The sequence below is a fragment of the Kitasatospora sp. NPDC057500 genome, assembly GCF_042802195.1.
Lineage (GTDB): Bacteria > Actinomycetota > Actinomycetes > Streptomycetales > Streptomycetaceae > Kitasatospora.
Genome location: NZ_JBHVER010000034.1, coordinates 1 through 51,782, shown reverse-complemented (window position 1 = coordinate 51,782; position 51,782 = coordinate 1). Strand labels below are relative to the sequence as shown.

Sequence of the window (51,782 nt, the reverse complement as noted above, 5' to 3'; positions counted from 1 at the left end):
TGAACACCTGGCCGGTGGCGTTGTCGGCGCAGCTCAGGCCGGGGCGGCTGGGGTCGCGCAGCGAGAAGGAGCTGCCGGAGCCCGTGGTGTTGATGGTCGGCGAGGGGCCGTTCCACTTGCTGTTGAGGGTGCCCGCCCGCACGTCGTCGTAGCTGTCGATGACCTCGCCGCTACGGGCGTCGACGAAGACGTGCAGGGTGCTCGGGGCGGTCGCGGTGCGGCCGGTGAGCACGGTCTCCCAGGCGAGCCGGCCGGCGCCGTCCTGGACCCGGACGACCAGGCGGCGGGACTGCACGCCGTCCACCTGGGCCAGCTTGGTGCGGGCGGTCTTCTCCGCGGCGGCGGCGCTGATCAGCGCGGTGGTCGGCACGCCGACCGGGCCGGAGGTGGCGGACTGCAGCCCGCGCACCTGGCCCTGGCCGTCGGCGAGGACGACGGCGTCGCCGCCGACCACCGGCAGGCCCTTGTAGGTGCGCTCGTAGGCGACCGAGTAGAGGCCGCCGAGCCAGGGGGTGACCGACTGGCGCTCGTAGGTCTCGTCGGGGCCCTTGGCCAGGGCGTCCAGTCCGGCCGCGGCCGCGGCGTCGGCGGCGTTGACAGCGGCGGCCAGTGCGCTGGGGGGTGTCGGGGCGGCCGGGCCGGGGTCGGCGGCCGCCTGGCCGACCGCGGTGGCGGTCAGCATGCCGGCCAGGACGGCCAGGGTGGTGCCCGCCGTCAGCAATCTGCGTTTCATTCCGAGGCTCCTCGAACGTGGGGGTGCTCGATCGCGGACGGCGTGCCGTCAGGGCGCTCACCGCTGGGGCCGTGGGGGGACGGCCGTGCGGGTGTCCGCGCTCGGGTGCCGGAACCCTCACACGACGTCATGGCCCGGTCAACGGCCAGGACATGCGGAGCGGGCGGTTGGCAAGTTCCGTCAAGTGCCGTCAAAACTCGTGTTTGGACGGAGTATTGGCAGCTGACGGGGCGTCCGGGCTGGTCGCCGGGGTGGTCGCGGCCGGGCCGGCGCCGGCGGTGGAGCGGGATCGTCCGGTGAAGAGGTTGAGACCAAAGAGAGGAGAGGTAGAGACCAGGTGCCAAAAGTGGTTGAGACCATTGCATGTACGCCGGTGGCCGTCGTCCAGTACCGTCCTCATGAACGGACCTCCCCACCGGGAGGCCCGGAACGCACTCGGGAGGGCAGCCCCGTGCACCGGAACCGGGCGGCGAACAAGCCGGCCGAGGACGAGGCCTGGCGGGCCTTCGGGCTCCGCCTGCGCCAGTGGCGCCGCCGTGCCGGCCTCACCCAGGCCCAGCTCGGCGCCGAGATCGGCTACGACCACACCGCCGTCAGCAAGCTCGAACACGGCACCCGCCGCACCAGCCCCCGGATCGCCGACCGCCTGGACGACTTCCTGCTCGCCGGTGGCGAACTGCGCGCCGCCTGCCGCCTCGCCGAGGAGGGCGCCCCGCCCGCCCCGGCCGTTCCCGCGCCCGCCCCGGCCACCGCCGGCCCGCCGCCCGCACCGGGCGACTGGACCCGCGCCCCGCTGCCCGGCCCGCCCGTCGCGGCCCTGGCACCCGCCCTGCCGCCCGGCCTCGCCACCCAGCTGCCGGTCCGCCTCCCCGACTACGGCCTGCTCTGCCCGCTCCACGACGCCGCGGGCTGCGACGTCCCACCGCCCGCCGACCTCGCCGTCCTGCACGCCGCCTTCCGCGCCGCCGACCCCGCCGCCGCCCCGCCCCTGGACCCCGACACCGTGCACGCCCTGGCCGGCCTGCTCGCCGCCCACCTGCGGGCCGGCGACAGCCCCGGCGGCCCCGGCACCGAGGCCGTCGAAGACACCCTGCGCGTCGTCCTGCGCCGGCTGTCCGCCCACCCCGACGGCCCCGCCCGCCGTCCGCTCGCCCGGCTCGCCGGCGAGTACGCCCACGCCGCCGGCGCGCTGCGCATGCAGGACGGCCGCAACGCCACCGCGATGGCCTGCTTCTCCCGCGCCCTCGGCTGGGCCGAACTCGCCGAGGACGCCGCCACCCAGGTCGCCGCGCTCAGCGACATGAGCTTCCTCGCCCGCCTCGACGGCGACCCCGCCGCCGCCCTCGGCTACGCCCACGAGATCGCCCGGGTCGCCCCCGCCCGGCACTGGGCCGGGGCCATGGGCCAGATCGGCCTGGCCCGCGCCCACGCCATGACCGGCGACGTGCGCGCCACCGTCCGCCACATAGCCCGCGCCCGCCACCACCTCGACCACATCGGCGTCCACGACGAGTCCGACGCGGCCTGGCTCTCCATCGCCTCGATGCGGCTGCGGGTCGAGGCCGGTGCCGCCGCCGCGCTGCGCGACGCGGCCGCCGCCGTCGACGACCCCCGCCTCGCCCGGCGCGCCGTCGACGCCGCCGAGACCGCGCTCTCCCTGCTGGCCCCCGACCAACTGCCCTCGGCCCGACTGCTGTTCACCGTCCGGGTGGCCGACTGCCACCTGCTCGCCCACGACCCGCGGGCCGCCGCCGAACTACTCGGGTCGGTCCTGGCGGCGGGCGACGGCGAGGACGGCCTGCCACCCCTGGTCCGGCGCGAGCTGGCGGGACTGCGCAGCCGCCTGGTCGGGCACGGCCTCGCCGGCTGAGCGGACCCGGCGCCGGCCCGGCTGTCCGGCGCGCATCGGTGGGAGACCGGTGGGCGCTCCGCGGCGTACCGGATCGCCCGGGCCGCCGCGACCTCGTCGTCGACGCCCGCCGACGCGGCGCCGTCCGTTGCGAAACCGCCGCAGATCGGTGCGGGGACCGATACACACCCGCCGGGCGGACCGATACGTTGCCCGGACATCCTTCGAGGTGCACCGCTCGGCACCGCAGAAGGAGAGCACCGTGAACACGACCGAGACCGCGGCCCCCGCCCGGCCCAGCCGCTCCGGTACCGCCCTGGTCCGGGGGACGTTCGGCGTCGGCGCCCTCACCGTCCTCGTGTCCCTGCTGCTGATCGCCGGGGCCTTCGCCGCCGACGCCAGGAGCGGCGAGGGCTGGCAGCCCGCCGGCGTCCTCGGCTCGATCGGCCTGCTGCTCGGCGGCACGATCCTGGCCGTCGGCGTGCTGGCCCGGTCCGCCGCGGGGTGACGAACCACCGTGCCGGGACCGGCCGCCGCACCGCGAACGCCTCGCCGCCGCCCTCTGACCACCCGCGCCCCGCCGCAGCGCCACGGCGGCCCGCGACTGTCAGTGGCTCCGGGCAGAATGCGGCTCCGTGAGCCTGCACTACGAAGTCGTCCTCACCTGCTCCCTGCGAGGCGACACGCCCGACACGGTCCTGGAAGCCCTGCGCTGGCACCTCGGCCTGGTCCCCGAGCGCCCGAGCGGGCTCGACCCGGACGAGCACGCCTACCCGCTGCTCGCACCGGACCCGGACGGCCGGTTGCCCGGTGGGGACTTCGCCGCCCTCCGGCCTCGGTCCCGAAGCTCCACGGCCGGCCGCGAGCTCTGCGCATGGGGACTGTTCAGCCGCAACCACTGGCTCGACGACGACCTGGGCGGGCTGGTCACGATCCTCGACCTGCTCGCCCCTCATGTCGAGGACCCCGGCTACGGCGGATACTTCCGCGAGGAGTACGACGCCGCGCCGACCGTCCTCACCTTCCGGGACGGCACCCACGGGCTGTTGAAGCCCTGAGCGGATCCCCCTCCCGCCGCTTCCGGACCCGAGCCCGAGGGAGTGCACATGACGATCACGATCCGCTCCGGAAGCACCGTGATGTTCACCGGCGACTCGATCACCGACGGCCTGCGGCGCGGCAGCGCACACGGCCTCGGGGCCGGGTACCCGCTGCGTGTCGCGCAGGAGTGGGGCCGCCGGCACCCGGACCGGCAGGTGACCTGGCTGAACACCGGCAACGCCGGTGACAAGGTGACGGACCTCGAAGCCCGCTGGCAGCGGGACGTGCTCGACGCGCGCCCGGACGTGGTGTCGATCCTGGTCGGGGCCAACGACATGAGCTGGCACACCCTCGACCCCGAGGGGTACGTGATCCCGGCGCGGGACTTCGAGGCGGGCTACGACCGCCTCCTCGAACCCCTCGCCGAGGCGGGCACGGCGCTGATCCTCATCGAGCCGTTCCTACTGCCCGTCGGCGCCGTCATCGAGGCCGGCGACGCGCTCGTCGGACCGGAGCAGCGCGAGGAGTGGCGCGCCGACCTGGACCCGAAGATCCAGGCCGTGCGCAGGCTCGCCCGCCGCTACGGTGCCCGTCTGCTCGCCGCCGACGGCATGTTCGCCGAACTCGCCGCGACGGACGGAGCCGAGCACTGGGCCGTGGACGGCATCCACCCGACGCAGGCCGGCCACGACGCGCTCGCGGCGGCCTGGCTGCGCCTGGTCGCGTAGGGCGGAGGACGTCACAGGGAGGCGAGGAAAGCGTCCAGCTCGCGCTCGAACAGGTCCGGGCGCTCCAGCGGGACCATGTGCGCGGCGCCGGGCAGCACCGTGTCCCGCGCGTGCGGGGCGGCGTCGGCGAGGGCGCGGGCGTTGGCCAGGATGTCGGCGCCGTCCAGTTCACCGGTCAGCACCAGGGTCGGCACCGCCGGCTCGCCGAGCCGGTCGGCCGCGCCCGCCTCCAGCGGGCGCCCGGCGCCGAAGCCGGCGGCGTGGCGCAGCACGTTGGCGGTCACCGAGGCGCGCAGCCGCTCCCGCAGCGCGCCGTCCACCTCGGCGGGGGAGCGGTGCGGGCCGTCCGCCCACATCCGCAGGAAGTGCTCCACGAACCGGCCGACCCCCTCCTCGCCGCCGGCACCCAGCGCGGCGATCTGCTGCTCCGTGTGATGGGTCACGAAGGGGTCGGTGAACGGCCGTCCGCTGACGCCCGGCGCGGTCAGGACCAGGCCCGCCACGCGGTCGGGATGGGTGAGCGCGGTGTCCAGCGCGATGCGCGAGCCGAGCGAGAGCCCGACCAGGACGGCGCGCGGCACGTCCAGGTGCGCGAGCAGGGCCCGCAGGTCGTCGTGGTGGGCGTAGTCGCCGCTGACGGTGGAGGAACGGCCGTGGCCGCGGGCGTCGTAGCGGACGACGTGCCGGCCGAGGGCGGCGAGCCGGGCGAACTGCTCGTCCCAGCTGTGCCGGTCCAGCAGGCCGCCGTGCAGCAGGACGACGGTGGGCCCGGTGCCCTCCGCGACCTCGTAGAACAGCTCGCCGCCCGTGACGGGGGCGGTGCCGGTGCGCGCTTCGGTCATGTTCCGTCCGTTCCTCGATCGTCGTCCCGGTCGTCCCGGTCACTGAGGCGGCTGAGGCCGCTGCGCTCGCGCTCGTCGGCCGCCCGCTCCAGCTCGTGGAACACCTCGCCGAGCCGGTCGAGCACCCGCAGCGCGGTGGCGACGTCGGCCGGGTCGAGGTCCCCGAGGTGGCGCCGCAGTGCCTCCTGCTCGGATCGCTGCACCCGGGCGAGCACGGCCTCCCCGTGCGCGGTGAGCCGTACCAGCGAGGAGCGCCGGTGCTCCGGGTTGGCGACGGTCTCGGCGAGTCCGAGCGCCTTGGCGTCGTTCACCAGCCGCTGCACGGGCTGGCGGTCCAGGTCCAGCGCCCGCGCCAGTTGCGGCACGGTCCGCGGCCCGCCGCGCCGCAGCGCGTCCAGGGCCGCGTGCTGCCCGGCGGTCATCCCGGTCCCGGCCAGCCCGCGCTCGACCGCCCGCACGATCACCCGGTGCACCGGCCACAGCCGGCGGATCACGTCGTGCAGCAGACCGGCCACCGCGGGCCCGTCCTCCCCGTCACCCTGACTGACACTCATGGTGTCATCATGACACCTGAAGTGTCGCTCGGGAACCCGTCGAGCTACTCCGGCCGTGCCTCGCGTTCACCCCGCGTCGTCCTCCCGATTCCGGCCGAGCGCAAGGAACCGCAGGTTGAGCAGGTCGATGCAGTCACGGAGCTCGGGTGTCGGCGCCCCCGCGTGCTGCCGCATCGCCTGGATCGCCGGGATGTTGCGCCCCGCCGTGATCAGCCGGTCCACCTCGGCGCGCCCCTCGGCCGGAATCCGCTCCCACAGCAGGTACTCCACGGTGTTCTCCATGGCGGCAGTGAACCGCCCCACCCGCCCGCCGGTCCACCGCATTCCACCGGCCACCCCGCGCCCCCGTGTGACCGGGATCACGCCGAGCCGAAAACCCGCAGGTCCGGCCCGGCGTCTAACAGGTGTGAAACGCGCCGAGGCGGCACCGCCGCAGGAACTGGACGAGGCTGCCCTCCTCCACCGGGTTGCCCGGGGGGACCGGGCCGCCTTCGAGGAGCTGTACCGCCGCACCTCGCCCTGGCTGGCCGTGCGGCTGCGGCGCCGCTGCGCCGACGAGCAACTCGTCGCCGAGGTCATGCAGGAGACCTTCCTCGCGGTGTGGCGGGCCGCCGGCTCCTTCGCCGGCAGCCGTACCGCCGCCGGCGGCACCGGCGGCACCGCCGTCGGCTGGCTGTGGACGATCGCCGCCCGCCGCCTCGTCGACGCGTTCCGCCGCCGCGCCCACCACGCCGAGCCCCCGCCCGCCGCCGCCCCGCAGCCCGTGGCGCCCGCCGCCGAGGACGAGGCGCTGGTGACGACCGTCGGCGGCGACGTCGGGGACGCCCTGCGGCGCCTCGCGCCCGAACTCAGGGACGTGCTCCAGGCGATGGTGCTCGACGGACTGTCCGTCCGGGAGACCGCCGTGGTCCTCGGACTGCCCGAGGGAACGGTCAAGACCCGCGCCCGCCGGGCCCGGATCGCGATGCGGGAGGAACTGGCATGAGCGTGGACCACGCATCGGCACGGCTCATCGACGCCTACGCACGCGGCGCCGCAGACCTCGCCCCCGGCCGCGCCGCAGACCTCGCCCCCGACGAGGTGTGGGCCCTGGAGGCCCACCTGGAGACCTGCCGGACCTGCCGCGACCGGCTGTCCGCCGCCGTCACCGCCACCGCGCCCGCCGTCGCGGCACTCACCGACGCCGTCTGGGCCGACCTCGCACCCCGCCTGGCCCGGGCCGCCCCCGCACCCCCGCGCCGCCGACTCGCCGCCCGCCTCTCCACCTGGACGACACCCGCCATGACCCCGTGGCTGGCCACGCTCCTCGCCGTCACCCTGCTCGCCCTGCTGCTGGACCTCGCCGGCCCCGCCACCGGCTCCGGCCAGGTCCCCCTCCTCCTGCTGCTCGCCCCCGTCCTGCCGGTCGGCGGCGTGGCGCTCTCCTGGTCACCCGCCCTCGACCCGGCCCACGAACTCACCGCCGCCACCCCGCGCGCCGGCCTCGCCCTGGTGCTGCGCCGCACCGTCGCCGTGCTCGCCGTCGTGATCCCCGCCCTGTTCGCGGCCGGCTGGGCGACCGGACTGACGGCCGCGCAATGGCTGCTGCCCTGCCTGGCGTTCACCACCGCCACCCTGGCCCTCGGCGGACTGGTCGGAACCGCCCGCGCCGCCCTCGCCCTCGCCCTCGCCTGGGCCGCGGCGGTCGTGGTCCCGGCCCTGGCCGCCGACCGCACCCCCGTCGTCCTGCGGACCGAAGCCCTGCCCGCCTGGGGCCTGCTGCTCGCGCTCGGCGCCGCCGTCGTGGCCGCCCGCCGCGGCGCCTACGCCACCCGGGCGGACCACTGATGAACATCCGGAAGGAGCACCGGCGCACGATGCGCGCAGTGAACCCGGCGGACCTCGCCCCCACCACCTACGCCTGGGAGATCCGGGCGAGCGGACTCAAGGTCAGGGCCGGCCGCAAACGGCTCGCCGTGGACGGCCTCGACCTGGCCCTCGGCCCCGGCGTCCACGGCCTGCTCGGCCCCAACGGCGCCGGAAAGACCACCCTCATCCGCGCCCTCGCCACCGTCCTGCGCCCCGCCGGCGGCGAACTGGAACTCCTCGGCCGCCCGCTCGACGGACCGGGAGACCACCGCGCACTGCGCCGCCGGATCGGCTACCTGCCGCAGGAGTTCGGCTACTACAAACGGTTCACCGTGAGGGAGTTCGTCGAGTACATGGCCTGGCTGAAGGAGGTGCCCGCCGCCGACATCCCCGCCGCCGTGCAGCGCGCCGTCGAACGCGTCGGCCTCGCCGACCGCGCCGACGCGCGCATGAAGGCCCTCTCCGGCGGCATGGTCCGGCGCGCCGGCATCGCCCAGGCCATCGTCAACGACCCGGCCGTCCTGCTCCTCGACGAACCGACCGTCGGCCTGGACCCGGCCCAGCGGCTGCGCCTGCGCCAACTGCTCCAGGAACTGGGCACGGACGCCTGCGTCCTCGTCTCCACCCACCTGGTCGAGGACGTCGCCGCCGCCTGCACCGACGTGCTGCTGCTCGCCGAAGGACGGCTGGTCTTCCAGGGCACCCCCGACCGACTCGCCGCCGCCGGCGGCCCGGAGCACGAGGGCGACAGCCCGCTGGAGCGCGGCTACTCCGCCCTGCTCGCCGCCCCCGCACGCGCCGGGGGTGCCTGGTGAGCCTCCCGACCGGCGTGCTGCGCACCGAACTCAGGCGCTCCGTCGCCCCCTGGGCCGGCGCCACCGTCCTGGCCCTCTCGCTCGCCCTCCTCGAACTCGCCCCCGGGCCGTGGTCGAAGGGCACCACCCTGTGGACGGCCCAGTGGACGTCCATGGCCCTGTGGACCCGCCACCTGCTGATCCTCCTGTGGCCGCTCGCCCTCGGCCTCGGCGCGCTGCAAGGACTCCGCGACCACCGCTCCGGCACGGCCGAACTGCTCGCCGCCACCCCGCGTCCGGCCCGCCACCGCGCCGCCGCCCTCGCCGGCCCGACGGCCCTCGCCCTCGCCGGGGCCTTCCTGCTGCTCGTCCTCCTCGGCGCGGTCCGGGTGCTCACCGCAGGCACCGCGACCGCCGGCGCCGGCTGGCTGCCGATCCCGCTCGTCGGCGCGCTCGCCCTCGCCGCCGGGGCCCTCCTCGGCACGGGCGTCGCCCGCGTCCTGCCCTCCGTCCTCACCCCGCCCGCCCTGACCGTCGCCGCCTTCGCGCTCACCAACGCCCTGCGCCAGACCACCGACGCCGCCGTGCCGACCTCCGCCGTCCCGAACCGGCTCTCCCTCCTCTCGCCGGCCACCGCCGACGTCCGCCGGACCTTCCTCACCCTCGCCGCCCCCGTCCACCTCGGACAGGCCCTCTGGCTGCTCGGCCTGGCCGCGACGGGCCTCGCCCTGCTGGCCGCCGCCACCCGCCGCGCCCGGCTGCTCGCCCTCACCCCGCTCCTCGCGGGCGGGGCGCTCGCGCTGCTCGTGCTCCCCGCCGACCCCCGCGACACCTACGTCCTCGACCGGGCCGAGACCGCCCAGGTCTGCGACGGCCCGGTCTGCGTGACGGCGGCCCACCGGGCCCGCCTCGACGAACTCGCCGGCCCCGGACGCGACGCGCTGGGCCAGCTGCGCACCGCCCTCGGCGACCGGGCACCGACCGCCGTCCGCGAGGCCACCGCCCCGCGCGCCATCAGCGCCACGCCGGAACGCCCGCGCGACGCGCTGCTCGTCGACTTCGACGACCCGGTGCTCGGCGCCGCCGGGGGAGCGGCGCTGACCCGGGCCCTGGTCGGCCAGGGCATCGCCCCGCTCTGCCACCCCCGCAGCGACCGCGAGAGCGGCACCCTGTCGGGGACGGTCGCCCAGAGCATCGCCGCCGCCTGGGTCCTCGGCGACCTGCGGCCGCTCGACGGGACCATGCACAGCGCGCGGGACCAGACCGAACTGGCCGCCCCGGCCTGGCAGGCGCTCAGCGCGCTGCCGCCCGCCGAGCAGCGGCAGCGGATCGCCGCCCTGCACACCGCCGCCGTCTCCTGTACGGACGACCCGCTGGACGCGCTCGCGGGCGGTGCGGCCCGGTGAGGTGGCTTCTCCTGTACGCGCGCTCGCGCCGGCTTCCGCTCGTCGCCGGCACGCTGGCACTCCTCGCGGCCCTCACCCGGCTCGCCGACGGCCGCCTCGGCGCCGGCCCGCGGCTGTCCGCCCTCCTCCTCGCCGCCGGGGCGATGGCCCTCTCCGCCGGACTCGGCAGCCCGGACCCCGACCTGGACCGCACCGCCGCCCTCCGCTGGCCACCCCGCCGAGCCGCCCACCTCCTGCTCGGCGCCGCCCTCGTCGCCGCCCTCCTGCCACCCGGCCCCCTCGCCCTGACCCTGCGCGACAGCGCCGGACTCACCGGCCTCGCCGCCCTCGGCGCCGCCTGCTTCGGCCGCCCCCACGCCTGGCTGCCCCCCTTCGCCTGCCTCGCCCTCGCCTTCGTCCTCCCACCCGCCCCGGACCTCGCCACCCGGCTCCTCACCTGGCCCCTCCACCCGCCCGGCACCACCGCCGCCACCCTCACCGCCCTCACCCTCGCCGCCACCGGCACCGCCGCGTACGCCCTCGCGGGGGCCCGGCGCTGACGGGCCCCCGCCCTGGCGGAAACCCGGTTGCACCCGAACACACGATCACCTTGGCTGGGCGCCATGACCGACCTCAACACCGACCGCCTCCTGCTGCGCCGCTGGCGGGACTCCGACCTCGAACCCTGGGCGGCGATGAACGCCGACCCCGAGGTCCGCGAACACCTCGGGGACGTCCTCACCCGCGCCGAGAGCTACGTGTCCGTCGCCCGCTACGAAGCCGACTTCGCACGGCGCGACTACGGATGGTGGGCCGTCGAGGTGCGCGCCACCGGGGAGTTCATCGGCTTCGCCGGCCTCGACGACATCGACGACGGCCTGCCGTTCACCGGCGTCGAGATCGGCTGGCGGCTCGCCCGGTCGGCCTGGGGCCACGGCTACGCCACCGAAGCCGCCCGCGCGGTCCTCGCGTACGGCTTCGAAACGCTCGCCCTGCCGGAGATCCTCGCCGTCACCACGGCCCGCAACCTCCGCTCCCAGGCGGTGATGCGCCGGCTCGGCATGACCACCGACCCCGCGGACGACTTCGACGCCCCCCACGCCCCCGGCCCGCTGCGCCCCAGCGTCCTGTTCCGGATCGCGCCGCCGCGGGGCTGACGGGTTACTTCGCTGCCTCGTCCGCCTCCTCCGCCGTCAGGATCGTCAGCAGGCCGGGGAAGCGCTGCTCGATGTCCGCGCGGCGCAGCGTGGCCATCCGGCTGTTGCCCCGGTCGACCTGGCGGATCAGCCCGGCCTCGCGCAGCGTGCGGAAGTGGTAGGTGACGGTCGCCTTGCTGACCGGCAGCTCGAAGGAACTGCACGTCCGCGCACCGTCCTCGGGTCCCGTGGCCAGCTCCCGTACGACGCGCCGCCGCAGCGGATCGGCCAGCGCTGCGAGGACACGGCCGAGTTCGATCTCCGCCGTGTCCGGGTGCCCCTCGTCGTCGGGCATCGCCACCACCTCTCAGGTATGACTTGCATCGTACCTCCCCGATCGCCTAGCGTCCTGAGGTACGAGATAACTCGTACCTCCCGAAAGGACCCGCCCCGTGGCCCAGCCCTACACCCTCGTCGGCATCGCCCGCCCCAAGCCCGAGCGCGTCGACGACCTGCGCCGGCTCCTCCTCTCCTTCGTCGAACCGACCCGCCAGGAACCCGGCTGCCTGGAGTACCACTTCCACGAGGACAGCGACGCCCCGGGCGTCTTCGTCTTCTACGAGGCCTGGCGCAGCAAGGAGGACCTCGACGCCCACCTCGCCCTGCCGCACATGCGCGACTTCTGGGAGCACCGGATGGACTATCTGGAGCAGGACCTGGAGATCCGCTGGCTCACCATGCACAGCCCCTACGCCTGACACGGCCCCCGGTACGGAGGGCGGACGCTGCTCCCCGCCGCCCCGCGCGTCCGCCCTCCCGGGCCTCCGCCGAGGACGGCACCGCCAACACCCGGTACGCGGCCGGCACCTCCTCCGCGTTCCTGCTCCGGCAGGTCGCCGGCCGGGCTAGGCTGCGGCGATGACGCGTTCCACCGGCGATGCCGAGAACCCCCTCCGAACCGCGCCCCCGGTCCGGGTGAACGACTACGACGGCTTCGCCGAGGAGTTCTCGGCGGAGACCGAGAACAACCTGCTCAACGCCTACCACGCCCGGCCCGCCGTCCTCGCCCTCGCCGGTGATGTGACCGGCCGTAGGATCCTGGACGCCGGCTGCGGCTCGGGCGCGCTGTCCGCCGACCTGCGTGACGCCGGTGCCGCCGTCACCGGCATCGACTCCAGCGCCGGCATGCTGGCACTGGCCCGCCGCCGTCTCGGCGAGGACGCCGACCTGCACGTGGGCGACCTGGGCGAGCGGCTCCCGTTCGAGGACGGGGCCTTCGACGACGTGGTGGCGTCGCTGGTGCTGCACTACCTGGAGGACTGGGGCCCGACGCTCGCCGAGATGCGCCGCGTGCTCAGGCCCGGCGGCCGCCTGATCGCCTCCGTCCAGCACCCGTTCGTCGACTACGCGATCCAGAACCCCCGGCCCGACTACTTCGCCACCACCAGCTACACCGACGAGTGGACCTTCAACGGCCGGTCCTACCCGGTGACCTTCTGGCGCCGCCCCCTGCACGCGATGACCGATGCCTTCACCACCGCCGGCTTCCGTCTCGCCACCCTCAGTGAACCCCAGCCCGACCCCGCCGCCCGCGAGTTGTTCCCCAAGGACTTCCACCACCTGTCGACCAAGATGAGCTTCCTCTTCTTCGTCGTCGAGGTCCCGGAGCCCTGACGGCCGCAGCCGACCGGACTCAGCGCATCCAGCCCGGAGTCCCGACACCCGTGAAGTCGTTCCAGGCGCGGCAGTAGGCGCGGGCCTCGGGGCCGACCTCCGGCCAGACCGCGTTGAGGTCGAACCCGTTGTCCCAGGCGTTCAACAGCGCCTCGAAGAACCCGGTCGCGACGGCGTCCCCGTCGTCGCCGCCCTTCTCCAGGAGTTCCTCCAGGAGCCGGAACAGTCGACGGGTCTGCTCCTCGGTGAACCCGGCCGCGTGCTCGGCGTAGACGTGGGCCGCACTGCCCAGTCGGATCGTCACCGGCGGAACGTCGTCCTCGTCCTCGACCTCGCCGGGGCGCCGCCAGCGCTCGACCTCAGCGCGGTCGGCGTCGCGCAGTACGTCGCTCACCGCGACCAGTTCCTCCCACCACGGCGGATTCGCCACCGGGTAACCTCCTTCGTCCCCGCATTGATCGGCTTATGATCGCACTGGCAGCCCCGACCTGAGTACGCGTACTCACGACCGCGCGTGGCCGTCCCCGGGACGATGCCCGGATGCCGACCTGGTTGCTCGACCTGACGCTGATGCTCCTGCTCGTGGCGGGCGAGGCGGTGGCCGCCGTGGTGTGGTTCTTCCGGGGGAGCTGGGACGTCTGCCGGGGCAGGCAGAGGCCCGCCCCGCCCCGCGTGGTCGCCGGCTGGCTCGCGGGCTTCCTGGTCCTCCTCCTCGGCACGGGCGCCGGTCTGCTCCGCCTCGGCCTGCCCGTCGCCGCGACTGCCCAGGCCGTGCTGGCCGCTCCCGTCGCACTGCTGCTCGTGCTGGGCGCGGTGGAGCGGCTTCGCCGCAGGGCGGCATCGGCTCGCCCCGGCGAGTCCGCGGAGCGGCGGTAGCGGCCCCCGCCTGGCGTGGGCTCCATGGCACTGGACTGGAACGCGATCCTCGTCGACCAGCTCGACCAGCTCGACCAGCTCGACCGGCACTGGCGGCATCAGCTCCGGGCGCGGCTGGAGGGCCTCACCGACGACGAGTACCTCTGGGAGCCCGTACCGGACTGCTGGAGCGTGCGCCCGCGCGGCACCGGGGACTTCACCATCGACTGGGCCTTCCCCGAGCCGGTGCCCGCCCCGGTCACCACGGTCGCCCGGCGCCTCGGGCACGTCCTGGTCGGCGTCCTGGGCGCGTGCAGCGCCGCGCACTTCGGTGGTCCGCCCGCGGACTACATGGCGTACGACTACCCCGGCACCGCCGCCGAGGCGCTGGACCGGCTGGACGCGGCGTACGCGCGGTGGACGGCCGGGGTGCGGAGCCTCGGCGAGGAGGGCTTGGCGCGGCCGTGCGGCGCGGCGGAGGGCCCGTACGCCGAGGAGCCGATGGCGAGGCTCGTCCTGCACATCCACCGCGAGGTGATCCATCACGGCGCGGAGATCTCCCTGCTCAGGGACCTCTACGCGCACCGGCCCGCCCAGGACCCCAAGCCCGCCGGGTGGTTGCGGGGGCGGGTCTAGAGTGTGGGGCGGGTCATCACTCCGAAGAGGAGGTTTCGCACGATGAGCGGGACGGTCGTCGCGGTCAGCAGCAACGGGGAGTACTCCTTCACCAAGCCGAACCGGGCGAGCATCACGCTGCTCGCCGGGCTCGGGGTGGAAGGGGACGTGCACGCGGGGGTGACCGTCAAGCACCGGTCGCGCGTCGCGCAGGACCCGACGCAGCCGAACCTGCGGCAGGTCCACCTCATCCACGAGGAGCTGTTCGACGAGGTCGGGGAGCGCGGATTCAAGGTGGCGCCGGGGCAGTTGGGCGAGAACGTCACCACGCGCGGGATCGACCTGCTGGCCCTGCCGGTCGGCACGCTGCTGCGGATCGGGGCGGACGCGGTGGTGGAGGTCACCGGGCTGCGCAACCCGTGCCTGCAGATCGACCGCTTCCAGGACGGCCTGCTGAAGGAGGTCGTCGGGCGGGACGAGGCCGGGAACGTGGTGCGCAAGGCCGGGATCATGGGCGTGGTCCGTACGGGCGGGGTGATCCGGCCCGGCGACGCGATCGAGGTCGAGCTGCCGGCCGAACCGCACCGCCCCCTCGGCCGCGTCTGAACCGCGCGACCTAGGCCCTCTCTTTCGGATCACGCCAGGCGGTCGCCGCCGGAGCACGCACGCCCCCAGCCTTCGGCCGGGAGGTACCCCCACGCCGGCTTGTCGTCGGTCGCCGATGGCCCCCAGCCTGGCGGCCGGGAGGTGCCCCCACCGCATGGACTCCGCCCCCAGCCTTCGGCCGGGAGGTGCCCCCACCTCCGCACCGCCGATGCACGCCCTCCAACGACGCCCACTGATCCGACGTGATCCGAAAGAGAGGGCCTAGCGGACGACCTCCGGCACCGGCCGCGCGTAGCCGAGGTCCGCCGGGGCCAGCGCGGTCGCCGGACCGGCGGCGCGCAGCACGACGTCGAGCACCTGGTCCGGGTCGCAGGCGTAACCGCCGCTCGCCCAGGCCGGGTTGGCCTCGACGACCGCCCAGGCGCCGTTGTCGAGCCGGCCGACGTCGACCACGGCGGCGCTCGGCAGGCCGCCCGCCGCCAGGACGTCCGCGGCGAAAGCGAGCACGTCCGGCCCGACCTCCGCCGAGACCGCGAGCGAGCCCGCCACGGCGTAGCGGCTCGCCGCCCGCACCTCGCCGTCCAGCACGAACAGCCGGTACTCGGCCGCGAACGCGACCACGTCGCTGACCAGCACGAGGGTGTCGTCGTCGAGGGCGTCCGGGCCGGGCAGGCCGCTGCCGTCGGGGTGGACCCGGGCCGGGAACAGCTTGTCGACCGGCGGCTTGAGGAACGCCGGCCGGCGCAGCCGCCGCGCCTCGGCGAGCGTGGTGCACTCCACCCGGCGGGCGAGCAGCTCGGCGGGCAGCGTGGTGAGCCAGTCGGCGGGCGGCTCCAGCGGCACGACGCCCAGCACGCCGGCGGCGGTGTCCGCGAACAGCGGCCCGCCGTACAGGTGCGCGGGCCGCAGCCCGGCGAGCTCGGCCGGGACCTCCCACCGCACGGCGGTGTGCGCCCGCAGCCCGCGACGGCGGGCGCGGGTGAGCAGCTGGAGGCCGGTCTCGTTGATCCGGGGCGCGAGCATCAGGAGCGTCATGGGACGCCATGGTGGCCCGCCGTGTGCGGCTGTGGCCAGCGGATTTCGGTCAGTGCCGGGGTCGGTTGCGGCTCAGGTCGCGGGCGTGCAGCAGGGCCTCGCGGACCAGGGCGGTGAGGCGGGCATTGCCCTCGGTGCTGGTGTAGTTCTGCGGGAACGGGTCGACGGACCGCCACTCCCCGTCGGTGAGCGCTGGCCTCGGCGGCCCGGGTTCGATTCCCTCGGGGAGGGCCGGCAATCGGACCAGGAGGCCGGAGGTGCCGTACGCGAAGGCGGCGGCCACGCCCTCGAACGCCAGGACCGGCATGCCGTAGAGGGCTTCGACGGGGTGGCGGGGGGCCAACTCGGAGAGTCGGTCGCAGAGGTCGGGGTGCGTGTGCAGCTGCCAGGGGCCGAGCGTGTAGTCGCCCGGGCCGCTGGGCAGGGTCGCCCGTTCCCGGAGGTGGGCGACCAGCGCGCGGTTCTCCGGCGCGTCGAGGAGCGCCGGGACCGGTGCGGGGGCGGGGCGGCGCTTCCGCTTGGGCATGCGAACGATGGTAGCCCTTACCGTGCAAGGTAGTTGTGGAGTTGCGCCGACGCCTTCAGCATCGCCATTCCCCGGTCCGTGAGCCGCTGCTGCCAGCCGGCGAGCGCGGCGGCGAGGGCGCTGGTCCCGCCCGCCGTGCGGATCTGTTCGACGACGGCCGCGATGTCGGCCAGCCGGTAGCCGCCGCGGCGCAGCAGGTGGGCGAGGTCGGCGTCGCGGACGTCGCCGGCGTCGAAGACGCGGTAGCCGGTGGCGGGGTCGCGGGCGGGGCGCAGGATGCCGGCCGCCTCCCAGGTGCGCAGGGTGGCGGGGGTGAGCCGCAGGCGGTGGGCGAGTTCGCCGATGGTGCGGGGGAGGGGGCCGACGGGGTCCCCGGGGGTGGCCGCCGCCGTCAGGTGGCCGACGGCGGCGCGGACCGCGTTGAGGGTCTCGCGGTCGCGGAGCAGCAGGCCGTGGCCGTGGTGGACGGCGGTCAGGGCGTCGTCGGTCCGGCCGTCGTGGAGGGCGTTCATGATCGCGCCGGCGGTGCGGTGCCCGTACGCGCGGACGAGGGCGAGGAAGGTGCGCAGCGCCGCCGCGTGCAGCTCGGTGTAGATCCGGTACCCGGTGGGGGTCCGCTCGGCGGGCGGGAGGAAGCCGTCCTGCTCGTAGTTGCGGACGGCCTGGGCGGAGAGGCCGTGCTCGCGTGCGAGGTCGGCCGGCCGGAGGTTCCTCGGCTTGTCGGGGTTGCTGGTCACTTTGAGACTTTACAAGGGATTCCTCGGGCCGGTGCCGGAAAAGTCTCAACGGCTGTTTCAAGGATACGATTGAGGCTCATGACACAGGACATCGGAGACTTCCTGCCTTCGTCGTGCGGCCTGGTGGCGCTCGGCGAACCGACCCACGAGGAGCCGGCCTTCGGGCGGGCCCGCAACGAGCTGTTCGGCGCGCTGGTCGAGCGGGGCTTCCGGTCGATCGCCCTGGAGACGGACCGGGTGGCGGCCCTGGCCGTCGACGCCTTCGTCCGGGAGGGGGCGGGGTCGCTGGAAGGCGCGATGCGCGAGGGCTTCAGCCACGGCTGGGGGGCGAAGGAGCCGAACCGGGAACTGGTGGCGTGGATGCGCGCGTACAACCGGAACCGGCCGGCGGAGGAGCGCCTGGCGTTCCACGGCTTCGACGCCCCGACCGAGAACACGACGGCCCCGAGCCCGCGCCGGTACCTCGAACACGCCCGCGACTACCTGGGGATCGACCTGGACGTGGCGGCCCTGGTCGGGGACGACGAGCGGTGGAGCCGGGAGGAGGCGGTGCTGGACGCGGCGATGTCGCCGGGCGCCTCGGCGGAGGCGGACCGGCTGCGGGCGGTCGCGGACGATCTGCTGGGTGTGCTGTACGCCAGCGCGGCGGAGCTGATCGCAGCCACGTCGCGGGAGGAGTGGGAGGCGGCGCGGACGCATCTGACGGCGGGAGCGGGGCTGCTGCGCTACCACCGGCAGGCGGCGCGCCCGATGGAACCGGGCGACCGGCTGGCGGGGCTGCTCGGCACGCGGGACGAGATCATGGCCCGGAACCTGCTCGCCATCCGGAACGTGGAGGCGCGGCGCGGTGGCACCCTCGTGTTCGCCCACAACGGCCACCTGCAACGGAACCCGAGCGTGTGGCGGATGGGGGAGAAGGACGTGACCTGGAACGGCGCGGGGCGGATCCTGGCGGCGCTGGTGGGCGGGAAGGACTACTTCTTCGTCGCGGGCGCGCTCGGCGGTTCCGGTCAGTGGTCCCTGACCCCGGCGGACGAGGAGTCCCCACTCGTTGAGGCCGACCTGGTCATGCAGGTGCCGGAGACGAGCTGAGACCGAGCGGGGCGCCGAACTCCCCGGCACGGACGGCGGTCACGAAGGACTGCCAGGAGGCGGCGGGGAAGAGGAGGGCGGGCCCGTCGGGGTCCTTGGAGTCGCGGACGGGCATGAGACCGAGGTGCCGGCCCCGCCCAGCAGGCCCGCACCCGACAAGCCCTCGCCACCCTAGGTCGTCCGCTCCCCCTCCTCACCCACGGCCAACTCGCCGCCGCCTGACGCGCGACCGGGCCGGAGTGGGAAGTCGGCGGCCCCGACTTCCCACTCCGGCAACCGTCACACGCCGGTGGCCCCGTCGACGCGTTCCCGGACCAGGTCGGCGTGCCCGTTGTGGCGGGCGTACTCCTCGATCATGTGGACGTAGATCCAGCGGAGGCTGACGTCCTGCTCCATGAAGCGCCCGGTGTCGGCCAGGTCCCGGCCGGCGCAGAGCTCGCGGGAACGCGCGACCTCAGCCTGCCAGGTGGCGATGGCGGCGTGCAGCGTGGCGCCCTCGGCCAGGTGGAAGCCGCCGTCGGGGGCGGACGGGTCGGCCTTTGGGGCGTAGACGGACGGGACCTGTTCTCCGGCGAACACTCGGCGGAACCAGTTCCGCTCCACCTCCGCCATGTGCTGGACGAGGCCGGTCAAGGTGAAGCCGGACGGCGGCACGGACGCGATGGCGGCCTGCCCGTCGTCCAGGCCCTCGCACTTCATGGCGAGGGTGGTCCGGTGGAAGTCGAGCCAACTCTCGAGCGTGGTGCGCTCGTCGGCGTTCAGCGGCGGCAGCGGGCGGTCGATGGCACTCATCGTTCGATTATCGCGGCAAGCCCATGTCCGGGATCTCGACGCATCGACCTCGCAGCAGCTTCCACCCACCTGCCCCGAGAACTCCACGCTCGAACACCCTGTCCGTAGGCACGCACAGGAGTGCGCGGTCGTACGCCGCAACGGACCCGCCCCGTCTCCGCGGCGGCGCAGCGGGGCGGGTCGGCCGATCAGTCCGACCCGATGCGGGCCCTGGCCGCCCCGGTCGGAGCTCCGCCGGGTGCCGTGGGGTCCGGCGCAGCCGCCGTGGCCGGCTCCGGTGACGGAGACGGGACGCCGTGCGCCTCCCAGGGCCACGACTCCGGGGGCGGGCCGAAGGCGCGACGGCCGGCCCGCACGGTCAGGGCGGCCATGGCTGCGTTGGCGCCACCGCCGATCACCGCGCCGATGCCGAACGGCGCCACTCGGCCGAGCACGATGATCCCCTGCTTGGTCCCGTACTTCGTGACGAAGTTCCTCCCCAGGACCTTGTTGATCTGACGCAACGTCTCCATCGGGACCTTGGCGACCACCTGGCGCCCCCAGTGCTGCCCCGTCCGCTCGGCGACCTTGCTGATGGTGGCGGAGCCGCTCCCGCCGAGCATGACTCCCATCACGATCGTTCGGCGGCGCTCCAGTTCGTCGATGGGGACGCCGTGGACCTCGGCGAGCGAGAGCGCGAAGAGGGCGCTCAGCTCAAGAGACGAGAACGCCTCGCCGGCCGACAGCGCCAGAGCGACACCCGTGCCGACGCCGGGCGCTGCCGCGGTTCCGCCGACTGCCGCACCCGTCCCGGTCAAGGCGCTGACGAACATCCGCTCCAGATTGCGGATCACCTCTGCCGGCGCCGCCCCCGGGTTCCGCTGGCGGGCCCGGGCGATGTTCTTGCGCACCAGCTGGCTCTGTATCTCGATGGCCTTGTCCAGGAGGTCGAGGACTCGCCGCCCGGAGGATGCTGCTGCCGGATCCGGTTCGTCGGGAGCACCTGTTGCCATGCCTTGAACTCCTTGGGTCGTCACGTTCCGCAGAGTCTCCCACCCGAGCCGGCCGAGTGGACCCTGCTTCCGGTGAACGAGACTCTCAGGCGCCGTCGAGCCGTTCATGGAGGTCCTCGCCGAAGCGGGACCGGTAGACGCCGTAGGCGATGGCCCCGGGGGACTGGTAGCCCTTGTGCTCCGGGGCCGAGACCTCCTCGTCCCACGGCACCACCCGGTCCGGCGCCAGCGGCGCACAGCCCAGGTACAGCTGCGCCGCCTCCTCCAGGCCCAGCTCCCCCGCGATCACCGCGCCCCACAGCGCGCGGCCCTGCCCGACCACCCACAGGCACAGGTCCTCGGTGCTGTCCTCGGACCAGACGTCCCCGTCCACGCTCACGCCCTCCGCGAAGTCTGCCAGCGAGTCCGCCGCTGACTCGTACGCGAGCGCGAACGCTTCGAGGACGCTGCGCGGCTGGGACCCCAGCCACAGCTCCAGGGCCGGCAGGCGCGGCCGGGCCGCCTCCAGGACGTCCCAGAACCAAGCGGGAACGGGATCGGGATCGGGTTCCATCGGCGGTCAGGGGGCCTCGACGAGGCGGAAGGCCAGGCAGACCACGGCGGTATCGTTCTCCACCCGGGTGCCGAGCCGCTCCCAGTAGCCGCGGTGGCCGGTGCGCCACTCCTCCAGGGAGGCGTCGCCCTCGCCCTCCGCCCGGGCGTGCTCCCAGGTCACCTCGGAGAACGGCTTCACCTCCACCCCGGTGATCTCGACGACGCCGACGGACCGGCCGTCGTCGTCCAGCAGCACCAGCCGTTCACCGGGGTGCTCCAGGACCTCGGCCTCCTCGGCGTACTCGGCCAGCAGGCCGGTGGTGGCGGTCTTGCGGCCGGCCAGCGCCAGGGAGTTCAGCTCGGCCCGGATTCCGCCCGGGGTGCCGAGTTCCATCGAGCGCAGGCCGTCGACCCGTGGCCACATTCCCTCATCGCCCCTTCCGAGTGCCGCCGACCGGTCGGTCGTCCTGAGCAGACGATAGGGGAGCGGGGTGACCGTGCGGGGGCGAACACCCCATCAGGTAGGTTAGCCTTACCTAAATTGATGTGAGAGGAGACGGCCCTGACCAGCACCACCGCCCCCGCGCGCTTCCTGCTCTTCCCGCTCCAGGTGGTCCGGGCCACCCGGGTCACCCCGCACATGGCCCGGATCACCCTCGGCGGCCCCGCCCTCACCGGGTTCGTCAACGGCGGCCTCGACCAACGGGTCAAGCTCCTGCTGCCGCTCCCCGGGCAGACCGAACCCGTCATGCCCGAGGGCGAGGAGGAGTTCGGCTGGTACCAGAGCTGGCGCGCCATGGACCCCGCCGTCCGCCCGGTGCTGCGCACCTACACCGTTCGCGCCCAGCGCCACGACCCCGACGAGGTCGACATCGACATCGCCGTCCACGGCGACCACGGGCCCGGCTCGCGCTGGGCCGCGACGGCGGCGCCCGGGGACCGGGTGATCGTCTGCGGCCCGGCGATCGAGGAGGCCGGCGGCGTCGAGTTCCAGCTGCCCGACGGGGCGGACTGGGTACTGCTCGCGGGCGACGAGTCCACCCTGCCCGCCGTCGCCGCGATCCTCGACGAACTGCCCGAGAGCCTCCCGGTGAGGGTGTTCGCCGAGGTCGAGGGGCCGCAGGAGCACGCCTACCTGCCCGCCGGCCGCCCCGGCACCGAGATCACCTGGCTGCACCGTGGCGCCCCGGGAACGCCCGCACTCCCGGACGCCGTCCGCGCCGCCGAACTCCCCGGCGGCGCGCCGTACGCGTGGATCGCGGGCGAGGCGGCGGGCGTCCGCGAGCTGCGCCGCCACCTGGTCGGCGAGCGCGGCTACGACCGGCGGGCCGTCTGCTTCATGGGCTACTGGCGCCTCGGCCGCACCGAGGACCAGCGCGCCGACGAGCCGGTGGAGACGGACGCGGACTGACGGCGGGGAGTCCGGATTCGAGGGACGTCGAAAGGCCTGGCCCGGCCGGCTCGCGCACGGCGAGACTGGCCGGGCCGACGCGGTCCCGAGCGGGCGCGGCGGCACGGTACCCGTCCCACGCAGCAGCGACTCCAGGCTTCAGGAGAGTGCCCGTCATGAGAATCGCGCGTTCCCTCGTTCCCCGCGCCGGTGTCGCCGCCGGTGCCGTGCTGATGGCGGCCGGGCTGCTGGGCGGTCCCGCCCGGGCCGCCGACGGCGCCCCGGCCGCGAGCGCCCCCGCCGCTGCCGCGGCCGCCGCGGTGTCGGACGCCAACCAGACCGTCATCCACGGCACCGCGGGCCTGAACCGCGGCGAGAGCTGGTCCTCGCCCGACGGCAGCACCGTGCTGTACCAGCAGTGGGACGGGCACGTGGTGCTGTACAAGAACAACGTCGCCATCTGGACGGCCGTCGGCACGTACGGGGTCGGCACCTACCTCTACATGCAGGCCGACGGGAACCTCGTCGCGTACGACGCCGCCATGCGCGCGGTGTGGAACAGCCGCACCCCGTACAACCCGGGCGCCTACCTCGCCGTCCAGAACAGCGGCAACCTGGTCGTCTACGCGGGCAGCACCCCGATCTGGTGGTCCAACCACCGCCCCGGCGGCACCGGCCCCGTCGACCCCGAGTGCCGCCCGGGCCGCCTCTGCCCGTGACCCGGTAGCGCCGGTGGCCCCGCACCCCCGTGATCCCGCCCCGCCCGGCCCCCGTCCGGGCGGGGCGTACCCGTGGGGGTGCTTCCCGTGTGCACAGTCGGGTCGTCCACGACCGTCTCGCCCTCGCTCACCTGCTCGGCACCCTGCCGCAGCCGGTCGCGGAGCGGGAGGCGGCCCTGGGCGCGCGGTAGCCGGCGCGCCGGGGGCGAAGGTGTCGGAGCCGTGGAACGCGCCCGGCCGGACGTGCAGTTCGGCCTCGCCGCCGGTGCGCCGGATCGTGTCGGCGCAGGCCGCGGCCTCGCCTCGGAGGGTCTCGGCGGGCCCCACCTCGATGTAGGCCGCGGGCAGCCCCGTGAGGTCCGCCGCCCGCGCCTGGCCGCGTACGGGGCCGGGCCGGGCCGCGTCGGAGGTCCGGTCCCCGGTGTCGTGGCCGGCCGACCGGTGGGCGGGGAAGGTGTCGTTGCGGCCGTCGGGCATCGGGCTCAGCAGCGGCCGGCCGGCCGGCCGGGGCCGGACCGCCCCGGTCGCGGGGCAGCAGGGCGAGCGCGTCCGCGGGTCCGGCGCCCGCGCTCCTGCCCCCGGCGTCGACGCGCCCGGCGTCGACGCGCCCGGCGTCGACGCCGAGCCGCTTCGCGTGGTCGGCCGTCCGGCGGAGGCCGGCGAAGCAGTCCTCAACCGCGGCCGGCCGGTACTCGACGGAGACCGCGGCGATGCCCAGCGGATCCGCCAACTCCCGCAGCAGCCGGGGGAGTACGGGCCAGGTTCTGCCGGTGGCCGGCCCGCCGCCGCGCAGGCAGTAGAGCAGCGGCAGCGGCAGCCGCCAGTGCGACCCGGCGGGCGGGGGCCGGGCGGCGAGGTCCTCCGGGGTGACCGGCTCGCGCGCCACCGCCCCGACGGCCGTCAGCGCGGCGCGCGGCTCCGGGTCGAACGGCGGGGGAGCGGCCACCCCGTGGTCCCCGGCCTCCACCCACGCCCCTCGCCGGCACCCCGATCCGTCGAGTTCGTCAGGCTGCGCCACGCAGGTCGGCACCGGAGTGGGAAGTCGGACCGGCCGACTTCCCACTCCGGGCCGGCGCCCTGGCTATCGGCCCAGCGGGATGTCGTAGACGTGGTCGGGCGTGACGATGCCGGTGATCGCCCGGCCGAGCAGGGTGCTGGGTTCGGCGTCCCCGGCGACGACGTCGGAGTTGAGCAGCACGACCAGGGTCGCGCGCTGCTCCGGCAGGTAGACGGCGAGGCTCTGGTAGCCGAACAGCGAGCCGGCGTGGCCGGTCCAGCCGTTGATGTCGAAGATCCCGAGCCCGTACCCCGCGCCGGTGACGCCGGTGGGCAGGACGTCCAGGCGCTGCGCCTGCGTGCCGGGCGACAGCAGCGTGCCGGTGGCGACGTCCCTCGCCCACCGGGCGAGGTCGTGCAGGTCGGAGACCAGCGCGCCCGCCGCCCAGGCCGACGAGGGGCTCCAGTGGGTGGAGTCGGTCACCGTGCCGGTGGGAGTCCGGTCGGTGTAGCCGTGGGCGTACGGCTCGGGCAGCTCGGTGCCCTGGGGGAAGAGGGTGTGCCGCAGGCCGCTGGGCCCGGTGATCCGGTCGTGGACGAAGGCCTCGATGCTCCGGCCGCTCACCCGCTCGACCAGCAGGCCCAGCAGGATGTAGTTGGTGTTCGAGTACCGGAAGCGCGCGCCCGGCTCGAACTCGTTCGGGTGGCGGTAGCCGTAGGCGAGGAGCTCCTCGGGCGTGAAGACCCGGTGGGGGTCGTCGAGGAACGCGTCGATGAAGTCGTCGTCGTCGGTGTAGGGGAACAGGCCGCTGCGCATGTCGAGCAGGTCGCGCACCCGGATCTCCTCGCCGCCCGGAACGCCGCCGAGGTACTTCGCGATCGGGTCGTCGAGGCCGACCAGGCCCTCGTCCACCAGTTGCAGGACGGCGGTGGCGGTGAACGTCTTGGTCTCGCTGCCGATCCGCATGTTCGTCCGGTCCGTCATGGGCGCGCCGGTCTCCTTCTCGGCGACGCCGAAGGCGCGCAGGTAGCGGCCCTGGCCGGGGATCCAGAGGCCGACCTGCACGCCGGGGATGCCGGCCTGCCGCATCACCTGCCGGATCGCCTCGTCGAGCCTCGCCTGGAGCTCCGGGCTCAGCTCGCGGCCGTCGGGGGCATCGCGGGCATCGGCGGTGGCGGTGGCGGCAGGGCCGGTCACCGGGACGGCGGCCGGCGCGGCGCCGAGCGTCATCGGCAGCAGTCCCGCGACGGCGAGCGCCGTCGCGGCGAGCGTGCGGGCGGGGAAGCGTCTTCTCATGGTGCGGGGCCTCTCAGCGGTTCGGTGGGGGGCTGCTGAGCCGATCGTCGGCGACCGGGGCGCGGCCGGCCGTCCGCCCGCTGCGGGGGCCGGGTGAAAGAGCCGATGATCCATCCGATCAGCCCTGCTGCGCGTCAGCCGTCAGCCGTCAGCCGTCCGCCGGGCGGCCCGCGCGGTGGCGGCGGACGGCGTCGCGGTTGGCGCAGCGCGGGGAGCAGTAGCGGCGACGCCCGGTCCGGGAGGTGTCCGCGAACACCGTGGCGCACCCCTCGACGGCGCAGCGGCCCAGCCGGTGCATCCCGCGCCCCACCAGGTGCAGCGCGGTGCCGGTGGCGATCAGCGCGAACAGCAGGCCGCCGAGCGGCAGGTCGTCGTCGCGGTAGTGCAGGTGCCAGCCGTCGCCCGCGTGGTCGGTCACCCGGGGGTGGGCGGTACCGGCGGCGAGCATCAGGTTGAGCCGGGCCGCGCGCTCGCGCTCGTCCGCCGCGTCGACCACCGCCTCCCAGGCGTCCAGCAGCGCGTGGGTGCGCGTCAGGTCCGCGGGCGTGCCCGGCCCCTCGACCAGCAGACCGGCGGCGCGGCAGCGGGTGACGAGTTCCCCGAAGCTCTGCGGACGCCGGTTCGCCAGCGCGGCGGCCAGGTGGACGGCGTCCTCGCCGTAAGGGTTGAGGTGCATAGGACCATGACAGCAGCATCGGTGGGTATGAGTCACCACGCCACCGCCCCGGCGGCCGGAACGGCCGCGCCGCCCGCGCCCGGCTACCGCTGGGTGGTCCTCGGCACCGCCACCTTCACCCAGGCCGCCGCCTGCTTCTTCGTCCAGGGGATCGGGGCGATGGCCGTCCCGCTTCAGGACGCCCTCGGCCTCGGCGTGACACAGCTGGGCCTGCTGCTCTCCGCCTCCCAACTGGTGCCACTGGTGGGCCTGGTGGCGGCCGGGGAGCTGCTGGACCGGTTCGGCGAACGGTGGGTGGTCGGCCTCGGGGCCGGGGTCGTCGCCGCGGGCCTGCTGGCCGGGAGCCTGGCACCGGGGTACGGGTCGCTGCTCGCCGTGCTGCTGGTGGTCGGCGCGGGGTACAGCACGATCCAGCCCGGCGGCAGCAAGTCGGTGGCGGCCTGGTTCGCGCCCGCGCAGCGGGGGTTCGCGATGGGCGTGCGGCAGGCCGGGCTGCCGCTGGGCGGGGCCCTGGCGGTGGCGGTCCTGCCGCCGCTCGCCACCGCGTACGGCTGGCGCTCGGCGCTGCTGGCCGGCGGGCTGGTCGCCCTGGCGGGGGCCGTCGCGTTCGCCGCGCTCTACCGTCGGCCGCCCGGGGTTGCCGTCGCCAACCATGGTGTTCCGAAGGGAAGTTCGGAGAGGATCGGCCCCATCGCGGACCGGCTCGGGCTGCTCCGCGAGCCCGCCGTGGTGCGGGCGCTGCTGTCGGGCCTGGCCATGGTGTCGGTGCACAGCGGTCTCGGCGTGCTCGGCGCGCTGTACCTGCACGACGCCACCTCCCTCGGCGCGGGCGCGGCGGGCGCCGTGCTGGTGGCGTCCCAACTGGCGGGCATGCTCGGCCGGATCGGCCTCGCGGCGTGGAGCGACCGCAGCCGCGCGGGCCGCTACCGTCCCGTCCTCGTGAGCATGGCGGCGGCCGTGGCGGGCCTGCTGGCGCTCACCACCCCGCTCGGCCACCACCCGGTGGGCGCCGCCGCCCTGTTCACCTGGCTCGGCTTCTTCGGCATCGGCTGGTACGGCCCGTGGGTCGCCCACCTCGCCGAGGCCGCCCCGCCGGGCCGCACCGGGCTGGCCCTCGGCCTGGTGATGGCCGTCAACCAGGCGGCCGTGGTCCTCGCCCCGCCCGCCCTGGGCCTGCTCCGCCTGGGCCGCCCTGGCCGCCGCCACCGCCGTGACCGCGGCCCTCACCGCCCGGGAGCGGCCGGATAGCCGGCGCGCACGCCGCGCGAGGCGACCTCGCGGCGGCCCTGCACGGACTTGAGGCCACCGTGGCCTGCCACCCGTTCGATCAGCGCTTTGCTCGCCCCGGGTGAGGGCGGGGCCGAGCGGGGAGCCGTCGGGCATGCGGCAGGAGACCTCGCCGGCCTGCTCCTGCACGTAGGTTCAGCGGTTCGGTTACCTCGGCGCGGAGAGCGAGAGGGAAACCGAGCGCGGGCGGATCCGGCTTCAGTGCGAGCAGGAGAAGACCACGCAAGGAAGAGGCGAAGGCCAAGCAGGAAGAGGCCCGCCTTCGACGGGAGGAACTACGGCTTGGCGTGAGGCAACCCGGCTCGGAGACGGCCTGACAGCCATCTTCCATGGCTGATCCGCCTCCTGACGGGCGCGCTCCTCCAGCAGTCGGGCGGCCCCCACGGGGACGTGCTTGCCGGCCGCGAACGGTGCGTTCATGTCGTGGGCCCGCAGTTCGCGGGCCATGGAGGTCCCTTCCGGTCCGGCTACCACGTTCGGTGGCGAAGGGCGGCTACCGATACACCTGCCCCGGCGGCGGCCCCGGCCACCCCGGGTAGGGCGGGGGCGGCTGAGGTAACGGAGGTGGCGGGGGCTGGTAGACGGGCGGATCGTTGCGGGTCGGAGTCTCCGAACCGCCATGACCATCAGGCCATGGCAAGCGGAGGATGAGGGCGGTGATGATCACCGTGACCAGAATGAGCAGGAGCCTGAGCGGCACTCGAAGCTTGTTCCTCAAGGTCCACTCCTACGCAGAGGGCGATTTGCGGACGCCCTCATGATGCCCTGGCGGGAATGCGCTCATCCATCCATCAACTCGCCGACTCATCAGGTGAGTTGCCTATTGCAGCACGGGTCTCACCGCCGGCCGCACCACCCCGCACCACTCCCGGACGAGCAGAGCCGACCCGATTCATCGGACAGCCGCCCGGCGGCGTGCGCGGCGATGCCGAGGTGCCGCAGCGCGTAGGACATGGTCAGCAGGTCGCTGGTGCGGGTGGCGAGGGCGAGCGTGTGCTTCAGTGGGGGGAGCGCGGCCACGGCGTCGTCCCGGACGACCTGGTGGAACGTTCCGGCCCAGAACAGCGCCTCGCCCTCGCCGCGCGTGTCACCGAGCCCCCGGTACAGCGCGGCGGCGCGCCCGAACAGCTCCAGCTCGCGCGGGTCCTCGACCCGGTCCGCCAGGAACCGGGCGGTCAGCAGCCGCCCACGGGCCGGCGCGAGGTCCGCCTCCACACCGTCCAGCCCCCGCTGCGCCGTCACCAGCCCACTGCCGTCCCCGCCGAACACGGCCTCCTCGTAGCGGATTTCGGCCTGCTCGATGCGCGTGTCCCTGGTCATGCGCCGATCCTGGGCCCGCCTCCGCCGCCCGACGAGCCCCGGCCCGACGGCGGGGGCGGTGCTGTGAGGGGCTGCACGCTGTTGACCCGGGGCGCGGGGTGCGGGCCCGGCGGTCGGGGGAGCCGCCCGGCCCGTCCTGTGGGCGGGCCGGGCCGGGGCGGTGCCTACGTGGTGCGCATGGCGGTGATGGCGGTCATGCGGGCGACGCGGCGGGCGGGGAGGACGGCGGCGGTGAGGCCGGTGAGGACGGTGAGGGTGAGGGCGGCGAGGACGGGGAGGACGGGTGGGCCGCCGAGGGTGCCGAGGGAGGCGGTGACGGAGCGGGCGGCGGCCCAGCCGTAGCCGATGCCGAGGGCGGTACCGAGCAGGGCGGTGGCGAGGGAGAGCAGTAGGGCCTCCAGGGTGAGCATGCGGCGCAGCTGGGTGCGGGACATGCCGATGGCGCGCAGCATGCCGATCTCGCGGGAGCGTTCGCTGATGCTGAGGACGAGCGCGGCGGCGACGCCGAGGCCGGCGATGACGACGGAGAAGCCGAGCAGGGCCATCGAGATCAGCATCATCCGGTCGAGCAGCGAGCGCAGCGTCTCGGCCTGGGCGGCGGTGTCGGTGATGGTGAGTCGCGGGTGGGCGGCGAGGGCGCGGTCCATGGTGCGGCGGGCGGTGGGGCGGTCGGTGCCGGGGGCGGGGGTGATCCAGAGGGTGGTGGTGGGGGCGCCGGGGGCGAGCCGGTCGAGGGTGGCGGGGGTGACCAGCAGGGTGGCGCCGCTCTGGAGGGTGAACGGGAGGGTGCTGCGGCCGGGTTCGACGCGCAGGGTGGTGGCGGGGTGGCCGCCGTCGAGGCCGCTGAGGGCGGCGCCGTCGGTCAGGGCGCGGGCGCGGTCGAGGTCGTCGGTGCCGGGGTTGAGCCGGGCGGGGTCGGCGGCGACGACGGTGTCGCGGCCGTCGATGCGGACGGTGGCGGAGCGCACCGGCGTGACGGACAGTTCACGCTCCCCGGTGAGCGCCGTGAGCGCTCCGGCGGGCACGGCGCCGCCGGTGGCGCTCGTCGCCGAGAACACGCCTGGCTGGCGGGCGGAGACCAGGGGCACCAGCGAGTTGGAGGTGATGTCCAGGGCGGTGACGGCACCGACCATCACGGTCACCCCGAGCAGCAGCGCGGAGCCGGTGGCGCCGGTGCGCAGCGGGTTGCGGCGCAGCTGTCGGGTGGCGAGGCGGCCGGCGGTGCCGCCGAGGCGGCGGGCCGGGGCGCCGAGCAGGGCGACGGCGGCGGGCAGCAGCCGGTGGGCGAGCCGCAGCACGCCGAAGAAGCTCGCGATGGCGCCGACGGTGACGGCGAGCAGGGACAGCGGCGGTGCGGCGAGCGTGCCGAGCGCGACCAGGGCGCCGCCGCCCACCAGCAGGAACACCGCCCACACGGTGGCCCGCAGCCGTGCGCCCGAGCCGGCCGTCGGCCCGTGCGCGCCGCCGTCGAGCGCGGCGATCGGCGGGACGGCGGAGGCGGCTCTGGCGGGTCCGCGGACGGCGAGCAGGGTGAGCAGGACGCCGAACAGCGCGGCGAGCGCGCAGACCAGCGGTGAGGGGGTGAGTGAGAGGTGGACCGGACCGAGGTCGGCGGTGGCGGCGACGGCCTGGGCGGCGGCGCAGACGCCGAGGCCGAGCAGCACCCCGGCGGTGGAGGCGCCCGCGCCGAGCAGCAGGCCCTGGCGGCGGATCATCCGGCGGACCTGGGCCCGGTCGGCGCCGACGCAGCGCAGCAGTGCCAGCCGGCGGGTGCGCTGGGCGAGCACGACGGTGAAGGTGTTGCCGACGACCATCCGGGCGACCGCGAGCGCGATCAGCACGAAGGAGAGCGCGGCGACCAGCACCACGCCGTACAGGGTGCCGCTCTGCCGGGTGGCCTCGCGCACGGAGGCCTCGCGGGTGTGCACCTCGGGGGCGGTGCCGGTGGCTCCGAGCGCCTCGCGCAGCGCGTCGACGGCGCGGGTGGCGGAGGTGCCGGGGGAGAGCCGGACGTCGAACCGCTCCGGTACGGAGCCGGCGGCGTACCGGGCGGCGGCGCTCTCGGGTACGCCGATGACGGGGTGTCCGGCCAGGCTGGGTGCGCCGCGGCCGTCGAGCGTGCCGGTGAGCCGGGCGGTGGCGGGGGTGCCGTCGTCCCGGGTGAGCCGGACGTCCGCGCCGGGGCGCACGCCGAGGCGCCGCGCGGTGTCGGCGTCGAGCAGCACCTCGCCCGGTCCGGCGGGCCACCGCCCGGACTTGAGCAGCTGCCAGCGCAGGGCGGGGTCGGCGGCGACGGAGCTGACGACGGCGTCGGCGTCGAGCGGGCGGCCGTCGGCGGTCAGCAGCGTGCCGCGGCCGGTGAGGCGCGGGGCGAGTGCGGCGACCCCGGGCACCTGGCGGGCGCGGTCGGCGGTGGCGGCGTCGAGTGCGCCGCCGCCGGCCGGGCGGGTGATCTGGACGTCCCCGGGGCCGACCTCGGCGGCGGCGCTCTGGCCGAAGGAGTCGACGAGGGCGCCGCTGCCGCTGACCGAGGCGATCAGGAAGGCCACGCCGAGGGCGATGGCGGCTCCGCTGAGGACGAGCTGGCGCAGCTGCCCGCGGAGTTCGGCGAGGGTGTGGCGGTAGGTGGTCATCGTTCCCGGTCCGTCGTCGGGTGGCCGGCGTCCGGCCCGTCGTCGCTGGTCACCGGGGCTGTGTCCGGTGATCGACTTCGAGCGTAGGAGGCCGGTCGGGTCCGTCCGGTCGGCGCGAGGTCGTGTTCATGCTCAGACCAGGGTCGGAACGCGGCGGCGTGCTCCTCCTCCTCGGGAAGTACGTCGACCCCGACCGATCCGGTTGCCCCGGGGCGTCCCCACTCGTCCCATTGGTCACCGTGGTCCCACCGGTGAAGCTGGTCCAGACCATTGACGCTCCCTGTGGCGGCTACCTAGCATGATCGCGCCGCGGCGGCCATACGGGGGCCCGCCGCCGATCAGCCGAGCGCGCTACTCCCTCCCACCCCACGGGGCGTGCGGCCGGACCGTGTCCGAGAACCGTCCGCCCCGCCGTGAGGCGAGTGCCGAGGAGTGTCATGCCCACGACCGCCCAGGAGTCCGTCCACGAGCCGGGCCGGACCGCCGAGCCCGCGCCGCCCACCGCCCTCACCGTCGGCCAGGAACGGCTCTGGTTCCTCGACCAGCTCGACCCGGGCGACCCCTCCTACAACATCCCGCTGGTGCTGCGCCTCACCGGCGAGCCGTCGACGCCGTCGCTGCGCGCCGCCCTCGACGGCGTGGTGGCCCGGCACGAGGCGCTGCGCACCCGCTTCCCCGCCGAGGACGGCCGGCCCGCCGCCGTCGTCGACGAACCGGCGCCCGTCCCGCTCGACCTCGCCGACCTGCGCGGACGGTCCGAGGCAGAGGTGGCCGCCGCCCTCGCCGAACGCGTCAACCGCGGCTTCGACCTCGCCGCCGGACCGCTGCTGCGCGCCGCCCTGCTGCGCACCGGCGAGCACGAGCACGTGCTCTGCCTGGTGCTGCACCACATCGTCGCCGACGGCTGGAGCCTCGGCCTGCTGCGCACCGAACTCGCCGAGCGCTACGCCGCCCACCGCGCAGACGGCCGGCAGCCCGAACTGCCCGCCCCGCCCTCCTACGCGGCCCACGCCGCCGCCGAACGCGCCTGGCTCGCCGGTCCCGAGGCCGCCGACGCGCTCGCCCACTGGCGCGAACGGCTCGCCGGCGCACCCGCCCTCGACCTGCCGCTGGACCGGCCCCGGCCCGCCGAACCGGGCAGCGCGGGCGCCTTCCACACCCGGATCCTGCGCGGCCTCGGCCCCGAACTCGACGCCTTCGCCCGCGCCCGCCGGCTCACCCCGTTCATGGTGCTGGCCGCCGCCTACCAGGCCCTGCTGCACCGCTGCACCGGGCAGGACGACTTCTGCGTCGGCGTGCCCACCGCCGCCCGCACCACCGTCGACAGCGAACGCACCGTCGGCTACTTCTCCTCCGCCCTGGTGATGCGCGCCGACCTGGCCGGCGCTCCCACCTTCGACACCCTGCTGCGCCGGGTGCGCACCGACTGGCTCGGCGCGCTCGGCCACGGCCGGGTGCCGTTCGAGCAGCTCGCCGAGGACCTGCGCCCCGACCGCGACCCCGGGCGCACCCCGCTCTTCCAGACCCTGCTCACCGTGCACACCCAGAGCGGCGGAGCCCTCGGCGAGCACGCCTTCGCCGACCTGCGCTGCACCGAGATCGACGGCGGCCACACCGCCGCCAAGTTCGAACTCGCCCTGGACGTCCGCCCGGACGGCGACGACCTGCACGCCGTCTTCGGCTACCGCACCGACCTGCTGGACGAGTCGTGGACCGTCCGGCTCGGCCGCCGCTTCGACACCCTGCTGCGCGCCGCCCTCGCCGCCCCGGACACCCCGGTCCACCTGCTGCCGCTGCTCGACGCGGAGGAACTCGCCGACGCGGCGGCCGGGGGGGGCCGGGCCCGCACTGCCGCCGCACCCGGCCACCGTGCTCGACGCGATCGACCTGGCGGCCGCCGAGCAGCCGGACGCGCTCGCCGTCGAGGGCCGGGACGCGCGCCTCACCCGGGCCGCGCTCGCCGCCGCCTCGGGCGCGCTGGCCGGGCGACTGGCGGCCGCCGGCGTGCGGCGCGGCGACCTGGTGGCCTTCTGCCTGCCGCGCGGGCCGCACGCCGTGGTCGCCATGCTCGCCGCCTGGCGGGCCGGCGCCGGCTACCTGCCGCTGGACCCGGAGTACCCGGCCGCCCGGCTCGCCTTCATGCTGGCCGACAGCGGTGCCACCGCGCTGGTCACGGCCGACGGCGCGCCCGTCGACGGACTGCCGGCCGACGTGCCGGTGCTCGCGGTCACCGAGGGAACGGTCACCGAGGGAACGGTCACCGGGAGAGCGGTCGCCGGGGGAGCGGACGCCCCGCCCGCCGGCGCCGCCGCAGGACCGGACGACCCCGCGTACGTCGTCTACACCTCCGGCTCCACCGGCACGCCCAAGGGCGTGCTCGTCCCGCACCGCGCGCTCGCCGCCCGGGTCGCCTGGATGCGCGAGGGCTACCGCCTCACCGCCGCCGACCGCGTCCTGCAGTACGCCTCGCTCTCCTTCGACACCTGCGCCGAGGAGGTGTTCCCGGCCCTCGCCGCCGGCGCCGCACTGGTCGTCGCGGAGGCGGGCGCCGCACTGCCCGACCAGCTCGCCGAGCCCACCGCCGCCGGTCTCACCGTGCTCGACCTGCCCACCCCGTACTGGCACCAGCTGGTCGCCGACCTCGACGCCACGCCCTGGCCGACGAGCCTGCGGCTGCTCATCCTCGGTGCCGACCAGGTCCGCCCGGAGGCCGTCGCCGCCTGGCGCGCCCGGTTCGGCGACACCGTCCGGCTGGTCAACTCCTACGGGCCGACCGAGACCACCGTCATCGCCACCACCGCCGAGCTCGGCGCCGCCGACACCGCCCGGCGCCCGCCGATCGGCCGGCCCATCGGCGGCACCACCGTCGCCGTGCTCGACCGCCACGGCCGGCCCGTGCCGCCCGGCACCCCCGGCGAGCTGGTCGTCGGCGGTGCCGGTGTCACCGACGGCTACCTCGGCCGTCCCGGCGCCACCGCCCGCGCCTTCGTGCCCGACCCGGACGGCCCGCCCGGCGCCCGCCGCTACCGCACCGGCGACCTGGTGCGCCGACGCGGTGACGGCGCGCTGGAGTTCCTCGGCCGGATCGACACCCAGGTGAAGGTGCGCGGCTACCGGGTCGAACCCGGCGAGGTCGAGTCCGCGCTGCTCGCCCAGCCCGGCGTCGGCCAGGCCGCCGTCCTCGCCCGCGCGGACCGGCTGCTCGGCTACGTCGTGCCCTCGGGACCGACCGCGCCCGACCCCGCCGACCTGCGCGCCGCGCTCGCCGCCACCCTGCCCGCCCACCTCGTCCCCAACGCCGTCCTCGTCCTCGACGCGCTGCCGCTCACACCCAACGGCAAGCTCGACCACCGCGCGCTGCCCGACCCCGACACCCGACCCGAGCTGCGCGCCGCCTACCTCGCCCCGCGCACCGAGGCCGAGGAGCTGGTCGCCGAGGTCTGGCAGGAGGTCCTCGGCCTCGACCGGGTCGGCGTCCACGACGACTTCTTCGACCTCGGCGGCCACTCCCTGCTCGCCACCCGGGTCGTCGCCCGCATCCGCGCCACGGCCGACCTCGCCGTGCCGCTGCGCACCCTCTTCACCCACCGCACGGTGGCCGCCTTCGCCGACGCCGTCGAAGCCGCCCTGGTCGCCGAACTCGACGCGCTGTCCGACGCCGACGCCGAGGAACTGCTCGCCGCGCAGGACGCCCTGGAAGGGACCGCAACGCCGTCATGAGCACCGAAACCGCCCCCACGCCCACTCCTTCCGGGCCCGCCGCCGGCTCTGCCGCCGAGTCCTCCGCCGCCTCCTCCGCCGCCTCCTCCGTCGCCTCCGCAGCCTCCTCCCCCGCCGGGCTCACCGCCGCCAAGCGCGAACTGCTCAGCCGCCGCCTCCGCAGCCGCACCGCCCCCCGGCAGACCATCGCCCGCCGCGCCGCCGACGCGCCCGTGCCGCTCTCCTACGCCCAGGAACGGCTCTGGTTCATGGAGCAGTTCGCCCCCGGCACCGCCGCCTACAACATCCCGGTGGTGCGCCGGCTGCGCGGCCCGCTCGACGTCCCCGCCCTGCGCCGCGCCCTGGACGCCTCCCTCGCCCGGCACGAGACCCTGCGCTCGCGCTACCCCGCCACCGACGACGGCCGCCCGCTGCTGGTCATCGACCCGCCGGGACCCGCCGACCTCACCCTCGCCGACGCCGCCGACCCCGCGCACGCCGAACGGCTGGTCGACGAGGCCGCCGCCGTCCCCTTCGACCTGGAGCGCGGCCCGCTGCTGCGCGCCCACCTGCTGCGGCTCGCCGCCGACGACCACGTGCTGCTGCTCGTCGTCCACCACAGCGTCAGCGACGGCTGGTCCAGCGAGGTGCTGCTCGGCGAGGTCCTGCGCGGCTACGCCGCGTACACCGCAGGCCGCCCCGACCCGCTGCCCGAACTCGCCGTCCAGTACGGCGACTTCGCCATCTGGCAGCGCGAGCGGCTGAGCGGCGACCGGCTGGCCGCCGAGGTCGCCCACTGGGCCCGCGAACTGGCCGGCGTCGAACCCCTCGAACTCGCCTGCGCCGCCCCGCGCCCGCCGCGCCAGACCTTCGACGGCGCCGGCTACGGCTTCGAGGTCGACCGCACGCTGCTCGACCGGCTGACCGAACTCGGCAAGCGCCACGACGCCACCGTCTACATGGTGCTGCTAGCCGCCTTCCAGGCCCTGCTGGCCCGGTTCAGCGGCCAGCGCGACTTCGCCGTCGGCTCGCCCATCGCCGGCCGCCCCGAGCCCGAACTCGAAGCGCTGGTAGGCATGTTCGTCAACGTGCTGGCGCTGCCCGCCCGACTGGAGGGCGACCCCTCCTTCACCGACCTGCTGCGCCGCACCCGGGACACCTGCCTGGAGGCGTACGCCCACCAGGAACTGCCGTTCGCCCAGCTGGTCACCGAGCTCAAGGTGACCCGTGATGTCAGCCGCCCGCCGGTCTTCCAGGCCGTCCTCGCCGTGCAGAACTACGCCGTCCAGCGCGAGGGCGCCGACTCGGGTGAACTGCCCATCGCCGTGGAGCCGTTCGGCGTGCGCGCCAGCGGCACCCGGTTCGACCTCGAACTCTTCCTCCAGGAGTGGCCGCAGGGGCTGCTCGGCTCCTTCAACTACAACACCGACCTCTTCGCCGAGGCCGACATCGCCCGCCTCGCCGAGCACCTGGGCCGGCTGCTGACCGCGGTCGCCGACCGCCCGGACGCCCCGCTGTCCGCCCTCGACGACCTCCCCGAGGCCGAACGGGCCTTCGAGGTCGAGCGGTTCAACGCCACCGCGAACCCCCGCCCGGCCGCCACCCTGACCGCGCTGGTCGCCGAGCAGATCGCCCGCACCCCCGACGCCGTCGCCGTCGCCTTCGAGGACGGTGCGACCATGACGTACCGTCAACTGGACGCCGCCGCCGACCGGATCGCCGTCCGGCTGGCCGCCGAGGGCGTCGGCCCCGGCAGCCTGGTCGCGATCAGCGCCGAACGCTCGCCCGAACTCGTCGCCGGCCTGCTCGGCGTGCTGCGCACCGGCGCCGGCTACACCCCGCTGGAACCCGACTACCCCGCCGAACGGCTCGCCTTCCTGCTCGCCGACAGCGGCGCGCCCGTCCTGCTCACCCAGCGCCGGCTGCCCATCCCGGACGGCTGCACCGCCCGCGTCCTGCTCCTCGACGACCCCGGCGAGTGGCCCAAGGTCCGCGCCCGCACCCCGCTGCCCGCCGGGCCCACCCCCGACGACACCGCCTACCTGATCTACACCTCCGGCTCCACCGGCCGCCCCAAGGGCGTGCCCAACACCCACCGGGCCATCGCCAACCGCCTCCAGTGGATGCAGGACACCTACCGGATCGGCCCGGAGGACCGCGTCCTGCAGAAGACCCCGGCCGGATTCGACGTCTCCGTCTGGGAGTTCTTCTGGCCGCTGATCACCGGCGCCCGGATCGTCCTCGCCAGGCCCGGCGGCCAGAAGGACGCCGGCTACCTGCGCGACCTCATGGTGCGCGCCGGCGTCACCGTCGCCCACTTCGTGCCCGCCATGCTCACCGTCTTCCTCGCCGAGGACGGCGTCGAACGCTGCACCACCCTGCGCCGCGTGGTGTGCAGCGGCGAGGCCCTGCCGCCGGACACCGCGCGGGAGTTCACCACCCGCCTGCCCGGCTGCGCGCTCGCCAACCTGTACGGGCCCACCGAGGCCGCCGTCGACGTCTCCTCCTGGGAGTGCGAAGGCCCGCTGCGGACCGTCCCGATCGGCCTGCCGATCGACAACACCCGCCTGTACGTGCTGGATCCGTCGATGCGGCCGGTCCCGCCCGGCGCCCCCGGCGAACTCCACATCGGCGGCACCGCCGTCGCCCTCGGCTACCACCGCCGCCCCGGCCTCACCGCCGCCCGGTTCGTCCCCGACCCCTACGGCCCGCCCGGCGCCCGGCTCTACCGCACCGGCGACCTCGCCCGCCGCCGCCCCGACGGCACCCTCGAACACCTCGGCCGGATCGACCAGCAGGTCAAGATCCGCGGCCTGCGGATCGAACCCGGCGAGACCGAGGCCGCCCTGCGCGCCCAGCCCGGCATCGCCGATGCCGCCGTCGTCGTCCGCGAGGACCGGCCCGGCGACAAGCGGCTCACCGGCTACCTCGTCCCCGCCCCCGGCGCCGACGAGCCCGACCCGGCCGCGCTGCGCGCCACCCTCAAGCGCACCCTGCCCGACCACCAGGTCCCCGCCGCCTTCGCCGTCCTGCCCGCCCTGCCGCTCACCCCCAACGGCAAGCTCGACCGCCGCGCCCTGCCCGCCCCGCAGGTCCGCCGGGACGCCGGCGCCGCCAAGCCGGCCACCGAGGCCGAGCGGGTGCTCGCCGAGATCTGGGCCGAGGTGCTCGGCCTGCCCGAGGTCGGCACCGACGAGGACTTCTTCGACCTCGGCGGCCACTCGCTGCTCGCCACCCAGGTCGTCGCCAAGGCCCGCAAGCGGCTCACCGAGGCCGGCGCCCGCCCGGTCAGCGTGATGGACCTCTTCACCTGCCGCACCGTCCACGACCTCGCCGCCCTCGCCACGCTCGACGAGCAGGACCGCGGCCCGCGCCGCCTGCTGCACCGGCTCACCCGGCCCGTCCCGGCCGACCGCCGCCGGCTCACCCTGGTCTGCGTCCCCTACGGCGGCGGCAGCGCCGTCGTCTACCAGCCGGTCGCCGACCTGCTGCCCGCCGACACCGAACTGTGGGCCGTCGCGATCCCCGGCCACGACATCGGCGTCACCGAACAGCACCTGGCCTTCGACGAGTTGGCCGAACAGCTGGCCGCCGAGGTGCGCGAGCGGGTCGACGGCCCGGTCGTCGTCTACGGCCACTGCGGCGTCGGCACCGCCCTCGCCGTCGCCACCGCCCGGCTGCTGGAGGCCTCCGGCCGGGAGCTCGAAGCCGTCTACGCCGGCGCCCAGTTCCCGTTCGCCAAGCCGCGCAGCAAGGTGTTCACCGCGCTCAGCGGCATCGCCGCCCTGGAACCGCTGCTCGGTGACCGGGTCTACCTCAACTGGCTCACCGGCATGGGCGTCGACACCTCCGAACTCGACCAGGAGCAGATCCGGTTCATCGTCGGCAACATGCGCCAGGACTCCAAGGCCGCCGAGGCGTACTTCACCCGGGCCATCGAGGAGGTCTCCGCCGGCGCGCCCCGGCTGCGCGCCCCGCTGGTCTCGCTGGTCGGCGACCACGACCCGGCCGCCGACTTCTACCAGGAGCGGTACCGCGAATGGCTGCTGCTCGCCGAGCGCTCCGCCGTCGCGGTGCTCGACCAGGGCGGGCACTTCTTCGTCAAGTACCGCGCGGCGGAGGTCGTCGAGGCCGTCACCACCGTGCACCGCGCCGTCCTCGACGGGCGGACCGAAACCCTGCCGGCGCGCGGCCCGGACAGCTCCTGGTGGTTCCACGGCGAGACCGGCCCGCCTGCTCCCACCGAGGAGGAGACGGCGGCGGAGCCCGCGGCGGACGAGGGGCCGCAGCCCAGCATGGGCCGCTTCCTGGCCGTCGCCGCCGGGCAGCTGGCCTCCATCACCGGCTCGGCGCTCACCGAGTTCGCGCTGCCGATCTGGATCCTGCTGGAGACCGGGTCGATGACCCGCTACGCGCTCTACGCCGTCATCGCGATGCTGCCCGGCATCGTCGTCGGCCCGGTGGCCGGCGCCCTGGTCGACCGGCTGGACCGGCGCAAGGTGATGCTCGCCGGGGACGTCGCCGCCGGAGCCACCCAGGCCGCCATGCTGGCGCTGCTGCTGGCCGGGCAACTGCACTCCTGGCAGGTCTACGTACTGCTCGGCGTGCTCTCCGTCGCGCTCACCTTCCAACGCCTCGCCTACGCCTCCGCGGTGCCCCAGATCGTCCCCAAGCAGTACCTCGGCCACGCCAACGGCGTCGTCCAACTCGCCTTCGGAGCAGCCCAGTTCGTCGTCCCGCTGGTCGCGGTCGCGCTGCTCGCCGGGATCGGCCTGCGCGGCATCCTGATCATCGACGTGGTCAGCTACACCATCGCCGTCGGCATCCTGCTCGCGGTGCGCTTCCCGCGCACCCTGCCGTGGACCAGGCGCGAACCGCTGGTCGAGGAGATCAAGCAGGGCTTCGGCTACTCCTGGCGCCAGCGCGGCTTCCGCTCCATGCTGCTCTGGTTCGCCGGCCTGAACGTCTTCCTCTCCCCGCTGTTCCTGCTCACCACCCCGATGGTGCTCGCCTTCTCCGATCTGGACGGCGCCGCCCGGGTCGCCGTCGCCGGCGGCGCCGGGGCGCTGCTCGGCGGCATCGCGATGGGCTTCTGGGGCGGACCGCGCCGCCACCGGCTGCGCGGCATGCTCGGCCTGGCCGCCGTCCTCGCCCTGGCCGGCGCCGCCACCGGCCTGCACGCCGGGCTCTGGGTGATCGCCGCCGGCGCGTTCGGGATGTCCTTCGCGCTCTCCCTGGTCAACGGCGTCTACTCGACGATCGTCCAGGTCAAGGTGCCGCAGCGGTTCCACGGCCGGGTGTTCGCGCTGAACACCCTGGTCGCCTGGTCCACCCTGCCGCTCGGCCACGGCGTGATCGCCCCGCTCGGCTCGGCCGTCTTCGGCCCGCTGATGGAGCCGGACGGCGCGCTCGCCCCCGTCTTCGGGCCGCTGATCGGCACCGGGCCCGGGCGCGGCATCGCCCTGATGTACGTGCTGTTCGGGCTGGCCATGCTGGTGCTGGTCGCCGTCGGACTGCGGCTGCCCTCGCTCGCCCGCTTCGACCGGGAGGTGCCGGACGCCGAGCCGGACGACCTGGTCGGCCTGCGCGAGCGCGCCCGGGCCGCCGCCGCCCGCAGGTCCGCGGACGCCGTCAAGGGCACCACCGCGGACGCCGCCCGGGAGGCCGTGTGAACCGCGCCGCCCCCTCCGGCCTGCCCGCGCTGCTCGCCCACCGGGCCGCCGCCCACCCCGAGCGGACCGCCGTCGTCAACGGCGCCGACCGGCTCTCCTTCGGCGCCTGGCAGGCCCGTTCCGGCGCCCTCGCCGTGGCCCTGCGCGCCGCCGGACTGCGCACCGGCGACCGGGTCGCCCTGCGCCACGGCACCGCCGACTGGGCGGCCTACGCCGTCGCCCACCTCGCGGTGCTGCGGGCCGGCGGCGTCGCCGTCCCGCTCTCCGACCGGCTCGCCCCTGCCGTCACCGCCCACGCCCTCGCCGACTCCGGCGCGGCGCTCCTGCTGCACACCGGCGAGGCCCCGGACGCCGCCGGCGTGCGCACGCTCACCGAGGCCGACGCGGCCGGCCACCCCGCCGAGCCGGACCTGCCGCCCGTGGACCCCGGCGCACCCGCCCAGATCCTCTACACCTCCGGTACCACCGGCACCCCCAAGGGCGTCACCGCCACCCACGCCAACCTGGCGTACGGCTGTACCCTGGACGAGCGCCGCCGCCCGCTGCGGCACTCGCAGACCTTCCTGCACGCCTTCCCGGTCGGCACCAACGCCGGGCAGACCATGCTGGTCAACGCGCTCAACGCGCACGCCACCTGCGTCGCCGCCCCGCAGTTCACCCCGCTGCGGTTCGTCCGGCTGATCGCCGAACACGGCGTCGGCAGCGTCTTCCTGGTGCCCGCCATGGCCATCGAACTGCTCGCCTCCGCGGCCCTGGCCAAGGCCGACGTGAGCGGCGTCCGGCTGGTCGGCTCCACGGCCGCCGCGCTGCCCCAGCCGGTCGCGCTGGCGCTCAGCCGGGCCTTCCCTCGGGCCCAGATCACCAACTACTACACCTCCACCGAGGCCGCCCCCGCCCAGATCACCCTGCTGTTCGACCCCGAGCACCCCGACTCGCCCGGCCGGCCCGCCTCGCTCGCCGACCTGCGGATCACCGACGCCGAGGGCCGCCCGCTGCCGGCCGGCGAGCCGGGCGAGCTGTGGCTGCGCTCGCCCACCGCGCCGCGCGGCTACCTCGGCGAGCGGGACCGGGCGACCTTCCAGGGCGCCTGGGTGCGCATGGGCGACCTCGGGCGGATCGACGCCGACGGCTTCCTGCACCTGCTCGACCGGGAGAAGGACGTCGTCAAGTCCGGAGCCCACAAGGTCTCCACGCTCCAGGTCGAGAACGCCCTGCACGCCCACCCGCTGATCGCCGACGCCGCCGCGTTCGGCGTCCCGCACCCCGTGCTCGGCTCCGTGGTCGCCGCCGTGCTGGTGGCCGCGCCCGGCGCCGAGCCGCCGAGCGCCGCCGAACTGCGGACCTTCCTGCTCGGCCACCTCGCCGCGCACGAACTGCCGGCCACCGTGCTCTACCGCGAGACGCTGCCGCGCAACGAGGGCGGCAAGGTGCTCAAGCGCGAACTGCGCGGCCTGGTGGCCCAGGACGCGCCACCCACGGCCGGCCAGACCCTCCCCACCACCAGCGAGGCCACCCGATGACCACCGCCCTCAACCCCGCCCAGCACGGCATCTGGCTCACCGAGCAGACCCTCGACGCCGGCGCCGCCTACCACCTGGCCGTCACCGTCGAGTTCACCGGGCCGCTCGACGCCGCCGCTCTCACCGAGTCCTGCGCCCGGGTGGTCCGGCACCACCCCGTGCTGGCCGGCCGGATCGACCCCGACGGCCCCGGGGTACGGCCCGGTCCCGCGCCCGGCCTGCGGACCGTCGAGTGCCCGGACGAGGACCTCGGCAAGCTGCTCGCCGACGAGAGCGCCGCCCGCTTCGACCTGGCGGCCGGGCCGCTCGCCCGGTTCACCCTCTACCGGACCGGCGCCGAGCGGCACGTCCTGCTGGTCACCGCCCACCACCTGGCCTTCGACGGCGAGTCCAAGGACCGGCTGGTCGCCGACCTCGCCGCCGCCCACCGGGGCGAGGCGCTCGCCCCGGTGGGCGGGGCGGCGGCGAGCGGCGGGCCGTCCGCCGCGGCCACCGCCTACTGGGACGGGCGGTGGCGCGAGCCGGGTCCGCCGGTCCTGCCCGGGCTGCGGACCGTCGCCGACCCGGGCGCCGCCCCCGGCACCCTGCCCGGACCCGGGGCCTGCGTCGGGTTCCGGCTCGACGGCGACCGGCACGCCGCGCTGGTCGCGACCGCCGAGCGGCTGGGCGTCACCCGCTTCGAACTGCTCACCGCCGCCTGGCACGCGCTGCTGCTGCGGTACGGAAACCTGGCGCCGGCCACGGCCGTCGAGCTCTCCGTGCGCCGTCCCGGGGAGCCGGTCGCCGTCGGACTGGCCGTCAACGAACTCCCGCTGTTCACCGCGCCGTCGGCGGAGGAGTCGTTCGCCGCACTCGCGCTCGCGGTGCGTGCCGGGCTTCGGGGCCTGTACCCGTACCGGGACGTCCCGCTCGGGCAGGCCGTGCGCGGCCTCACCCCGCGCACGGCGCTCACCCCGCTCTCCGTCAGCTACCGCCGCCGCCCCTCCGGCACGCCGGAGCCCGACTTCGGCCCCGGCCTCGCCGCCGCCGTCCGCTGGATCGGCTTCGCGGGCACCGCCCGCAACCTCGTCCACCTCCAACTCGTCGACGCCGACGGTTCGCTGGACGTCAGCCTGCAGTACCGGACGGAGGCCTTCGGGCCCGGCGCCCCCGAGCGGATCGCCGCTCACCTCGCCGCCCTGCTGGACGGCGCCCTCGCCGACCCCGCCACCCCGGTCGGCCGCCTGCCGCTGCTCGGCGCCGACGAGCGGGACGCCCAACTCGCCGCACCCGCACCGGAACCCGGCCTCGCCGAGGCGACCGTCCCCGCGCTGTTCGCCGCCCGCGCGGCCGCCGCCCCGGAAGCCGTCGCGCTGGTCGCCGACGGTGTCGAGTACCGCTACCGGGAGTTGGCCCGGCTGGTCGCCGACGCCGCCGCCGCGCTCACCCGGCGCGGCGCCGGGCCCGGCACCCTGGTCGGCATCGCCCTGCCGCGAGGGCGGGACCAACTCGTCGCCGTGCTCGGGGTGCTGGCGGCCGGTGCGGCCTATCTGCCGCTCGACCCGGAGTACCCCGCCGACCGGCTCGCCTTCCTGCGCGCCGACTCCGGCCTCGCGCTGCGGATCACCCGCGAGCCGTCCGCGCCGGGCGACCTCGCGCCGGGCGACCTCGTGGGCTCCTCGGCCGCCGCCGACCTGCCCGCCGGGCCCTCGCCGGACCACCCCGCGTACGTGCTCTACACCTCCGGCTCCACCGGCACCCCCAAGGGCGTCGAGGTGCCGCACGGAGCGCTCGCCAACCTGCTCGGCAGCCTGCGCGACCTCCTCGGCGCCCGCCCCGAGGACCGCTGGCTCGGCCTGACCTCGCTCTCCTTCGACATCTCCACCGTCGAACTGCTGCTGCCGCTGATCACCGGCGGCCGCGTCGTCCTCGCCCCCGAGGGCGCCCACCGGGACGGGCCCGCGCTGCTCGGCCTCGTCGCGAGCGAGGGGGTCAGCCACGTCCAGGCCACGCCCAGCGGCTGGCGGGTGCTGCTGGACGCGGGCCTGGCGTCGTCCGGTCGCGGCCTGACCGCGCTCACCGGCGGCGAGGCCCTGCCCGCCCCGCTCGCCGCCGCCCTCGCCGCCGCCACCGCCCGGCTGGTCAACGTCTACGGCCCCACCGAGACCACCGTCTGGTCCACCCTCGCCGAACCCGCCGCCCCCGAAGGCCGGGTGAGCATCGGCGAACCGCTCGCCAACACCCGCGCCTACGTGCTCGACGAGCACCTCCAGCCGGTGCCGTACGGGCTCCCCGGCGAGCTGTACCTCGGCGGCGCGGGCGTCGCGCACGGCTACCGGGGCCGCCCCGGGCTGACCGCCCGGCGCTTCCTGCCCGACCCGTACGGGCCGCCCGGCTCCCGCCTCTACCGCACCGGCGACCTGGTGCGACGGCAGCCCGGCGGCGGACTGGAGTTCGTCGGCCGCGCCGACACCCAGGTCAAGCTGCGCGGCCACCGGATCGAACTCGGCGAGATCGAGGCCCGGTTGGCCGATCACCCCGCCGTCGCCCAGGCCGCCACCACGCTGTCCGGCGCCGACGGGGACCGCCGCCTCGCCGCCTACGTCGTCCCCGCCGGTCCGGGCGCGCCCACGGCCGAGGAACTGCGCGCGCACCTCGCCGCCACCCTCCCCGCCGCCGTCCTGCCGGGCAGCTACACCGTCCTGGACGCCTTCCCGCTCACGCCCAACGGCAAGCTGGACCGGGCGGCCCTGCCCGAACCGGCCGTCGAGCGGGCCGAGGCGGAGCCGGAGCCCACCGGACTCGACGGGACCACCACCGCCGTCCTCGCCATCTGGCGCGAGGTGCTGCGGCTGGACGACCTCGGCCCCGACGAGGACTTCTTCGACCTCGGCGGCCACTCGCTGCTGATCACCGCGATCGCCGCCAGGATCCGCCAACAGCTCGGCGTAGCCGTCCCGTTGGACGTCTTCTTCGACACCCCCACCGCCCGCGGCGTCGCCGCCGCCGTGTCCGACCTGCGTCAGGAGTGAACCCCGTGAGCAACGCCGTGAGCAACCCCGCGAGCGCCGAGGCCCCGTACCTGGTGGTCGTCAACGACGAGGAGCAGCACGCCCTCTGGCCCGCCGCCGCCCCGCTTCCCGGCGGCTGGCGCGCGGAGGGGTTCGCCGGCACCGAGGAGGAGTGCGGCGAGCACGTCGACCGCGTCTGGCCGGACATCCGCCCGCTCAGCCTGCGCCGCCGCCTCGCCGAGCAGGCGGACGGGAGCGCCCGATGACCACCTCCGTCGACCCCGCCGACCTCGCCCCCGTTCGCGGCCGTCTCGCCGAGCTGGTCTGCGCCGCCACCGACGGGCAGCTCTCCGTCGCCGAACTCCTCGCCTCCGAGGAGTCGTTGACGGCCCTCGGCGTCTCCTCGCTCGCCCTGCTGCGGCTCGCCGACAGCCTGGAGGAGGAGTTCGAGGTGCTGATCGACCTCGGCGACCCCGCCCTGCACGCCGCCGGCCTGACCGCCCTCGCCGCCCGACTGCACGAGCACGCCGGATGAACGGAGCGACCACCGCCGTACGCCCCGGCCTCACCGTCCCCTTCACGGGCACCCGGTCCGGGCGGGCCCCGCTCACCTGGGGCCAGCGCGCCATCTGGCACGCCATCGGCCGCACCGCGCCCAACGACCACTACTTCAACCTCGGCCGGATCCTCCCGCTCGCCGACCGCGGCGCGCCCGTCGACGGGCCCCGGCTCGCGGACGCCGTCGCCGCGCTGGTCGCCCGGCACGAGGCGCTGCGCACCCGGCTCGCCTTCGGGGCGGACGGCGAACCCGGCCAACTCCTCTTCGCGGACGGGGAGACCGTCGTCGAGGTGCGGGAGGAGCCCGACCCCGACCGGGCCGGCGAGGCCGCCGAGGAACTGCTGGCCGACCTCACCGGGCGGCGCTTCGACTACGCGGGGGAGTGGCCCGTCCGGTTCGGCGCCGTGCGGTGCGGCGGGCGGATCACCCACGCCGTGTTCGCCCTGTGCCACCTCGCCTCGGACGGGCACGGCGCCGAGGTGCTGGTCCGCGACCTCCGGCTGCTGGTCCGCCGGGGTTCGGCGGGCCGGCCCGCCGCCGTCACCCCGTACGACCTCGCGCACCAGCAGGACGGCCCGGCCGGGCGCCGCCGGGGCGCGGCGGCGCTCGCCCGCTGGGAGGCCGACCTGCGGCGGATGCCGCCGACGATGTTCGCCGACCGGGTCGCCGAGCCGCGTTCGCCTCGCTTCTGGACCGGCCGGCTGGTGTCGGCGGCGCTGCCCCGGGCGGTGGACGCGCTCGCGGCCGTCCACCGGGTCAGCGGCTCCACCGTGCTGCTCGCCGCCAGTGCGGCCCTGGTCGCCGCCGACCGGGGCCACCCGGCGGCGGCCGTGATGCCGATCGCCGGGAACCGGACCGCGACCGACCACCGCGACCTGGTCAGCACGCTCTCCCAGGACGCCCTGGTCGTCCTCGACCTGCCCGAGGACCTCGACGGCGGCGCCGTCTTCACCGACCTGCTGCCGACCGCCTGGCGGGCCGCCCTGGCCGGCTACCGGGCGGCCGCCTACGACCCGGTGGAATGGGACGCACTGCTCGCCCGGATCGCCGGCGAGCGCGGTACCGAGGTGCATCCGTACTGCTGCTTCAACGACATGCGGCTCGTCGAACGCCCGCTGTCCGCCACGGAGTCGCCGACCGCCGAGGAGCTGGACGGACTCCGCCGAAGCACCGTGCTGGACTTCCCGGCCACCCAGGAGCTGGTCGCCTGCCGGTACTGCCTCCACCTCACCGGCGACGACTCCGCGCTCACCGTCACCCTCACCGCCGACACCGCCTACCTGCCGCCGGCGGCGATCCACGCCCATCTGCGGGCGATCGAGGAACTGGTGGTCGCCTCCGCCGCCGGCGCCCCGCCCCGGCTCGCGTCGCTGCCCGGCCTGCTGGAACGGCTCTCGTGAAGGCGGCCGACCTCGTGCCGCGTCCGCTGGCGAGTGCCGGGGCGACCTCCTGCGTGCAGGGCGGTCGGCTGGGCTTCCGGCTCGGCGGCCGGGGCGTCGAGGGCCGTCCGCTGCGCGGCCGGGTCGTCGTCACCGACGAGGTGAGCGGAGAGGTGCGGCTGAAGGCGGCCCTCTCCGACGTCACCGACTGGGACCTCGACGTCCCCGCGCACTGGCCGAGTTCGCTCTACCGGGCGAGCTTCCACGACGAGCGCCCCGAGCAGCCCGCGCCCGAGCGCGACGCCGAGCACGAGGTCTGGTTCGTCGTGCGCGCCGCCCGTCCCGGGGTCGGCTCCGGCACTCTCGTCTCGATCCCGTTCGCCACCTGGCGCGCCTACCACCGGGCCGGCCAGCCCGGCCGGGGCCTCTACTACGCCGAGCAGCCCGGCCGCGCCGCCCGCGTCCGGCTCGACGCCCCCGGCGGCGGGCCGCCGCCCGAGCGCTGGGAGGCGCCGCTGCTGCGCTGGCTGCCCCGGGCCGGGTACCCCGTCGAGTACTGCTCCGGATTCGACCTGGACGACCGCTCCTTCGCCGAATCCCTGTCCCGCTACCGGTTGCTGGTGGTCAACGGGCACGACGAGTACTGGTCCGCCGGCATGCGCGACAGCGTGGAGGAGTTCGCCCGCCGGGGCGGCAACCTGGCGTTCTTCGCGGCCAACACGGCCTGGTGGCAGATCCGGATCGAGGACGGGCCGGACGGCGGCCGCTCGATGGTGTGCCACCGTGACGCCGCCGCCGACCCGGTCACCGCCACCGACCCGCGCCGGACCACCGTCGAGTGGTCCAGCTCCCCGGTGGACCGGCCGGAGAACGCGATGACCGGCGTCAGCTTCCGCAACGGCGCCGGCGCCTGGGGCGACGGCATGGCCGTCATCGGCCGCGAGTCCTACACCGTCCGGTTCGCCGAGCACTGGGTCTTCGAGGGCACCGGGCTCGCCGACGGCGACGCGTTCGCGCGGGGCTCGCTCGGCTACGAGACCGACGCCGCCGAACTCGACTGGACCGCCGGCGTGCCCCGCGCCACCGGCCGGGACGGCACACCGCGCTCCTTCGCCGTGCTCGCCACCGCCGACCTCCGGCACTGGCGCCGCTACGGGCAGGGCGGCTGGGCGACCATGGGCGTGTTCCGGCTCGGCGCCGGTACCGTCTTCAACGCCGCCACCATCAACTGGGGCCGGGCGCTGGGTGATCCGGTGGTCGACCGGATCACCCGCAATGTGCTGGACCGCCTCGGCGGCGCCGGGCCCGTGCCGGGCCGGCACGTCGTCGGCCGGGCGGACGGCGTCCGGGCGCTCGCCGCCTGCGAGGGGCTGCTGTTCGCGGTGGCAGCCGACGGCACCACCCTGCTGCACCGGGAACCGTCGGACCAGAACCTCCCGTGGACGCCGTGTCCGCCGACGCCCGGCCCGGCCCCGCGGATCCGCTGCCTCACCGCCCCGCGCGAGGCCGCCGGTCCGATCCCGCTCGCCCTGCTCGCCGTCACCGAGGACGACCGCCTCCTCGTCCGCGACCCCGTCCCCGGCCCGGCCCCCTGGACCCCGGTCGGCAGTGCCCCGCCCGGCACGGCCGCCCTCGCGATGTGCGACGGCACCCTGTTCGCCGTCACCCCGCACGACGACACCCTCCACCACCGCCCCGCCACCGACCCCGACGCCCCCTGGCACCCCCTCTGCCCCGCCGCCGGCGCCACCACCCTCGCGGTCCTGGGCGGCCGCCTCCACGCCACCACCCCCACCGGCCTCACCACCCGCCCCCCGACCACCACCCCCCACCCCTCCTTCACCCCCACCACCCCCTTCCCCCCGACCACCGCCCTCACCTCCCACACCGGCCACCTCCTGACCACCACCCCCGCCGGCCACCTCCTCAGCCACCCCACCCCCGCGCACTGAGGCGGCGGGAGCGGGAAGTCGGGCGGGCCGACTTCCCGCTCCGGAGGGCGGCGGGTTCTGTGGACCGGGGGTCAGCGCTCCAGCGCGCCGGCAGGACTTCGCCTCCTGGCCCCGGACGATGCGGGCGGGCCGGAGTTCAGCCGGTCGGCCGGGTACGCGAGCGGGCGCGGAACGGGCCGCCGTCGGAGAAGGCGTGGGCGGCGAAGCGTTCGCCCATCCGGCGGTACGCGGCGGCAGAGGGGTGCAGGCCGTCGGGAAGGTCGTCCACATCGGCCGGCCCGAGCAGTTCGCGTCCGTCGAGGTGGTGCAGGTTCGGATCGTGTGCCTGCCGGACCGCCACGATCCTTGCCAGCTCGTCACGGACCACCTGGAGCGACAACGCCCCACCGGCCAGGTCGGCCGGGTCGCCCAGCGCCGTGATCCGCCCGTCCCGGTCCACGCCGGTCGGGCCGGGGCGCGCTTCGAGCGCCGGGCAGCTCACCGGGGAGATCACCAGCAGCGGGGTGTCCGGGTGGCCGTCCCGGATCGTGTCCAGGTACCCGTGCACCGCCGGGCCGAACGTCCGCAGCCGGAAGGCCGCGCGGGCCACGATGTTGATGCCCGTCTTGAGGCTGATCAGGTCGGCGGGCAGGTCGCGGATCGTCCGGGCGACGTAGGGATCCAGCATGTCGTTGCCCGGCTGGCTGAGGTTGGTCACCTCCGCGCCCCCGAGCGCCGCCGCCACCACGGGCCAGGTGCCGGTGGGGCCGTCGGCTTCGAGGCAGTGGCTGATGGAGCTTCCGTGGTGCACCCAGCGGGGCCGGCCGTCGGAGGGCAGGGGGGCCAGGACCTCACCGTCGGCACGGAGCGCCACCAGCTCCGTGGGGGTCTGCTGCGGCAGCCACAGCTCGATGTTCTTCATGCCGGCCGGCAGCCCGGCGAAACGCGCCGTTCCCGGCTTACCCGGTATCAGCTGCTGCTCGGCCCCGGGGCTGGCCATCCGCACCACATGACCCAGCGGCGCCCGTCGGCGCCCGGCGAGAGCACCGTCCACCATCAGTTCCAGCAACCCGGTCGGCCGGGGCCCGGGGTCGCCGTCGAGCTGCCCCGTGGAGGTGAGGACCTCGAACTCGACCACCCGCGCATCGGTGCGGAACACCAGCCGCACCCCCGAAGGCATCAGCGTTCCCCCGTAGACCGACGGGTCCTGGTACTGCTCCTTGGTCCACGCCGGCAGTCGGCGCGGCATCACCCCCGCCGGCGTCCTCTCCAGGTCCAACGCACCCCGGACCTCCACCGGCCCGCCCACCAGCGGGTACTCCCGCATCGCCACCGTCACCACACCCCTCGGCTCGGGCCCGTCCGGCCGGTCGGGTGCCCAGCCGGAGCCGTCAGGCCTCTTCCGAAACCCTAGTACTCCGGCAGGACTTCGAGGTTCTGCCTGATCGGAGGGCTGCGCGGGGGTGTCGGCGGACCGGTGTCCTCCGGGGGCGGTCGTCCCGGGCGCCGGGCGGTCGACCGCCCCCGTGACGGCGTCCGCCCGGCGCATGGGTCCGGACGATTCCGGACGGCGAGGCGCGGCGCCAGGGAGTCGGACCGTCCCGGACGGCCGGGGAGCCGTCCTGCCAGGTCGGGCGGGGTGTCCGGGACACGCGGGTCGGTTCGGCCGGACGTGCACTTGCCGGGCAGGGCGGGGCTCGGGGAGGATCTGGCGCATGCGGGACCAGGACCGGGACGGGTCACAGGGGAGGGATCCCGGGCAGGGAGGGGCGAAGCCCCAGGATGCCCGGGACGCGGGGGAGTTCGCGGCGCTGCTGCGTGGGCTGAAGGAGCGGTCGGGGCTGTCCTTCCGGCAGTTGGAGGAACGGGCGGCCGAGCGTGGCGAGGTGCTGCCGCGCAGTACGGTGGCCGATCTGCTGCGGCGTGACGCGCTGCCGAGGCCGGAGGTCCTGCTGGCCTTCCTGCACGCCTGCGGGGCGGACGCCGACACCGACGCCTGGCTCGCGGCGCGGCACCGGATCGCGGCGGAGCCGGACAAGGAGCCGGACAGGGAGCCGGACAGGGAATCGCGCAAGGAATCGCGCACGGAACCGGAGAGGGAGCCGGGCGGGGAACCGGAGGCGGTGCCCGCGCGGCGGCCCCGTGCCCGGCTGTTGGGCCTCGCCGCCGTCGCGGCGGCCGCCCTGCTCGGTGCCGGCGGCTACCTGCTGGCGAACTCGGGCGGGGACGGGGACGAGGCCGAGCGGGGCGCGCCGCCGTCCGGCACCTACCGGATCCGCTCGGACGACTCGGGCCTCTGCTTCTCCGAGCGCGAGGACGAGGGCGCGGGCCACGTCTTCCAGGCCGACTGCGCCGAGGCCGTCCCGGTGTACTCCCTGGAGCCGCTGGACGGCGGGGTGTTCCGACTGCGGTCGCTGCACCCGGTGTTCGGCTACGGCTGCCTGGGGGTGGAGAACGGCAGCACCCGGCCGGCCGCTCCGGCGGGGGACGACTACTGCGGCCGGCGCGGCACCTCGGAGCGCTTCCGACTGGAGGCCGTCGCGGGCGGCGGCTTCCGGATCGTGCCGCAGCACAGCGGCGCCTGCCTGACGGTGTCGGGCGGATCCGCCACCACAGCGCGTACGCCGGTGGTCCAACTCGCCTGTGATCCGGCCGAGTCCGGCCAGGTGTTCCGCTTCGACGCGGTGCCGTCGCCGTCGGGCATCCCGGACATCACCACCAATCCGTAGCCCGTGCGGGGCGCTGACCAGGGCCGCTCCGGTACGGTGTGAGCCGTCGAGAGGAGGGGCGGAGCGGATGTCCACAGCAACCGGGGGCGGTCTGAGCGCCGACGAGGCGGTCCGCGCGATGCTGCTGTTCATGCCGAGGGTGGCGGCACGGCTCAAGCGCACGCCGGTGCCCGAGCGGCTCCGGTCGGCGAACCTGGCGCCCCGGCACCTGTCGATGCTCTCCTACCTGGTGTTCGACGGGCCGATGCCGGTCAAGCAGCTGGCAGCGCGCCTCCAGGTGGCGCCGACCACGGTGAGCCTGATGGTGAGCGACCTCAGCCGGCAGGGCGTGGTGGAGCGCAAGTCGGACCCGGCGGACCGCCGTCGCACCATCGTCACGATCACCGAGGAGCCCGAGACCAGGGCGGCCATCGAAGGCTGGCTGGCCAATGGCGCGACCGCCTGGCGCAGCGCCTTCGAGCCGCTCGCGCCCGAGGACCGCGCGCTGTTCGTCCGCACCATCGAGGCCTACGAACAGGGCGCCTCCGGCCCCGCCCGTCCGCAGGACCAGGACTGAGCGGGCGCCGGGCCCCGAGGGACGCCGTTCCACGGCGGTCCCGGACCGCCCCCACAACCTG

Annotated in this window: 46 protein-coding genes and 3 pseudogenes; 29 read left to right on the top strand and 20 right to left on the bottom strand. The window is 75.7% G+C overall.

The window, feature by feature from the left end:
• Positions 1-733 (bottom strand): annotated as a pseudogene (locus ACFU74_RS10715) (peptidase M28); the annotation flags it as partial.
• A gap of 451 nt (positions 734-1,184) precedes the next feature.
• Here ACFU74_RS10715 and ACFU74_RS10710 point away from each other — a divergent pair.
• From ACFU74_RS10710 to ACFU74_RS10695, 4 genes are all read left to right on the top strand, one after another.
• Positions 1,185-2,603 carry a helix-turn-helix domain-containing protein gene (locus ACFU74_RS10710; RefSeq protein WP_380754890.1) on the top strand — a complete coding sequence of 473 codons (1,419 nt, stop codon included), beginning with the start codon at positions 1,185-1,187 and terminating at the stop codon, positions 2,601-2,603.
• A 241-nt stretch (positions 2,604-2,844) separates the two neighbouring features.
• Positions 2,845-3,090, top strand: a complete 246-nt coding sequence (locus ACFU74_RS10705) for a hypothetical protein (protein WP_380754887.1) — start codon at positions 2,845-2,847, stop codon at positions 3,088-3,090.
• Positions 3,091-3,217: 127 nt separating this feature from the next.
• A complete protein-coding gene (locus ACFU74_RS10700) occupies positions 3,218-3,640 on the top strand; it encodes a hypothetical protein (RefSeq protein WP_380754885.1) in 423 nt (140 codons plus the stop codon).
• A 48-nt stretch (positions 3,641-3,688) separates the two neighbouring features.
• A complete protein-coding gene (locus ACFU74_RS10695; RefSeq protein WP_380754883.1) occupies positions 3,689-4,351 on the top strand; it encodes an SGNH/GDSL hydrolase family protein in 663 nt (220 codons plus the stop codon).
• An 11-nt stretch (positions 4,352-4,362) separates the two neighbouring features.
• On the opposite strand, the gene ACFU74_RS10690 is transcribed toward ACFU74_RS10695, so the two are convergent.
• From ACFU74_RS10690 to ACFU74_RS10680, 3 genes are all read right to left on the bottom strand, one after another.
• The gene (locus ACFU74_RS10690) at positions 4,363-5,193 is read right to left on the bottom strand and encodes an alpha/beta fold hydrolase (protein ID WP_380754880.1); all 831 of its coding nucleotides are present in this window, start codon (positions 5,191-5,193) and stop codon (positions 4,363-4,365) included.
• The gene (locus ACFU74_RS10685; RefSeq protein WP_380754878.1) at positions 5,190-5,747 is read right to left on the bottom strand and encodes a MarR family winged helix-turn-helix transcriptional regulator; all 558 of its coding nucleotides are present in this window, start codon (positions 5,745-5,747) and stop codon (positions 5,190-5,192) included. The genes ACFU74_RS10690 and ACFU74_RS10685 overlap by 4 nt, the downstream gene beginning before the upstream one ends.
• Positions 5,748-5,813: 66 nt before the next feature.
• A complete protein-coding gene (locus ACFU74_RS10680; protein ID WP_380754876.1) occupies positions 5,814-6,029 on the bottom strand; it encodes a hypothetical protein in 216 nt (71 codons plus the stop codon).
• Between the two features lie 124 nt (positions 6,030-6,153).
• Here ACFU74_RS10680 and ACFU74_RS10675 point away from each other — a divergent pair, with 124 nt between their 5' ends.
• The 6 genes from ACFU74_RS10675 to ACFU74_RS10650 all read left to right on the top strand — a co-directional run bounded on the left by ACFU74_RS10675 (position 6,154) and on the right by ACFU74_RS10650 (position 10,931).
• Positions 6,154-6,732, top strand: a complete 579-nt coding sequence (locus ACFU74_RS10675) for an RNA polymerase sigma factor (protein ID WP_380754873.1) — start codon at positions 6,154-6,156, stop codon at positions 6,730-6,732.
• The gene (locus ACFU74_RS10670; protein WP_380754871.1) at positions 6,729-7,574 is read left to right on the top strand and encodes a zf-HC2 domain-containing protein; all 846 of its coding nucleotides are present in this window, start codon (positions 6,729-6,731) and stop codon (positions 7,572-7,574) included. The genes ACFU74_RS10675 and ACFU74_RS10670 overlap by 4 nt, the downstream gene beginning before the upstream one ends.
• Positions 7,574-8,410, top strand: a complete 837-nt coding sequence (locus ACFU74_RS10665) for an ABC transporter ATP-binding protein (RefSeq protein WP_380754868.1) — start codon at positions 7,574-7,576, stop codon at positions 8,408-8,410. Before ACFU74_RS10670 ends, ACFU74_RS10665 begins: the two co-directional genes overlap by 1 nt.
• A complete protein-coding gene (locus ACFU74_RS10660) occupies positions 8,407-9,795 on the top strand; it encodes a hypothetical protein (RefSeq protein ID WP_380754866.1) in 1,389 nt (462 codons plus the stop codon). The genes ACFU74_RS10665 and ACFU74_RS10660 overlap by 4 nt, the downstream gene beginning before the upstream one ends.
• Entirely contained in the window at positions 9,792-10,334 is a 543-nt protein-coding gene (locus ACFU74_RS10655) for a hypothetical protein (protein WP_380754864.1), read from the top strand. The genes ACFU74_RS10660 and ACFU74_RS10655 overlap by 4 nt, the downstream gene beginning before the upstream one ends.
• A gap of 63 nt (positions 10,335-10,397) precedes the next feature.
• Positions 10,398-10,931, top strand: a complete 534-nt coding sequence (locus tag ACFU74_RS10650; protein WP_380754861.1) for a GNAT family N-acetyltransferase — start codon at positions 10,398-10,400, stop codon at positions 10,929-10,931.
• A 4-nt stretch (positions 10,932-10,935) separates the two neighbouring features.
• Here ACFU74_RS10650 and ACFU74_RS10645 read toward each other — a convergent pair whose 3' ends face one another.
• On the bottom strand, positions 10,936-11,265 hold the full coding sequence (locus tag ACFU74_RS10645; RefSeq protein ID WP_380754858.1) for an ArsR/SmtB family transcription factor: 330 nt from the start codon (positions 11,263-11,265) through the stop codon (positions 10,936-10,938).
• 97 nt (positions 11,266-11,362) lie between these two features.
• On the opposite strand from ACFU74_RS10645, the gene ACFU74_RS10640 reads away from it, so the two are divergent.
• Together ACFU74_RS10640 and ACFU74_RS10635 are read left to right on the top strand one after the other, a co-directional pair.
• Positions 11,363-11,668 carry a putative quinol monooxygenase gene (locus ACFU74_RS10640; RefSeq protein WP_380754855.1) on the top strand — a complete coding sequence of 102 codons (306 nt, stop codon included), beginning with the start codon at positions 11,363-11,365 and terminating at the stop codon, positions 11,666-11,668.
• 160 nt (positions 11,669-11,828) lie between these two features.
• A complete protein-coding gene (locus ACFU74_RS10635) occupies positions 11,829-12,584 on the top strand; it encodes a class I SAM-dependent methyltransferase (protein WP_380754852.1) in 756 nt (251 codons plus the stop codon).
• Between the two features lie 19 nt (positions 12,585-12,603).
• On the opposite strand, the gene ACFU74_RS10630 is transcribed toward ACFU74_RS10635, so the two are convergent.
• Complete coding sequence (locus tag ACFU74_RS10630) at positions 12,604-13,014, bottom strand: hypothetical protein (protein ID WP_380754849.1); 411 nt, start codon at positions 13,012-13,014, stop codon at positions 12,604-12,606.
• Positions 13,015-13,124: 110 nt separating this feature from the next.
• Here ACFU74_RS10630 and ACFU74_RS10625 point away from each other — a divergent pair, with 110 nt between their 5' ends.
• Genes ACFU74_RS10625 through ACFU74_RS10615 form a run of 3 tightly spaced genes read left to right on the top strand, consistent with a single transcriptional unit; the run spans position 13,125 to position 14,660 of the window.
• A complete protein-coding gene (locus ACFU74_RS10625) occupies positions 13,125-13,460 on the top strand; it encodes a hypothetical protein (RefSeq protein ID WP_380754847.1) in 336 nt (111 codons plus the stop codon).
• Between the two features lie 24 nt (positions 13,461-13,484).
• A complete protein-coding gene (locus ACFU74_RS10620) occupies positions 13,485-14,075 on the top strand; it encodes a DinB family protein (protein WP_380754845.1) in 591 nt (196 codons plus the stop codon).
• A gap of 42 nt (positions 14,076-14,117) precedes the next feature.
• Positions 14,118-14,660: an MOSC domain-containing protein gene (locus tag ACFU74_RS10615; RefSeq protein WP_380754842.1), complete on the top strand. Its 543-nt coding sequence runs from the start codon at positions 14,118-14,120 to the stop codon at positions 14,658-14,660.
• Positions 14,661-14,921: 261 nt separating this feature from the next.
• Here the strand turns inward: ACFU74_RS10615 and ACFU74_RS10610 are convergent, their stop codons facing one another.
• From ACFU74_RS10610 to ACFU74_RS10600, 3 genes are read right to left on the bottom strand one after another with little or no spacing between them, the layout of a single operon-like run.
• Positions 14,922-15,695, bottom strand: a complete 774-nt coding sequence (locus ACFU74_RS10610; RefSeq protein WP_380754840.1) for an ATP-grasp domain-containing protein — start codon at positions 15,693-15,695, stop codon at positions 14,922-14,924.
• A gap of 49 nt (positions 15,696-15,744) precedes the next feature.
• Positions 15,745-16,221, bottom strand: coding sequence for a hypothetical protein (locus ACFU74_RS10605; RefSeq protein WP_380754837.1), 477 nt, complete (start codon positions 16,219-16,221; stop codon positions 15,745-15,747).
• Between the two features lie 17 nt (positions 16,222-16,238).
• Positions 16,239-16,958 carry a TioE family transcriptional regulator gene (locus tag ACFU74_RS10600; RefSeq protein ID WP_380754834.1) on the bottom strand — a complete coding sequence of 240 codons (720 nt, stop codon included), beginning with the start codon at positions 16,956-16,958 and terminating at the stop codon, positions 16,239-16,241.
• Positions 16,959-17,036: 78 nt separating this feature from the next.
• Between ACFU74_RS10600 and ACFU74_RS10595 the strand changes: the two genes are divergently transcribed.
• Positions 17,037-18,050 carry an erythromycin esterase family protein gene (locus tag ACFU74_RS10595; RefSeq protein ID WP_380754831.1) on the top strand — a complete coding sequence of 338 codons (1,014 nt, stop codon included), beginning with the start codon at positions 17,037-17,039 and terminating at the stop codon, positions 18,048-18,050.
• Here the strand turns inward: ACFU74_RS10595 and ACFU74_RS10590 are convergent.
• The 5 genes from ACFU74_RS10590 to ACFU74_RS10570 all read right to left on the bottom strand — a co-directional run bounded on the left by ACFU74_RS10590 (position 18,025) and on the right by ACFU74_RS10570 (position 20,792).
• The gene (locus ACFU74_RS10590; protein ID WP_380754828.1) at positions 18,025-18,165 is read right to left on the bottom strand and encodes a DUF397 domain-containing protein; all 141 of its coding nucleotides are present in this window, start codon (positions 18,163-18,165) and stop codon (positions 18,025-18,027) included. The genes ACFU74_RS10595 and ACFU74_RS10590 overlap by 26 nt on opposite strands.
• A gap of 164 nt (positions 18,166-18,329) precedes the next feature.
• A complete protein-coding gene (locus tag ACFU74_RS10585) occupies positions 18,330-18,842 on the bottom strand; it encodes a DinB family protein (protein ID WP_380754826.1) in 513 nt (170 codons plus the stop codon).
• A 188-nt stretch (positions 18,843-19,030) separates the two neighbouring features.
• A complete protein-coding gene (locus ACFU74_RS10580) occupies positions 19,031-19,834 on the bottom strand; it encodes a hypothetical protein (RefSeq protein ID WP_380754825.1) in 804 nt (267 codons plus the stop codon).
• Between the two features lie 85 nt (positions 19,835-19,919).
• A complete protein-coding gene (locus ACFU74_RS10575; RefSeq protein ID WP_380754822.1) occupies positions 19,920-20,387 on the bottom strand; it encodes a hypothetical protein in 468 nt (155 codons plus the stop codon).
• 6 nt (positions 20,388-20,393) lie between these two features.
• Complete coding sequence (locus ACFU74_RS10570) at positions 20,394-20,792, bottom strand: ASCH domain-containing protein (protein WP_380754821.1); 399 nt, start codon at positions 20,790-20,792, stop codon at positions 20,394-20,396.
• A gap of 186 nt (positions 20,793-20,978) precedes the next feature.
• On the opposite strand from ACFU74_RS10570, the gene ACFU74_RS10565 reads away from it, so the two are divergent.
• Positions 20,979-21,779: a siderophore-interacting protein gene (locus ACFU74_RS10565; RefSeq protein ID WP_380754819.1), complete on the top strand. Its 801-nt coding sequence runs from the start codon at positions 20,979-20,981 to the stop codon at positions 21,777-21,779.
• A gap of 155 nt (positions 21,780-21,934) precedes the next feature.
• Positions 21,935-22,477, top strand: coding sequence for a hypothetical protein (locus ACFU74_RS10560; protein WP_380754817.1), 543 nt, complete (start codon positions 21,935-21,937; stop codon positions 22,475-22,477).
• A 559-nt stretch (positions 22,478-23,036) separates the two neighbouring features.
• On the opposite strand, the pseudogene ACFU74_RS10555 reads toward ACFU74_RS10560, so the two are convergent.
• From ACFU74_RS10555 to ACFU74_RS10545, 3 genes and pseudogenes are all read right to left on the bottom strand, one after another.
• Positions 23,037-23,363, bottom strand: a pseudogene (locus ACFU74_RS10555) (alpha/beta hydrolase); the annotation flags it as partial.
• Between the two features lie 195 nt (positions 23,364-23,558).
• Positions 23,559-24,770 (bottom strand): serine hydrolase domain-containing protein, encoded by a 1,212-nt coding sequence (locus tag ACFU74_RS10550; protein WP_380754816.1) that lies wholly within the window; start codon positions 24,768-24,770, stop codon positions 23,559-23,561.
• A gap of 148 nt (positions 24,771-24,918) precedes the next feature.
• Positions 24,919-25,446 carry a CGNR zinc finger domain-containing protein gene (locus ACFU74_RS10545; protein ID WP_380754814.1) on the bottom strand — a complete coding sequence of 176 codons (528 nt, stop codon included), beginning with the start codon at positions 25,444-25,446 and terminating at the stop codon, positions 24,919-24,921.
• A 27-nt stretch (positions 25,447-25,473) separates the two neighbouring features.
• Here ACFU74_RS10545 and ACFU74_RS10540 point away from each other — a divergent pair, with 27 nt between their 5' ends.
• Positions 25,474-26,694 carry an MFS transporter gene (locus ACFU74_RS10540; RefSeq protein ID WP_380754811.1) on the top strand — a complete coding sequence of 407 codons (1,221 nt, stop codon included), beginning with the start codon at positions 25,474-25,476 and terminating at the stop codon, positions 26,692-26,694.
• An 876-nt stretch (positions 26,695-27,570) separates the two neighbouring features.
• On the opposite strand, the gene ACFU74_RS10535 is transcribed toward ACFU74_RS10540, so the two are convergent.
• Together ACFU74_RS10535 and ACFU74_RS10530 are read right to left on the bottom strand one after the other, a co-directional pair.
• Positions 27,571-28,053 carry a hypothetical protein gene (locus ACFU74_RS10535; RefSeq protein WP_380754809.1) on the bottom strand — a complete coding sequence of 161 codons (483 nt, stop codon included), beginning with the start codon at positions 28,051-28,053 and terminating at the stop codon, positions 27,571-27,573.
• A gap of 164 nt (positions 28,054-28,217) precedes the next feature.
• On the bottom strand, positions 28,218-30,686 hold the full coding sequence (locus ACFU74_RS10530; protein ID WP_380754807.1) for an ABC transporter permease: 2,469 nt from the start codon (positions 30,684-30,686) through the stop codon (positions 28,218-28,220).
• Between the two features lie 437 nt (positions 30,687-31,123).
• Between ACFU74_RS10530 and ACFU74_RS10525 the strand changes: the two are divergent.
• The 8 genes and pseudogenes from ACFU74_RS10525 (at position 31,124) to ACFU74_RS10490 (ending at position 48,457) form a co-directional block, all read left to right on the top strand.
• Positions 31,124-34,406: pseudogene (locus ACFU74_RS10525) on the top strand (amino acid adenylation domain-containing protein).
• Positions 34,403-40,057, top strand: coding sequence for an amino acid adenylation domain-containing protein (locus ACFU74_RS10520; protein ID WP_380754804.1), 5,655 nt, complete (start codon positions 34,403-34,405; stop codon positions 40,055-40,057). The pseudogene ACFU74_RS10525 and the gene ACFU74_RS10520 overlap by 4 nt, the downstream one beginning before the upstream one ends.
• Positions 40,054-41,577, top strand: coding sequence for a class I adenylate-forming enzyme family protein (locus ACFU74_RS10515; RefSeq protein ID WP_380754802.1), 1,524 nt, complete (start codon positions 40,054-40,056; stop codon positions 41,575-41,577). Before ACFU74_RS10520 ends, ACFU74_RS10515 begins: the two co-directional genes overlap by 4 nt.
• Complete coding sequence (locus ACFU74_RS10510) at positions 41,574-44,588, top strand: amino acid adenylation domain-containing protein (protein WP_380754801.1); 3,015 nt, start codon at positions 41,574-41,576, stop codon at positions 44,586-44,588. The genes ACFU74_RS10515 and ACFU74_RS10510 overlap by 4 nt, the downstream gene beginning before the upstream one ends.
• 5 nt (positions 44,589-44,593) lie before the next feature.
• Positions 44,594-44,833 carry an MbtH family protein gene (locus ACFU74_RS10505; protein ID WP_380754798.1) on the top strand — a complete coding sequence of 80 codons (240 nt, stop codon included), beginning with the start codon at positions 44,594-44,596 and terminating at the stop codon, positions 44,831-44,833.
• Positions 44,830-45,102 (top strand): phosphopantetheine-binding protein, encoded by a 273-nt coding sequence (locus ACFU74_RS10500; RefSeq protein ID WP_380754797.1) that lies wholly within the window; start codon positions 44,830-44,832, stop codon positions 45,100-45,102. Before ACFU74_RS10505 ends, ACFU74_RS10500 begins: the two co-directional genes overlap by 4 nt.
• Positions 45,099-46,526 carry a condensation domain-containing protein gene (locus ACFU74_RS10495; protein ID WP_380754794.1) on the top strand — a complete coding sequence of 476 codons (1,428 nt, stop codon included), beginning with the start codon at positions 45,099-45,101 and terminating at the stop codon, positions 46,524-46,526. Before ACFU74_RS10500 ends, ACFU74_RS10495 begins: the two co-directional genes overlap by 4 nt.
• Before the next feature lie 53 nt (positions 46,527-46,579).
• Positions 46,580-48,457, top strand: coding sequence for a N,N-dimethylformamidase beta subunit family domain-containing protein (locus ACFU74_RS10490; protein WP_380754892.1), 1,878 nt, complete (start codon positions 46,580-46,582; stop codon positions 48,455-48,457).
• Positions 48,458-48,593: 136 nt separating this feature from the next.
• Here ACFU74_RS10490 and ACFU74_RS10485 read toward each other — a convergent pair whose 3' ends face one another.
• Entirely contained in the window at positions 48,594-49,763 is a 1,170-nt protein-coding gene (locus tag ACFU74_RS10485; RefSeq protein WP_380754793.1) for a GDSL-type esterase/lipase family protein, read from the bottom strand.
• Between the two features lie 388 nt (positions 49,764-50,151).
• Here ACFU74_RS10485 and ACFU74_RS10480 point away from each other — a divergent pair, with 388 nt between their 5' ends.
• Both ACFU74_RS10480 and ACFU74_RS10475 read left to right on the top strand, forming a co-directional pair.
• The gene (locus ACFU74_RS10480; protein ID WP_380754790.1) at positions 50,152-51,165 is read left to right on the top strand and encodes an RICIN domain-containing protein; all 1,014 of its coding nucleotides are present in this window, start codon (positions 50,152-50,154) and stop codon (positions 51,163-51,165) included.
• A gap of 67 nt (positions 51,166-51,232) precedes the next feature.
• Positions 51,233-51,721 (top strand): MarR family winged helix-turn-helix transcriptional regulator, encoded by a 489-nt coding sequence (locus ACFU74_RS10475; RefSeq protein WP_380754787.1) that lies wholly within the window; start codon positions 51,233-51,235, stop codon positions 51,719-51,721.
• Positions 51,722-51,782 lie beyond the last annotated feature (61 nt).

Coding starts and splice junctions, on each gene's coding strand:
- ACFU74_RS10475 (WP_380754787.1), top strand. CDS start 51,233: ATGTCCACAGCAACCGGGGGCGGTCTGAGCGCCGACGAGGCGGTCCGC.
- ACFU74_RS10595 (WP_380754831.1), top strand. CDS start 17,037: ATGACACAGGACATCGGAGACTTCCTGCCTTCGTCGTGCGGCCTGGTG.
- ACFU74_RS10670 (WP_380754871.1), top strand. CDS start 6,729: ATGAGCGTGGACCACGCATCGGCACGGCTCATCGACGCCTACGCACGC.
- ACFU74_RS10685 (WP_380754878.1), bottom strand. CDS start 5,747: ATGAGTGTCAGTCAGGGTGACGGGGAGGACGGGCCCGCGGTGGCCGGT.
- ACFU74_RS10680 (WP_380754876.1), bottom strand. CDS start 6,029: ATGGAGAACACCGTGGAGTACCTGCTGTGGGAGCGGATTCCGGCCGAG.
- ACFU74_RS10520 (WP_380754804.1), top strand. CDS start 34,403: ATGAGCACCGAAACCGCCCCCACGCCCACTCCTTCCGGGCCCGCCGCC.
- ACFU74_RS10590 (WP_380754828.1), bottom strand. CDS start 18,165: ATGCCCGTCCGCGACTCCAAGGACCCCGACGGGCCCGCCCTCCTCTTC.
- ACFU74_RS10585 (WP_380754826.1), bottom strand. CDS start 18,842: ATGAGTGCCATCGACCGCCCGCTGCCGCCGCTGAACGCCGACGAGCGC.
- ACFU74_RS10485 (WP_380754793.1), bottom strand. CDS start 49,763: ATGCGGGAGTACCCGCTGGTGGGCGGGCCGGTGGAGGTCCGGGGTGCG.
- ACFU74_RS10500 (WP_380754797.1), top strand. CDS start 44,830: ATGACCACCTCCGTCGACCCCGCCGACCTCGCCCCCGTTCGCGGCCGT.
- ACFU74_RS10615 (WP_380754842.1), top strand. CDS start 14,118: ATGAGCGGGACGGTCGTCGCGGTCAGCAGCAACGGGGAGTACTCCTTC.
- ACFU74_RS10690 (WP_380754880.1), bottom strand. CDS start 5,193: ATGACCGAAGCGCGCACCGGCACCGCCCCCGTCACGGGCGGCGAGCTG.
- ACFU74_RS10665 (WP_380754868.1), top strand. CDS start 7,574: ATGAACATCCGGAAGGAGCACCGGCGCACGATGCGCGCAGTGAACCCG.
- ACFU74_RS10535 (WP_380754809.1), bottom strand. CDS start 28,053: ATGACCAGGGACACGCGCATCGAGCAGGCCGAAATCCGCTACGAGGAG.
- ACFU74_RS10510 (WP_380754801.1), top strand. CDS start 41,574: ATGACCACCGCCCTCAACCCCGCCCAGCACGGCATCTGGCTCACCGAG.
- ACFU74_RS10480 (WP_380754790.1), top strand. CDS start 50,152: ATGCGGGACCAGGACCGGGACGGGTCACAGGGGAGGGATCCCGGGCAG.
- ACFU74_RS10550 (WP_380754816.1), bottom strand. CDS start 24,770: ATGAGAAGACGCTTCCCCGCCCGCACGCTCGCCGCGACGGCGCTCGCC.
- ACFU74_RS10605 (WP_380754837.1), bottom strand. CDS start 16,221: ATGCCCAAGCGGAAGCGCCGCCCCGCCCCCGCACCGGTCCCGGCGCTC.
- ACFU74_RS10495 (WP_380754794.1), top strand. CDS start 45,099: ATGAACGGAGCGACCACCGCCGTACGCCCCGGCCTCACCGTCCCCTTC.
- ACFU74_RS10695 (WP_380754883.1), top strand. CDS start 3,689: ATGACGATCACGATCCGCTCCGGAAGCACCGTGATGTTCACCGGCGAC.
- ACFU74_RS10540 (WP_380754811.1), top strand. CDS start 25,474: ATGAGTCACCACGCCACCGCCCCGGCGGCCGGAACGGCCGCGCCGCCC.
- ACFU74_RS10620 (WP_380754845.1), top strand. CDS start 13,485: ATGGCACTGGACTGGAACGCGATCCTCGTCGACCAGCTCGACCAGCTC.
- ACFU74_RS10610 (WP_380754840.1), bottom strand. CDS start 15,695: ATGACGCTCCTGATGCTCGCGCCCCGGATCAACGAGACCGGCCTCCAG.
- ACFU74_RS10570 (WP_380754821.1), bottom strand. CDS start 20,792: ATGTGGCCACGGGTCGACGGCCTGCGCTCGATGGAACTCGGCACCCCG.
- ACFU74_RS10530 (WP_380754807.1), bottom strand. CDS start 30,686: ATGACCACCTACCGCCACACCCTCGCCGAACTCCGCGGGCAGCTGCGC.
- ACFU74_RS10645 (WP_380754858.1), bottom strand. CDS start 11,265: ATGCCCGACGACGAGGGGCACCCGGACACGGCGGAGATCGAACTCGGC.
- ACFU74_RS10575 (WP_380754822.1), bottom strand. CDS start 20,387: ATGGAACCCGATCCCGATCCCGTTCCCGCTTGGTTCTGGGACGTCCTG.
- ACFU74_RS10650 (WP_380754861.1), top strand. CDS start 10,398: ATGACCGACCTCAACACCGACCGCCTCCTGCTGCGCCGCTGGCGGGAC.
- ACFU74_RS10545 (WP_380754814.1), bottom strand. CDS start 25,446: ATGCACCTCAACCCTTACGGCGAGGACGCCGTCCACCTGGCCGCCGCG.
- ACFU74_RS10635 (WP_380754852.1), top strand. CDS start 11,829: ATGACGCGTTCCACCGGCGATGCCGAGAACCCCCTCCGAACCGCGCCC.
- ACFU74_RS10625 (WP_380754847.1), top strand. CDS start 13,125: ATGCCGACCTGGTTGCTCGACCTGACGCTGATGCTCCTGCTCGTGGCG.
- ACFU74_RS10560 (WP_380754817.1), top strand. CDS start 21,935: ATGAGAATCGCGCGTTCCCTCGTTCCCCGCGCCGGTGTCGCCGCCGGT.
- ACFU74_RS10580 (WP_380754825.1), bottom strand. CDS start 19,834: ATGGCAACAGGTGCTCCCGACGAACCGGATCCGGCAGCAGCATCCTCC.